Source organism: Halostagnicola kamekurae, assembly GCF_900116205.1.
In the GTDB taxonomy this organism is placed as follows: domain Archaea; phylum Halobacteriota; class Halobacteria; order Halobacteriales; family Natrialbaceae; genus Halostagnicola; species Halostagnicola kamekurae.
The window spans coordinates 114,084-169,773 of sequence record NZ_FOZS01000003.1; the positions used below are offsets into that span (position 1 = coordinate 114,084).

The window sequence follows — 55,690 nt, forward strand, 5'->3', positions numbered from 1 at the left end:
CACTTCACGAGCGTTCCGCAGGTCGTCACCGAGGCCTACATGCACGACGCCCTCGAGGAGATCGGTGTCGAGATCCACTGGGATTCGGCGGTCGAAACCGTCGAGACGTCGTCCGACGGCGTTCGTATCGAGACGGCCGACGGCAGCGAGTGGCAGACCGAGTACCTGATCGGTGCCGACGGCGGCGGCTCGACCGTTCGCAAGGAAATCGGCGCGAACTTCGAGGGCGACCAGTCCGAAAACGCCTTCCTCATTGCCGATATCGAAGAGGAAGGCGGCCACGACGAGGCCGAACTCGAGCGACTGTTCCACTACGACGCACCCGAAACCGACGGCCGAAACGTCTTGCTGGTGCCGTTTTCCGGCGGCTGGCGACTCGATATCCAGTGTCTCGGAGACGACGACCCCGAAGAGCTCAAAAGCGACGAGCGGATGCAGGAGTTCATCCGCGACGTCATGGGCGAGGAGTACGTCGACAACCTCCAGTGGGTCTCGACGTACTACTTCCTCCAAGTGATGGCCGACACCTTCGTCGACGACCACCGTCGCGTGTTGCTGGCCGGCGAAGCCGCCCACCTGCTCGCGCCGTTCGGTGCGCGGGGCATGAACTCCGGCGTCGCCGACGCCGACGAAGCCGCCTCGGCCATTGCCGTCGCCCTCGGCGCCCAGACGGAGGCCGTCGCTCGCGACGAAATCGAACTCTACGCGGCACGACGCGAGAAAGCCGCCGAATTCAATCTCAACGCAGCCGGCCAGGCCCTCGAATATCTCCAGGGCGAAGATCCAGTCACCGTGTTGCGCAAAGAAGCGGCCGCCTCGCTCGCGGATCACTTCGAATCCGCGGGCGAGTGGCTCGACGACGCCCCCTACGGCCCCCACGGCTCGCCGCCGATCGTCTCGACCGGCAACTACTGATCCCGAACTACCGGGGCGAACTCGTCCGCTCGAGGATTCAACGGGCTGCGATAGGCGGACAGTACGCGAAAGACGCTGCCCGTTCCAAACACCGACATCAGCGTACCGAGAGAAAGCGCCTCCAGTATCTGCAGCTATTTTCATGTAGTGCGAAAACACAGAGACGGCGATGGGAAGTTTTATGCGCAATTGCTTTCCCGGTTTAGAGGCACGATGGTAAATCGTCGAACCTTTCTCACGTTCACAGGCGCCAGTGCGACGGCTGGACTCGCCGGTTGCTCCGGACTCGACTCCATGACCCAGCAGGGGGAGAACGGAGCGAGCGGACCGGTTACGATTCAGATCCAGCCCGACCAGGAAGAGTACGCGACGCTCCAAGAGGAATTGCAGTCCGAAATGGAAGCGGGCGAAATATCAGAGAGCGAGGCCCGGGAAGAACTCGAGACGCGGCAGGCCGAACTGACCGAACGAGCGGTGTCGAACTTCGAGGGAACGGCCTCGAATCACGAGTCGGTTTCGGTCGAAGACGCCGACGCCGAGTACGGTATCCTCCGGGTCACTGCGCCGCCGGAGACGCTCATCGAGCAACTCCAGAGCGGAACGCTCGGCGGGATCTTGCCTGAAGCGTACTACGACCAATACTTAGAGCAACAGAAGCGACGCGAGCAACAACAGCGGCTCCAGGAACAGATCGCAGAACAACAGGAAAGCGCCAACGAAACGAACGAGTCCGCCGACTCGACGAACGAATCGACCGACTCGGCGAACGAATCGGCCGAATAATCGGACGCCGTCGCGGCGTGAGGAAGGGTGCTGTGGACTATTCTCGAGTTTTCTCCGAGGGGGTCGTCGGCAACCGCATTTCAGATAGTTTTAGTAACCGGTGATAGCTACGTACTGACATGGCCCCCGCACAGCAGTACGACATCAGCGGAATCGAACTCACCGACGACCGCTACTCGGTCGAACAGAACCTCATCCGGAACAAGTACAAAGCGTTCGACGACGGTGGGAACACCGTTCTCCGGGGGAAACAGAAGATGTTCAAGCTGAAAGAGGAGTTCCCCTTCGTCGACGGTCAGGGGAACGACGTCTTCACCGTCAAAGCGGCCGGTATCATCGACGTCGCGGGCGATTACCTCCTCTCGGACACACAGACCGACGAGGACATCGTTATCCTCGACAACGACTTCTCGATCTTTCAGGACACGTGGACGATCCGGGATGCAGACACCGGAACCGAGCTCGCGACGATCGATTCCCGCGGTGCTGCGATAACGCTCGCCCGTAACATGCTCCCGTTCGGAAACTGGATTCCGCACAAATACGAGATTACCGACAGCGACGGCGGACACGTCGGCTCCATCGAGGGCCACGTTTCGTTCCGCGACAAGTACGATATCACCATCGACGACGCGAGTTCGGTACCGAAAGAACCCATCGTCGCCGCTGCGATGGTTATCGACGCGATTCAAGAACAATAGTTCGGCAACTCGCTCGAGCGAAGGTGAAGCGTCGTTAGTCGCGGTTCGCGCGAGCGAAGAACGCAATCGCGGCGCCGAGCAGCGTGACGTTCTGGAGGAACGAGGTGAGCTCTTCCCCGCGTGACTCCTCGTCGACCGCCCAGAAGTCGTGCATGAGCGGCGTGACGCCGACGAAGAACGCGGCGACGCTGCTCGCCGAAAGTCGCGGCAGTTTCCAGAGTCCGATGCCGAGACCGCCACCGAGGAGGAGCCCGCTCGAGGCCGGAACGAGCGTCTCCGCGTTCGGCACGCCTTTCGCATCCGCGTAGGCGATACGCCCGTCCAGATTGGTCAGGTTACGGATAGCCAGTACTACGAGTCCGCTCGCAAAGAGGAGACGACCGAACCGCGACGGCGGTCGTTCGTCCGACGTCTCTGTTTCAGACATCATCGAGATACAACGGCTCGACGGAGTTAATTGGCACTTTTTCCGACGGGCATGCCGCTACTTCGGACGGCTGTCCCACTCACGAGCGACGGGGACCCGTCGGCGAGCGCGATCCGCGCCTAGGCCAGATCGAGTCGTTTCGCGACCCAGTGATCTCGGCCGGCCATCACGAACTCGTCGCCGTCCGCGAAGTCGGTCGTCTCGGCCACGAACTCGTCCCACTCGCCGTAACCGACGGTCTCGAGGGCGTCGGCGCTGTCGGCGTCGCTGGGACTTGCGGCGACGAGGTCGTCGAACGTATCGAACTGAGTCCGAGCGGCGACGAACGCGTCGTCGAAGACCTCGGCGAGCGGGATCGATTCGTCCGTGTCGTACACCTCATCCGCTGCGGGAAGATCGTCGCGTTTCGCTGCGGCGTCTTCGAGACCGATTTCGAGTACCATATATCCTCGTTAGCGTGCGATAATGTAAATCCACCTCATTCAGTCAGCCGAAACCCGAACTACACCGTCTTTCGTAATCTCTCTTCAATCTCTGTCGAACGATGTCATTCCATAACGTCGTCGATCCGTTCCGCGACGTCTTCCGGCTGGATATCGCTGTACGCCTCATGGGTCGTCTCGATGGACTTGTGTCGCAGCGCCGACTGTGCGAGTTCCGAATTGCCGCTCGCGTAGAGTTCGTGACCCAAGCCTCGGCGACCGCCGTGAGGTTTGAGGTACTCGCCGTCGATCTCGAGATTGGCGGTCTCACAGAGTCGCTGCATCAGATTTCGCGCCCCGTTTTTCGAGATCGACGGCGGCGGAACCTCGAACTCGCGCAGGGCCTCGTCGATCGTCCGATCGGACAGGATCGCGTCGGCGCGATCCGACGAGAACTCGACTTCGAGCGCGCGCCGTTTCGAGGGGTAATGGCCCGTCGGGAACACGGGCCAGTCCTCGGTCGGCGGCTCGAGGACGGTTCGGTGGCGTTCGAGTGCATCTTTCGCGCGCGTGGGGAGTCCGACGCGTTCGTACTGACGGGACTTTCCGAGCACCGTCACCCGCCCGCGGTCGTCGTTCAGTTCGACGTCCTCCCAGGTGAGTCCGTCGCGGCGGTCGTCGTGTGGATCCGCGAACGCCTCGGCCCCGCGAAGCCCCGCGAGGGCGAGCAACGTCACGAGCGCGCGATCTCGGTAGGCCCGCTCGAGGTCGATATCGTCCTCGTCGTAGGCCCGGTCGACGCGCGAGTGGACGAACGAAAGTAGCGCCTCTCGCGTGTCTTCGTCCCAGAACTGGCGGTCGCGCTTACCGGTGTCCTCCGGTAAGAACTCCCGCGCGGCGTCCGTCGCCGCGGGGTTCGTCTCGAGCAGTTGGTCCCGAACGCAAAACGAGAGGAACGCCCGGGTGTACATGTAGTAGTTGTGTGCGGTCGACGCGGCGATCTCGTCCTGGGCGGTTCGGGTTCGAAGTTCCATCCCCCAGTCGCGACAGCACGCGATGTCGATCTCCTCGACGCGTTCGATGCCGTTGTCGGCGAGATAGGACCGAAACGACTGCTCGCCGGTCCGAAGAACCCACTCGAGCGTGTTCCGAGAGCCGCCCGCAGAGAGGCTGGTGAGATACCGCTCGAGGGCGTCGTCGACGGGCGTTTCTCCCGTGGAACCGCCGGTTCCGGTTGCAGGAGCCATTCGTATGCGGGGGAGGGCGGCCACCCACCTAAATCTACTGCACTAAACTGTTCTTTAGTCCAGTGCAAGGAATTAGAGCTGCATCGTCGTTTTTTCGGCACTTCAGAGCTTCGAACGGTGTAATTGCGAATTCATAAATCATATAATGCGATAGCAAATAGCCGCCGAACGGTAGAGTGAACGGTGTGACTACGGGGGAGTTCGAGCGATGTACCGTGGGATTTCGCGGGAATACGGAAATGAGCTGCATGCAATCGATTCCGAAATCAGAACGGGACCCGTCCGACGCCGAGCTATCTCGATCGGACAGCGCGATTCTACCGTCTCGACTCTTAGATGCCTACTGAGGGCGGCGTTCGATCGAGATACGACGCGTCGAGAACCGCTCGCTCGCGGGGGTGGTCCGTTGCTTCTCGATCGGCTCGACTGATAGACGATCCTAAACTCCGGCACAAAACTCGTCGGCGATCAGACTCATCAATAGTTGAGTTACAGAACTTTTGGCCAGCCTAAACCGTAGCGGTTATATTGTTTTAGGGTAGCCTAATCCATATGTCGAAAGACGATACGACACCCGTAAAACCGACGCGTCGTGACTACATGCGATATGGAGGAACGGTCGCTACCGGAGGACTACTCGCCGGTTGTATTAGCGACGAGGAAGGACCCGGAACGGAGTCGAACGGTACCGAAACCTACACGGTGTCGATGGAACCGGTCGGTGACGTCTCATTCGAAGGGGTCCCGGAACGGTGGGTGGCGTACGACGGCGGCTACTGTGACATGGCGGTCGCGCTGGGGCAGGCCGACGGACTGGTCGGCGTCGGGGGCGCAGACCGCTACTATACGTACGTCTACGACGAACTACCGGGCGTCGAGATCGACGAGAACACCATCGAGACGAACTCGGACGTACAGAAGAGAGAACAGTTCTACGAACTCGGGGCGGACATTCACCTGTACGATCCGGAGATGCTCATCCACTGGTTCGACTGGGATCAGAGCGACGTCGACGAAATCGCCCGACACGTCGCGCCGTTCTACGGGAATCTGATCTTCCGCAGATCGGACGACTGGCACGATTACGAGTACTATACGCTGTATGAAGCCTTCGAGAAGGTCGCAGCGGCGTTCCAGCAAACCGATCGATTCGAAGCGTTCAAACGACTCCACGACGAGTTCATCGATTCGATCACGTCTCGGCTTCCACCCGCAGAAGATCGACCCGACGTGTTCCTTACGTTCGAAGGCACCGACGAACCCGAGACGTTCTCGCCGTACCGTCTCGAGGACAAGGGAACCAGTAAGAAACAGTGGCGCGACCTGAAGGCGAACGACGCCCTCGAGGGCACGGATATCGACAATCTCAGTACGACGAATCGCGGCGAGCTAGATTACGAAAACCTCCTCCATATCGATCCGGACGTCATCCTCGTTCGGGGCCACGAACGAAAGTCCCCCGCGGAATTCCGCGAGACGGTGCTCGCATACATGAAAGACCATCCCGTCGGGAGTGAACTCACCGCCGTCGAGAACGGTCGCGTCTATCGCGGCGGTTACCTCCACCAGGGACCGATCCACAATCTGTTCTTGACTGAAAGGGGCGCAAAGCAACTCTATCCCGACGAGTTCGGCGACGTAACCGACGACAGAGAACTCTTCGACCGACAGCGGGTCGCGGACATCGTGAACGGGGACAGCTAACCGCGTCTGAACGGACGGAAACGGTTTCGTTTTTCTCGCCGACCATCGGATCGACGGGAAAGAGGGCTTCTGCTGGCAACCTATCGTACGAGAAGGGGTCGAGCAAATCGACTTCCGTAGTCAGGACTCGCTATGTGCCGCGTCTATCCGCTCGATGAGCGTCTCGGGTGATTTCCGACCCGCTCCCGACCACGCGACGTCGTTGCGTTCGTCGAGAACGACCGCCGTCGGAATTTCGACGATTTCGAGGGCGTCAGTGAGTTCGTAGTCGGCGTCCAATCCGACCGTCCAGTTTCCGTCGTGTTCGCTCCACCACTGGACGACGTCCTCTCGAGTGGTCGTCTGGCCGATAGGCTCGTTCGTGACCGAAACGAACTGCACGTCGTCGTCGACCGTCGACTGGACTCGAGAGAGCGGTTCCATCATGGACTCGCAGACCCCACACCAGGTCGCGAAGAACTCGATGAACGTCGTGGTTCCGCGTTTCGGGGCGGTTATAGTCCCGGCGTCGCTCCCCGGGGCATCGAGGGTCTCGATGGAAACGGAAGCCACTCCGGTTTGGCCGCCCATGAAACTGCGATCGCTGACGAGCAGGCCGGCACCGCCGACGAGACCGAGACTGCCCGCCCCAACGAGGAGGTCGCGTCGCCTCACAAGAACCCTCCGTCGCCTCCCTCGCGGACGGTTTCGAGGTCGTCGATAATCGTGCTCACCCCCGGCATGGTTTGGCTACTATAGGCTCGTTCGACGTAGCCGTCTTTGTTGGCGAGGATGATGAGCGTCACGTGGGTAAACATGTCTTGCATCTCCCCATCACCGGACTGACTCGACTGGGTGTCCGTCGACTGGTTCGTCTGCTCGTCCGTGGATTGATTCGACCCGTGCCCTTCCGTCCCTTCTGTGTACGTCTCCGTCTTTTCGAACCCGATTCCGAACGTGTCGTTGACGACCTCCTGTGCCGCCTCGTGGGACTCGGGGCGAAGGAACTGCCAGTTCTCGGCGTCCGGATCCGCACCGCGCTCCGCCGAAAAGGTGCGCAGTTGTTCGGCGGTATCATAGGCTGGATCGAACGTCACCGGCATGAACATGACCTCCGACTCGTAGCCGTTCTCCGCCGCGTCGGCCTGAACGTGTGCGAGCCTCGACGCGAGACGGGGACACGGACCGTGACACCGGGTGAAGACGAACGTCATCATGACGTGTCGGTCGCCCTCGAACTCGGTCGTGGTCACCTCGCGGTCGTGAAGCGGAGAGGGGACCGTCACTTCCGGCAACTCCTGTCCGTAGGCTGGGTAGGCGTAGTTTTCGCTCTCGCCTGGCCTGTCGGGCGGTCCGAGTACGGTGTCGGGACTGCCAGCTTCGGCACCCAAAATGCCACCGTTTAGACAACCAGCGGCGAGGGCGGCCCCTGTCGCACTAACGGAGGCTAGATACGTGCGTCGTCTCATAGTCGGATGGAGGGAGAGAACGCCCATAAGGTGACTGGTTCACTGCTCGAACGCTGAATTTCTAATCGTACGCAGAACTTCGACGGTCGCTGCTCCCGCGCGGGCCAGTTGTCCGAATCCGAACGTTGTACTGACTTTGCCTTCAGTGACTCACAGCTGAACAATCGTCGAAACGAATCCCCGCCTCGAGCATCTGATCGGCGTCGATCGAATCGATGGTCCGGAGCAAAACACTAATATCGTGCTTGAAGAACGAGGGACAATGGAGTCCCAAACGGTGTGCCGTCATCCGGTGGTGACCGTTTCGTGACAGAGTCGTCGCCCACGTCCCCGGCCGACGTTCGCTCGATTGTCTCGCGCAACCGCGTCCGAATCGTGTTTGTGGCCCTGATATTGCTCTCCGCCGGCGTCGTCGTCAACGGCGCGACCGAAGACGGAATCTCGACGGCGTCACAATCCGCGGTTCCCGAAGCGCCCGCGACCGAGAATCACACGGTCGTCACCGAGTCCGGCCGCGCGGGAACGATTACCGTCTACTCGCCCGATGGCGAGGTCGAGTACTACAACAACTCGAGGACGAAGTACTTCGACGTGGATCCAATCGAGGGCGAGCCGATGACGATCGAGTACACGGCGACCGATACGATCCACTCGGAAGGGCCGACCTGTGGCGAGCCGCCGTGTGCGCGAAACGTCATCGAGCGCCTCGACTTGACCGAGGAAGACCCCACGCCCGAAGTGATCTACAAGCGCTACGATTACAAAGAGAGCGCCGGCGAGTGGCACGATTCGACGCGGATCAACGAGACCCACGTCGCCATCGCGGACATCGTCGCCGATCAGGTCTTCATCGTGAACACGGAGACGGAGGTCGTCGAATGGCTCTGGGATGCTCAGAGTGACTACCCGATCGACGAGGGCGGATCGTATCCGGGAGACTGGGCTCACATCAACGACGTCGAATACATCGACGAGGGACAACACGAGGGACGTTTGATGGTCAGCCTTCGTAACCAGGACCAGGTAGTCTTCCTCGATCGAGATGAGGGGCTCGTCGAGGACTGGACGCTCGGTGAGGAGGACAATTACGATATTCAGTACGAACAGCACAACCCGGATTACATTCCCGAATCACAGGGAGGTCCCGCGGTCATCGTCGCTGACTCAGAAAACGGGCGTATTCAGGAGTTCCAGCGCGAAGACGGCGAGTGGAATCGGAGCTGGGAGTGGCAAGACGATCGGATCCAGTGGCCCAGAGACGCCGACAGACTCCCCAACGGGAACACGCTGATCGCAGACAGCCACGGCAACCGCGTCTTCGAAGTGAACGAGTCAGGAGATATCGTCTGGGAAGTCCCGTCGACGCTCCCCTACGAAGCTGAACGCCTCGAGACGGGCGCAGAAAGCGAAGGGGGCCAGAGCGCGGCCGAACTCGGCCTCGAGTCCCGAACGGAAGAAGACGAGGGAGGGGGCGGCGGTGGCGACTCGGGCGGTGGCGGTTTGAGCATCGACTTCAACCCGATCGAGTACCTCGGAAACGTCCTCGAGAGCGTGCTCCCACACCGTATTTACAACGGGATGCTGTACGCCTCGCCGATCTGGATGGGGTCGACTGAATTCGCCGCGATCGGACTGGGTCTCCTGACCGGAATGATCTGGGTCGGAACGGAGATCAGGTGGCAACTTCGGGACGCCGGCGTCCGATTCCGAGTCCCCGTCTATCGACGAGACGAGTGATCCCAACTGCCTTTTTTACACCTCTCTAACGCGCGGAGACTCGAAAGACGTCCGACGACTACTCGGAACCCCGAAACCGGTTTCGGGGTTCAGGAAGGGATATCGATGGATCGGCAGACGGTTCATTTAAAAGGTCAACAGGTAGCCACCCAGCAGGTAGAGACCGGCGAGGATCGACTGAAAGAAGAGTGATCCGAGTGATGAGAGGACGGCGAACGTTCGGCCGTCCATCTCCGAGAGGCCGGCAGGAACGGTGAGCAGTCCCCTGACGACCAGCATCGTGTTACTGACGACGACGGCGATCCTGCCCCAGCGATCGAACCAGTGGTCGAAGCGCTCGAGTCGCGACTCCGTCAACGGAAACCATCGCTTCTGAATGACGTACTCCCGTCCGGCGCGACGGGCGAGGCGGAACAACAGGAACTGTCCGATCGTCGTGCCGACGACCGCGAGAGCGACGATCGCGATCGTCTCCGGGATCGACGACCCGATCAGCGCAAGCGCGGACGGGACGACGAGTTCACTCGGCATGAATCGCAGCATCATCGCGCCCTCGAGGATACAGATGGCGAACAAGACTGCGAACGCGAACTCCGACGCGAAAAGCGACTCGAGCCAGTTCGGCAACCCCTCGAGTTGCAGCGGGACCATACCCCCCTCCTATTCCGTCCCGGATGTAAGCGTTATTGGTCGCTAAGATGTCACTTTCAGCACGGCACACGGGGGAGTGAGGCGATGGAATCCGAGGTGGATGCGGCCCTCGGTCGGTGCGATGGATCGTCCTCGAGAATCAATGAATCCCAAACGTTGTTGGGGGGACCGCCTGAATGCTACGTCAATGGACGCGATGCGAATCGTGTTTCTCGCGAGCGCGTTCGCCACCCACGCGGTCGTCGGCTACGCTCTCGTCAACGCGTTCACCGATGCCGATCCGCGGCTCGGCATCGTACTGGGGCTCCTCCCTGACGCGGACTTCCTATTTCCCGCGGCGTGGGGGTGGCCGCTGGTCCACCGCGGACTCACACACACGCCGCTGTTCGCGGCCGTCGTCGTCGCCGTTGCGTACGGGATCCGGCGAGATCGGACCGTCGCGACCGCTGTCGGACTGGGGATCGGGTCGCACCTCGCGATCGACTCCCTGTCGGCGAAGGGGATCGACTGGCTGTATCCGTTCGCGGCGAGCGCGGGACCGGGGGTATCGGTTCACGGACCGGTGGCGACGGCACTACTCTGGGCGGCATCGATCTGCGTCATCGAGTGGCGGACGGAGGGGTTCCTCGGTGGGTCGATACCGGACGACCGATCGGCTCATCGGAGCGACGGCCCCGACCCGTCCGATCGGCAGACCGAGAAAAGCGAGTAGCGCAGTCGATCCGAGCAGCACGAACGCTCATTGACCCGGCCGTTCGAAGTCGAGCCAGAGTCATGACGTGAGACACACCACGACGCATGCAAACAGTCCCAGGAGGAGACCGAACCAGATCGTGTGCATCGAGGATGGATCCGCGTCAGGGGTCGATCGATATGCGAACGCGTTGCCGGTCCGACGACGAGCGACAGTCGTCCAGTCCCCGCCCGGGAGTCACTCGAGCGCTTTGACGCCGAACGCGGAGACCGATATACCGCCGATCAGGACCGGCATCCAGTAGACCGCTCCGCGGAAGATGAGCACGGCCGCGGTGATAACCGACGCCGCGATGCCGGTGGTCGGGACGAGTAGCGTGACGAACGCGGCCTCGATACCGCCGAGTCCGCCGGGAAGCGGGGCGGCACCCGCGAGGTTCGCGAGCGGGATGACGAACAGCAGCACGTACGGCGAGACCGGTTCGCCAAGCGCCGCGAACGCGGCCGTGAGCGCCGCCGTCTGGAAGAGCCAGCCGGTCAGCGAGAGACCGATGACGGCCGAAAGACGCCAGCGGTCCGTCGAGACGCGCTCGATGTTCTCGAAGAAGCGGCCCATCCGATCGGTCAGGTCAGCCTCGAGCGTCTCGCTTTCGAAGCGAGCGATCCCGAGCCGACCGAGACGGGGAGCGATAGCGGCCGGAAGGCGGTCGATGATCGCGTGTCGATACTTCCAGATGAGGATCATGACAAGGACGACTGCGGCGATCAGTACGACCGCCGAGCCGACGGCCGTTCCGAGGCGCTCGCCGATCGCCGCGGTCGTCGCGTAGTAGCCGACGCCGACGAGAATCAACGAGATCGAGGGAACGACGTTGAGCACGTCGACGCTGGCGATTCCGGCTAGCCCCGTCTCGTAGCGCGTGTCGGAGATCTTCGAGATGAGCAGCGCCGCGACTGGTTCCCCGCCTGCCTGACCGAACGGCGTGACGTTGTTGGCGAAGACGGCACCTGCGTAGACGAAAAACGCTTTGACAACCGGCAACTCGACGTCAAGAGAGATCAAAACAGTCCGAAGCATGAGGCTCCACGCGGCCAGCCAGCACAGCGCGAAGGCGAACGTCGTGACGATGAGCGAGGGTTTCGCCGAGAGCAGCGTGGCGATAACCTCACGCGTGCCGACGGCGAAGAATAACACGGCAAAGACGGCGAGTGCGCCAAAGGCGCCGACGATAAGTCTTCGCCGGTTTTTCTCGTCCATAACCAACGTGGTTCGTCAGTCGACTTGAAACGTCTGATTATCGACGGCAACTGGCCTGTTGGAACTCGACAGCGAAACCGGTCGCGAAAGAGCGGCATCCGTTCGGAAAGTTTCACGGCCGGTCGAAGGGCTGACGGACGAGACACGCAGCCGACTGCTCACGGTTACCGCAAGTACACCCGTCAAGGGCAAGTAGCACGCTCATCTGGCCGGATAAGGTCACCACACGTAATGGTCGGTTCTCAACGCTCGAACGTTCTCTTCGTCGTTCTGGATACGGTTCGAAAGGATCGCCTCGGCCCGTACGGCTACGAACGGGGAACGACACCAGAACTCGAGGAGTTCGCGCGGGAAGCGACCGTCTTCGATTCGGCGATTTCGCCCGCACCGTGGACCTTGCCGGTCCACGCCTCCCTGTTTACCGGGCGCTACCCAAGCCAGCACGGGGCCGACCAGGAGAGTCCGTACCTCGACGACACGCCGACGCTCGCGGCGATTCTCGCCGCGAGCGGCTACGACACCGCCTGTTACTCTTCGAACGCGTGGATCACGCCCTACACCGGCCTCACCGACGGGTTCGAACACCAGGACTCGTTCTTCGAAGTCCTTCCCGGCGACGTCCTCTCGGGGCCGCTAGCGAGCGCGTGGCAGTCCGTCAACGACAACGAGCACCTGCGCGAACTGGCATCGAAACTCGTCCACCTCGGTGCGATGGCACACGCCAAACTCGCCAGCAGCGAAGGGTCGGATTCGAAGACCCCGGCGGTCATCGACCGCACCAGATCGTTCATCGACGAGAGCGAGAGTGAGGAGGGCTGGTTCGCGTTCGTCAATCTGATGGACGCCCACCTCCCGTACTATCCGCCCGAGGAGTACCGCGAGGAGTTCGCTCCCGGCGTCGACCCCGACGACGTCTGTCAAAATTCGAAGGAGTACAACTCCGGCGCTCGAGCCATCGACGACGAGGAGTGGGCGGACATCCGCTCGCTCTACGACGCCGAGATCACACACATGGACGCCGAACTCGGCCGGCTGTTCGCATGGCTTCGCGAGAGCGGTCAGTGGGAGGAAACGACCGTTATCGTGGCGGCAGACCACGGCGAACTCCACGGCGAACACGGCCTCTACGGTCACGAGTTCGCCCTCTACGACGAACTCATCAACGTGCCGCTGCTGGTCAAACACCCCGAACTCGAGGCAGACCGGCGCGAGGACCTCGTCGAACTGCTCGACTGTTATCACACGGTCCTCAACGCGCTCGGCGTCGATCCGACGGCCGTCGCGGGAGCTATCGACGGCGACGTTCGCAAGTTCGACTCGACGCGATCGCTGCTCTCGAGCGGGTATCGGGCGTTCGAGGACGCATCGAAACCGGACATTGGCCAACAGACCGTCCTCGCTCTCGAGGACGACTACGCGTTCGTCGAGTACGCACAGCCAGTGATCGAACTCCACCACCTCGAGGAAAAAGCGAGCGAGGGTGGTATCGAACTCACTGAGAATCACCGCGCGTACTCGCGGCTGCGCGCCGCACGCAGCGTCGACGCGAAATACGTTCGAGCCGACTTGATCCCCGACGAGGGATACAGACTCGACAGAGACCCGAGCGAGGGGACGACGGTCGATCCGGACGAGGACGAGCGGGTCGAGGCGAGCGAGCGAGCGCTCGCACGGTTCGAGCGGGCTGCCGGTGGCGCGTGGGACGATCCGTCCGAAGCCGATCTCGACGACGCCGACGCCCTCGCCGACGCCGATGACGAAACCCGCGATCGGCTCCGCGAACTGGGATATCTCGAGTAAGCGAGAATCGAAATCGACCGCCTTCGGCCCCCATCCAGTGAAATACGGCGGATATGTATGTTTCATTGACTATTCACGGACCAATAAGATTACGTAGGCTGACTCGCAACTGCCTCGCAAGCGATGGAGGACCAACAATTCCTCGAGTCTGATTGGGATTACTGTGTCGTGCTGGACGCGTGTCGATACGACGTGTTCAGCGACATCTATGAGGACTATCTCGAGGGAACGCTCGAAAAACGCTGGAGTACGGGATCGTCGACGCCGGAGTGGGCGTACCGAACGTTCGAAGGCGAATACGATATCGCGTACTTTTCGGGAAACCCCTTCATCAACGATCTGGGGATTCCGCTGAACGAACTCAAGTGGGGGGCGAGTTGCGACTACGAGTGGTCGGCCACGGACCACATCAGCGATGTCTTCGACGTCTGGAAAAGCGGCTGGGACGACGACCTCGGCACGGTCCCACCCGAAAGTCTCGCGGAGGCGTTCCACGAGAATTCGGCGGCCGTCGAGCGGGCCGACCGGACCGTCCTTCACTACATGCAGCCCCACGCGCCATATCTCTCTCGGGGCAAGGGACAGAAGCTCAAGCAGATTCAGAAAGGGATTCGACGCCAGGAGGAAGCCGAGAACACGCCGGAGGGCGATTCGGGGGCGCTCTCCTCGCTGGGCGACAGTATCCGACCCAAAGTCGAGAGTCGACTCGAGGACAGCGAACTCGCCCAGAAAGCGGGACTCTGGCTCGAACTCGATCCAGCGGAATTGGTCCGAAACGGCACGCGAGACGCGGCGCTTGAACTGTACGAGGAGAACCTTCGGATCGCCCTCGAGTCCGTTTCCGAACTGATTCCGGAACTCGATGGGAAAGTCATCGTCACCGCAGACCACGGCGAAGCGTTCGGCGAGGAAGGCGTCTGGGAACACCACATCGAAACGCACATTCCGCCGCTCATGGAGGTACCGTGGCTCGAAGTCCAGTGAATCGCGACCGACCGACCGTCGCCGAAAGCGGGTCGATTCGGTCGTCTCGCCGATATCGGAAGAAGACAATAAGATCGACATGAAAATAAACCACTACTTCGAGTTCGAAGATCACGTCACCGGCGGAATCCGCGAGTCAGTCGCCCACCAGCGCAAGATCCTGGATCGACTCGATCTCCGGTACTCGACCGAACCCGACTTAAACACCGACGCCTTCCACTGCAACCTGATGGGACCGCGATCGGTCTGGTACGCGAGACGAGCGCGATCACGGGGCGTTCCGGTCGTCGCACACACGCACGTCACGGCCGAGGACTTCGGGGACAGTTTCAGATTTACCAACGCGCTCGCCAAACCGTTGAAGCCGTACCTCGAGTGGGCCTACGGGCTGGCCGACGCGCTGGTCTGTCCCTCCGAGTACAATCGGAACGTGATCGAGGAGTACACGGACACGCCGACGCGGGTCATCTCGAACGGTGTGGACCAGCAGAAACTCGATGGGTTCGAATCGCTCAGGTCGAAGTACCTCGAGCGATACGACCTCGAACCGCCGGTCGTCTTTCTCGTCGGCCACGTCATCAAACGGAAGGGCCTCGAGACGTTCGTCGAGTTGGCTCGCCGAATGCCCGAACTGGACTTCGCGTGGTTCGGGCCGCTCGATCTCTCGCTGAAAGGTCGGGAAACGACACGGTTAATCGAGGAATCGCCAGATAACTGTACGTTCACCGACTACATCGACGACATTCGAGGGGCGTACGCAGCCGGTGACATCTTCTGTTTCCCGACCCACGAGGAAAACGAGGGGATTGCTCTGCTCGAGGCGATGACCGCCGGGAAGCCGGTGCTCGTTCGCGACATCGAGACGTTCTCCTGGCTCGAGGACGGGACGGACTGTCTGAAGGTCTCGCCGTCGGCCGACGAATCCGGCGTCGAGGCGTTCGTCGACGCGCTCGAACAGCTTACGGACCCGGAACGCAGAGAGCGGCTCGGATCGAACGCGGCCGACAGGAGCGAGCAGTTCTCGCTCGAATCGGTCGCGAGTCAGTACCGGTCGCTCTACGAGGAGGTGGTCTGAATGAAGATCGGATTCTTTACGGACAGCTATTTCCCCGAGATAGACGGCGTAACGTACACGATACAGCTCTGGCGCGAGAAACTCGAGGAGATGGGACACGAGGTCTTCGTCGTCTATCCGGACGGCGACTACGAGCCCGACGACCGCGAGATTCCGGTTCGGTCGCTGCCGAACCCCTTTTATGCCGGCTATCGAATCCCGCTTTTCAGGCGACCGTCGACGCTCCCGGATTTCGACATCGTCCACTGTCACGGTCCCGCACCGGTCGGGATGCTCGGCCGGTACTACGCTCGCAAACACGAGATCCCGACGATCTACACCCACCACACGCCGATCGAGGAGTACTTCCACCAGAACGTTCGGTTCGAGTCGATCGCGGAGGCGCTCTCGAAGTGTTACGTTCCCCTGGAGAACTCTTTCCTCGAGAGCTTCGAGATCGTGACCGCCTCGACGGCCAGAATCGAACGCGACGTCAATCACGTCCAGCTTCCGGTTGGCATCGACATGGAGTTCTTCCAGCCGACGGACGAGAACTGGTACGCCGACACCGACAGTCCGGTGATCGGGTACAGCGGCCGGCTCAGTATGGAGAAAAACGTCGACGACATCCTTCGGGTCGCAGAGAAACTCCCCGATTACGAGTTCGTCATCGTCGGAGAGGGACCCTACCGAGACAGTCTCGAGGCGAACGCGCCCGAGAACGTCGAGCTTCGGGAGTTCCTCCCTCGCGACGAGTTGCCCGTCTTTTACTCCTCGATCGACGCGTTCGTGACGGCCTCTACCGCAGATACCCTCGGGCTCTCGACCCTCGAGGCGAACGCCTGCGGCACGCCGGTCATCGCCGCGGACGTCCCGCCGTTCGATCAGACGATCGGTCCCGACAACGGCGACCGCTTCGAGTACGGCGACACGACGGAGATGGCCGAGGCGGTCGAGAGCTGTCTCGAGACGGACCGGGACACCAGATCTGCCGTCGAGCGATACGACGTCCGTCGCACGCTCGAGCACCTCGATCACCTGTATCGGAGCATGCGGATGTCGGCGGACGAGACGCCGACACCGGCCGACGAGCGGTGGGGATTCTCGGAGGACTCACCCGGATCGCTCGACTAACCGACGGACGGACGAACTGCCGGTACTTGACTCGAGACACGGTTTTCGATCGATTTTCTCACTCTACTGGGCGAGCGCTGTCACACTCCGCAGCGACTCCCAAGGCTCGTGAATTCAATCGGTGGGTGTAGAAATGTACTTATCACTAGGTATCATAGAGTACGAGTATATGTCCGCAGACAACGGTTCGGAGCGGGACATGGGCGGAGGAATTGCGATTGGACTCGGACTCGGCGTAGCTATCGGTGTCACGATGGATGAGTTAGCGATGGGGATCGCCCTCGGGCTCGTATTCGGCCTCGCTTTCGATTCGATCTGGGCTCAAAGAACGGAGTGATATCCCCCGCCACATACGGCGATTCTCTCCCGCAGAAAGAGAGTGTCTACCGACTGAGTTGTAACGGTGCCACCGAGTGCTGCCGTGTGACTGGACGCTGTCGGTGAGTGGAATCGCTTTCAGACGGGTTCAATTGAGCGTCAGGACGGGAACCGAGGCAGTGCGGAGGACTCGTTCCGTGATGCTCCCGAGGAGATGCTGGTCAACGCCTTGCCGTCCGTGCGTTCCCATGACGATGAGATCCGCCCCCTCGGTGTCCGCGTAGCCGCTGATCTCTCGAGCGACCGACCCCGATTCGACGGCGGTCACGACGTCTTCGACGCCCTCCGATCGCGCCGTCGAAGCGGCTTCGTCAAGCAGTTCCTCAGCCTTCGCTCGGCGCTCGTCGTCGTCGCCCACGCCGAGCATCGACTCCTCGAGGACGGTCAGAAGCGAAAGCGTCGCGTCCGTCTGGGTTGCGACCGCCGCGGCGTGTTTCAGCGCCGTCGTCGCGTGGTCGCTGCCATCGGTCGGAACGAGGACGGTTTCGTAGGGATAGGTGGCCCGCGAATCGTCGGTCCCACAGATCGTCAAAACGGGCATCGGCGCCGTGTTGGCCACGTGTGCCGCGACGCTACCGAGGACGTAGCGCTCGAGACCGCCGCGGCCGTGGGTTCCCATCACGACGAGGTCGGCGCCGATGCTCGACCCGTACCGGACGATCACGTCGCGGGGATTGCCCTGCACGAGTTTCGACCTGACGGTGACGTCGTACGCGTCTGCTCGATCGCGCGCGTCCGCGAGGACCTCTTCGCCCGTTTCCTCGAGCACGTCGACGACTTCGGTCCCGAGTCGCGTCTGACTAGGTTCGTTCGTGTCCGCGACGTACAGGAGCGAGACGGTCGCGTTCCGATCGGCGGCGATCTCGAGGGCGTGATCGAGCGCGACCGACGAGGGGTCGCTCTCGTCGACGGGAACGAGAATGTGATCGTACATGGGTACGGTCGCATACGTTTCGGATATACTTACAAGTACTTCCGGATTCCCGTCGGTTCGCCGCCCAAACCGCCTTCGAAGTGACCGACCGACTCGCCTCTCGAGTTCGACCGCCGTCGGCCCACTGGTTCGGAATCCGGTATTCATATATAAACGACGGCGAAACCGCCACGCATGCAGAACGCTCGCGTGCTCGTAACGGGCGCGACGGGATTCATCGGATCGAATCTCGCGAACTCGCTCGCCGAGGACAACGAGGTCGTCGCACTCGACAACGGCTATCTCGGCACGCCCGAGAACCTCACGGAGGCCGTGACCTACGTCGAGGCAGACGTCCGTGACGAAGAGTTGCCGACAGACGTGGACGTCGTGTTTCACCTCGCGGCGCTCTCGAGTCGACAGATGCTCGAGGAAAATCCGCGCGAGGGAGCCGAAGTGAACATCGAGGGATTCGTCAACGTCGTCGAACAGGCGATGGCGGACGGCTGTCGAACGATCGTCTACGCGTCGACCTCGTCGATCTATGGAAGTCGACAGTCGCCGACGCCCGAAGCCACCGACATCGAAGCCTCGACGGGCTACGACGCGTCGATGCTCGGACGGGAGCGGTACGCGGAGTACTACAACAACTTCTACGACGAACTGACGCTCGCGGGAATGCGATTCTTCTCGGTCTATCAGGGCTTCGGCGGCGCCGAAGCGCACAAGGGAACCTACGCGAACACGGTCTCGCAGTTCACCGACGACATCGCAAACGGCGATTCGCCCGTGCTGTGGGGTGACGGCACGCAAACGCGGGATTTCACGCACATCGACGACATCGTTCGCGGCCTCGAGACGGCCGCCGACCACGAACTTGCGGGCGCGTACAACCTCGGGACCGGCGAGCCCTACTCGTTCAACGAAACGGTCGACCTGATCAACGAGGCTCTCGGGACGGACGTCGAACCCGTCTACGAACCGGTTCCCCTCGAGAACTACATCTACCACACCTGCGCCGACATCTCGAAGATTCGGGACGAAACCGGCTGGGAGCCCCGAATCGACTTCGAAGAGGGGGTCGAGCGCGTCTGCGAATCGTACCGCTCGGCGGACTGAACGAATACGAACTGAGCGCGCTATCGGACGACCGAGAAGGGCCTCGTTCTCGAGCGATCGACGTGCGGACGACGCCGGCCGATAGTCTCCTCGAGGCGATGCAAATCAAAGTTGCTATGGTCCCCACACCCCGAAGGGAGAGATAGAATGGTACACGTCAGCGTCATCGGGTGCGGGAACATGGGTTCGGCCCTCGTTCGGGGCCTCGCTCGGAACGGAACTCACACGGTCACTGCCTGTGACGTCGACCCGCAGGCTCTCGAAGCGGTCTCGGAACTGTGTTCGAACACGACGACGGACCTCGAGACGGCGGCCGAGGCCGACATCGTCTTCAGCGTCGTCAAACCGGATATCACGGCGTCGATCGTCGAGGATCTAGATCTCTCCGCGGAACAGACGCTCGTCTCGATCGCGGCCGGCGTCTCGACGGACGTCCTCGAGGCGCGGACGGACGCGACGGTCGTCCGACTGATGCCGAACCTCGCGGCGGAGTCCGGGAACATGGCCGGTGCGATCTCCGGGGAGACGATCGACGACGACGTCGTCGCCGTACTCGAGGAGGTCGGCATCGTCGTCGAGATCGACGAGGACCAGATGGATATCGCGACGGCGGTCAACGGGAGTGGCCCTGCGTTCGTGTTTTATCTCCTGAACGCGGTCAAGCAGGCCGGCGTATCCAGCGGCCTCGATCCCGAAAAGGCCGAAGTTCTGGCCGCACAGACGTTCAAAGGCGCCGCAGAGACCGTCCTGCGCGACGACCGAAGCACGGACGAACTCATCGAGGCGGTCTGCTCGCCGAAGGGCACGACGATCGAGGGGATGAACGTGCTCCGAGAGAGCACCGTCGAAGAGACGGTCGAGGCGGCGGTGATCGCGGCCGAAGAACGATCTAGGGAGCTCGCAGAGGAAGTGTCCAATGAGTAATACGACGGAACTCGGCGACGTCGAAACCGCGAGACGGCTCGCTGCAGATGCCGATCGCGCGGTCGTGAAGGCGGGGACGAACTCGCTGACCGACGACCAGTCAAATCTCGACGACGACAAGCTCGACAAGCTCGTCGACGACGTACAGGACCTGCGCTCGAGCGGGACCGACGTACTGCTCGTCTCGTCCGGGGCGGTCGGTGCGGGGAAGGGACGGGTCGGCTACGAAAGCGAGACCGTCGAGCAGTCGCAGGCGCTTTCGACCGTCGGCCAGTCGCACCTGATGCATCGGTACACGGAGAGCTTCGACCGGTACGACCAGAAGGTCGCCCAGATCCTCATCACCCAGAGCGACCTCGACAACCCGGATCGGTTCACCAACTTCACGAACACGATCGAGACGCTCCTCGAGTGGGGCATCGTCCCGATCATCAACGAGAACGACGCCGTCACGACCGAAGAGATCCGGATCGGCGACAACGACATGCTCTCGTCGTCGATCGCGATCGGGTCCGAAGCCGATCTGCTGGTGACGCTGACCGACGTCGGCGGCGTCTACCGGGAGAACCCGAAGGACAACCCCGACGCGGAACGGATCGAGGCGGTCGGGCACAACTACGGGGAGGTCCAGGATCTGATCGACAGCAGTTCGACTGCGTCCTTCGGCGGGATACAAACGAAAGTCGCTGGCGCTCGCTCGGTGAGCGAGCACGGAATCCCCGCCATAATCGCCAGGTCGACCGAGGACGGGGTTCTCGAAAAAATCGATGCTGGCAAACCCGTGGGCACCGTGTTCATCCCCACGAACGGTGACACCGATGACTGAGAAATCCCCCGAAACGAAGGTTGCGGAGGCACAGACCGCGGCCCTCGAGCTCGCGAAGCTGTCCGACGAGCGACGGTCGGCGGCGATCGTCTCGATCGCCGACGCGATCGAGGACCGAAGCGACGAGATCCTGGCGGCCAACGAGACGGATGTCCGCGAGGCCGAGGCGCTCCTCGAGGACGGCGAGTACACGCAGGCGCTGGTCGATCGCCTGAAGCTCTCGCCGTCGAAACTCGAGAGCATCGCGGAAATGGTCCGGAGCGTCGCCGAGCAGGACGATCCGCTCGGTGCGACACAGACGGCCAGACGCCTCGACGAGGGGCTCGAACTGTACAAACGCACCGTGCCGATCGGCGTGATCGGCTCGATCTTCGAGTCGCGACCCGACGCGCTCGTCCAGATCGCCGCGCTCAGCCTCAAATCCGGAAACTCGGTGATCCTCAAAGGCGGGAGCGAAGCGAGCGAGTCGAACCGGATCCTCTTCGAGATCATTCGGGAGGCGACCGCCGACGTGCCGACCGGCTGGGCGCAGCTCATCGAGGCGCGCGCCGACGTCGACGCCTTACTCGAGATGGACGACTCGATCGACCTGCTGATGCCCCGCGGGAGTTCGGGGTTCGTCAGCTACATTCAGGACAACACGAGCATCCCCGTCCTCGGTCACACGGAAGGGATCTGTCACGTCTACGTCGACGAGGACGCCGACCAATCGATGGCGGTGGATATCGCTTACGACGCCAAGGTGCAGTACCCGGCGGTCTGTAACGCGGTCGAGACGCTGCTGGTCCACGAGGCCGTTGCCGAATCGTTCCTTCCCGAGATGGCCGACCGATACGCCGAGGCCGGTGTCGAGTTGCGCGGCGACGACCGCGCCCGCGAGATCGTCGACATGGCGCCTGCGACGGACGACGACTGGGCGAGCGAGTACGGCGACCTGATCCTGTCGATCAAAGTCGTCGACTCGCTCGAGTCGGCGCTCGCACACATCACGACCTACGGCTCGAAGCACACGGAGTCGATCGTCACCGACGATTCGGATCGTGCAGACGAGTTCATGCGGAGTCTCGACTCGGCGAGCGTGTTCCACAACGCCTCGACCCGGTTCGCCGACGGCTACCGGTTCGGGCTCGGCGCCGAAGTGGGCATCAGCACCGGTAAGATCCACGCCAGAGGACCAGTCGGTCTCGAGGGGCTGACGACCTACCAGTACTACCTCGAGGGCGACGGCCACCGCGTCGCGACCTACGCCGGCGAGGACGCCAAACCGTTCCTCCACGAAGAAATCGAAGACAATTAATCCGCGAGCGAAGCGACGCGGTCTGATTTTCGTCGTCCGGTTCAGTCGTCGGCAACGGCGAACAGACCGTCCGAATCGACCTCGAGACCGTCGTTCGCGGCGGCTGCCGACTCGGAAGCGGTTTCGGTATCGGGCTCGAGCGGCGTCATCTCGACGACGAGACCCCCGGTATCGATCGATGCCGAGACGGCGTCGACGCGGCGACGGTACTCCGTCGCGTGCTTGCTCGAGGTGTTGATTCGAACGCGCTCTTCGAGCAGGTCGACGGCCGCGAGCGCCTCGACTTTTCGGTACGCCGTCGAACTCGGAATGTCACACCTATCAGACAGTTCAGTGGCGGTGAGCGATTCCTCGCGCGTTGCCTCGAGGATGGCCCGACAGTCGGGATCGGTGAGCGCCTCGAGGACGGTCTGTGCGTCTTCGGAGTCCTCGAGAACGGTCGACCGCCGCCGGGTCTGAGAGAAGGTCGTGCTCATTGTCTTAGATACTACTATCACCGCCGCCGACACCAATTGAATCCCCACAAATACAGGGTGGTTTATGAGGGGGCGAGTGACTCGGCTGTGACGGACACCGACGCCAGCGCAGAATTTAGGAGGCAAGCCCCCACAGTAGGAGACAATGCCCTCGGGGATTCGAGCGGAGGTGAAACTCATCGATCCGGACGGCTGTGTCGTAACCCAGGCCGCGACAGCGGCGAGCGGGACCGTCCAGTCCGTCTCGAAGAGCGTGAACCCGGACCGACCCGAACGCGTCTCCGAGGAGTTCGTGCTACAGGCTGGAGAGTACCCCGACGAATTCGAGACCGACGTCGAGCTCTCGTCGGTCTTTTCGTACGGCTCGAGCGAGGTGTACCGGTTCGATCGAGAACTCGGCCGGGGCTGTCCCTGCGAACGTATCGAACGCCACGATTCGCCCGTCATCGACGTTCACGCAGACGAATCCGCGTTGTTCCTTACCTTTCACGCGCCGGACATGGAGGGGCTACAGGCGATTATCGGCGATTTGCGTCGTCGATACTCGAACCTCGACGTCCAGCGACTCTTGCAGTCACAGCAAGACCGCGCAGAACAGCAACTCGTCTTCGTCGATCGAAGCACGCTGACGGACCGGCAACTGGAGGTGTTGGAGACGGCCCACGGGATGGGCTACTTCGAGCATCCGAAACGAGCTAACGCCAGCGAAGTCGCGGACGAACTCGGAATTTCCGGAACGACGTTCAGCGAACACCTCTCGGCCGCCCAGACGAAACTACTCGATGCGATCCTCGAGTACGAATCGGGGTGATCGACGATGCGCGCCGGCCGCGCTCGAGTGACTCGATCAAGAAAGCTTCGGGAACTACTGGCGGTCGGCAGCGAACCGCAATCCTATATGCAATGGACACACAGGAGTGTACAACGACGAACAAGTCACAGGTTCGACCACCCTCATGAGTAGATACGAATTTACCTGTCCGGACTGCGAGCAAGCGATCGAGGTCAACGAGTCGATGCGCGAGGCCACGTTGGCCCACGGCTGTCCGGTCTGTAGCGCCGACGTCTCGGCCACGGATTTCGTTCAGAAACAACAGACGAACTGACGGCCGATCGCCGTTGCGTTAGGCCGATCGGTCGATATCCGTCCGACGGCCGTTGAGCGAGTCAGGCTCGAGCCGGTAGAGTTCGATGTCGAGGTCTTGTTTTCCGCGCGCCCAGATTTCGAACAGCGGGCGCTTCGCACTGCCGTACTGGGCGATCTGTTCCGGCGTCAGTTCCGACGGCGGGAGCGACTCGAGGACGCCGGTCGCGACGACGCTCCGATAGGTCTCGCCCTGTTCGTCGTAGACGACGAGTCGAGCCGACGGCGACGACTCGAGGAACTGTCGTTTCTCGCTTTCCGGCGTCGAGACGAGCCGCAGGTAGATCACTCGCTCGTCGGCGTCGTACCCGTAGGAAATGGGAATTGCGTAGGGTTCGTCCTCGCGCGCGAGCGAGAGTACCCCCGTTTCGTGCGCGGCGAGGAAGGCGTCGATCGCCTCGTCGGTCATCGCAGTCTCCTGATCGATAGCCATCGTTTCGGTGACTCGAGCAAGGGCGAACACGCTCTTTATAGTTGCCATCGCGCCGAGGGCCGAACGAGCGTTCGTACCCGGCCCGTAACGGGAGTCGACCGAACCGGTTCGGACCAAACGTCATCCGTCGTCGTTCCCAATTGCGTGCCGAATGACCGATTCCACGACTCGGAGCCCATCGTCGACCGAACGCGTCTCGCTCGAGACGCTCGAGGGAGAGCCACACGCGCGAGTCTTTGAGGGAGAGCCGAAAACGGTTCGGCTAACGCTGGCTGAAGGCCAACAGGTTCCGGCGCACGCCCATCCCGGTCGGCAGGTCGTGTTCCACGTACTCGAGGGGCGAATGACCGTCACGGTCGGCGAAGACCGCCACGAACTGCGCGCGGGCGAACTGCTCAGGTTCGACGGCGAGCGCGAGGTTTCGCCGAAAGCTCTCGAGCGAAGCGTTGCAATCGTGGTACTCGCCCAGAACGCGACCGAGTAGGCTCGAGCGCGGTTTGTGATCCGCAGTGACTCGCGTGTAGCTGGTAACTCGAGGTCAGATGCGAAGTCGCGGCACGATCCCAGCCGCGGATCCACAGCAGAGTGAGAGTCCACGGGGACGTCAGAGCCAGTCGAGCCTGAATCAACTGGAGTCCTGTTTCGCGTCCTCGATCAACGCCGCGAGTTTCTCGTCCACGATCGATTTGAACGCGTCCTCGGTGAGCCCCCGCTGGACGTCGACCGTGAGCATCGCGTCGCAATCGTCGACGATTTCGGGAGCCCACGTACCCTCCGCGAGCTTCGATTCGTCGGTGACGATCGCCTCGCCGTCTTCGATGTCGATGAAGGCCGTAACGGTGTTCCAGAGATCGACGCGTGCCGTCGATGCCTCTTCGTAGAGGCCCGACAGTTCCGTGTCTTCGATCGGATTCGATCGGACCGCCTCGCGCAGTTGCTCGAGGGCGGCCGCGTCGGCTGTGAGTTCGTTCGACTCGTCGTCCGTCATCGACCCCACCACCGAACTGATGATCTGATACGCATACAGGTACGCGACAGGTTAGCGATCCAAACGTAAGTGCCTCACTCTTCGGGCCCATTCGTGATTGGCTCACACATTACTACGGGAGAGTAGAACTGACAGATTCCAGTCGAACAGTGAAACAATCGAACTATTTCCACACTAATTTGTATCCGTCGCCGCGATGGTTCGACATGGAACCCCTCGAAGTCGGTGGACGCATATTGGCGGGACTGATTCTCATCGGGTTGAACGCGTTCTTCGTCGCGATCGAGTTCGCGTTGACTCGAGCGCGACAGTATCCCAAGTCGGAGTTCGACACGCCGTCGCTCCAGCTCGCCTGGGACATGACCGACGACCTCGAGTTCTACCTGACGACGTGTCAGGTCTGGATCTCGGGGACGAGTATCGCGCTGGGGATGGTCGCAGAACCCGGGCTTGCAGCGTTGTTCGAACCGGTGTTCCAGAATACGGTGCTGGCATCGATCGGCGCCGGCTCGTTGCTCGGATTCTTGATCATCAACCTGGTCCACCTGACCCACGGCGAACAGACGCCGACGTACCTCGGCGTCGAGCGATCGAAACAGGTCTGTAAGTACGGTGCGCGACCGCTGTACTACTTCTCAAAGGTCCTCGCCCCGGCGATCAAGTTCGGAGATTGGGTCGCCAAGGGGACACTCGGCCTGTTCGGTATCGAGATGACCGGCGCGTGGCGCGAAACTGAACGAGACGTCATCGAGTCCCGAGCCGACCTCCGAAAACGCGTTGGATCGGCTCTCGAGGAAGGTGACGTTCCGGACGAACGACGCGAAGAAGTGATGAACGCACTCGAGATCGGCGAGCGGGCGATCAGCGAAGTGATGGTATCTCCCGACGATATCGTCACGCTGTCGACCGACGACGACGCCGAAACGAACTTCCAGCGGATGGAAGACAGTCCACAAACCCGGTACCCGCTCGTCGGCGAGGACATGACCGATTTTCAGGGAATCGTCTACACGCCGGTGTTGCTCAGACACCGAGAGCAACTCACTGACAACGGTCTCGATTTCGCCGAGTTGGCCGCGCCGCCGATGACGCTCTCGCCGGATACGACCGTCAGCGATGCGATCGACCAGTTCCAGGCGGAGAGTCAGGAACTCGCGCTGGTGATCGAAGACGGCGACGTAGCCGGTCTGGTGACCGTGACGGATCTGCTCGAGGTGATCATGGGAGATATCGAAGATCCGCTCGACGCCGAACAGGCCGGATCGGTCGAGTAACCGAACGGTCCAGATCGAGTGCAGTCTGGTCCTTTTTGGTGTTTGCAACCGTGTACGTAACCGTGTACGACGAGATATTAGTCCCGACAGATGGCAGCGGCGCGAGCGTTGCGGCGGTCGAACACGCGATCAGCATCGCGAAGCCACACGATGCGACGGTCCACTTCCTGCACGTTATCGACGTGGGAACCGAGATGTCGGCGTCCGGGCTCGGAACGATCGCACCGGAACTATCGAAAAGCCTCGAGCAGCGGGGAAACGACGCGCTCGACGACGCCGTGGAACGAGCCGAATCGGAGGGAGTCCAGTTCGAGCGAACGATCCTCGAGGGGACTCCACAGGAGGCGATAACCGACTACAGCAGCGACCACGCGGTTGATCTCATCGTTATGGGACGCAGCGGCCGCTCCGGACTCAAAGAGCGCATCATCGGCAGTTCGACGGATCGCGTTATCCGATCCGGTGAAGCTCCCGTGCTCGTCGCACACGAAGAGGGGGAGGAAGCGGAAGACTCGGAGTGAGCGTCCGAACGGTCCAAACGGCGCTCGATCCGAACAGCAGTCAGGGTGAGATGGCGAAGTCGGCGCGACCATTGGCTGTGTCATAATACACATAGGTTTCAGAGATTACCTCGATAAAAACTCGCGGGCTTACCGACTCGTAACCGCGCTGGAAATCGAATAGAGACATAGTAAACGGACACGCTATATCTACGGCATATCGAATTTAGGCAGTGCGAAAAATTATTCGAAATTTGAAAAGTTATATATTGATGGCGGACCAAGAGAGAATCGTAATGAGCACACAGAAAACGATTCGCCAGCAGGAAGGAACCGTCGAAGAGAACGCGCTCAGACTCGAGCCCGAGAAGGCCGAACAGATCATCGACGCGCTCAACACGGACCTCGCGGACGCCTACGTCCTCTACCACCAGCTCCACAAGCACCACTGGAACGTCGAGGGCGCGGAGTTCCTCGAGCTTCACGTCTTCCTGCAAGAAGTCTACGAAGACGTCGAGGACGCGGCCGACGACCTCGCCGAACGGCTCCAGGCCCTCGGCGGCGTCCCGCACGCGAATATGACGACTCTCGCCGAGCAAGCGACGGTCACCCCCGAAGACGAGGACGTCTACGACATCCGAACGTCGCTCGAAAACGACCTCGAGATGATGGGCGACATCATCGAGAGTACCCGCCAGCACATCGAACTCGCGGACGGACTCGGCGACTACGCGACGAGCGAAATGCTTCGCGAACAACTCGAGACGATCGAAGAACACGCCCACCACGTCGAACACTACCTCGAGGACGATTCGCTGGTCGTCGAATCGGCGACACAGTAGAAACCGGGCTCCTGAATCGCTCTGAGATCCGAACGAGGGGTCGATCCGTCTCGATGGATCGGAGGAACTCCGTTCAATCGGTCGCCGCTCTGTCTCTCCGCTTGTCGATCGACCGATCGGCACACCGCCGTGTTACTGGCGAACGTCGACCGTCGTATCGCTGGTGATCCAGCCGTCCGTATTCCCGGTTTCGAGAAACACCGTCTTTTCCGGACAGCTCTTGCAAACTGAGATCTCGGGCGTTTCTGGTTCGGTCGCTGTGGTGTGGGACGAATCGGAAGACCCGGTGAGATCTGCCATCGCCCGAATTTAGGATGGCCTAAAATAAAAAGCGTGCGGTTCGTCCTCTCACGACTGGCCGCTCGGTCCCGTCCGATCGCAACCATAACGTAGTGGTCGGATCAAGTGGCGGCAGCGTCCGTTCGCGGCTCTCCGAGCGTACGTCCGTCTGGGCCAATTCACGGAGACTACGGACAGCGAGACGGATCGACAATGACACGAACACATCCCCTCGAGCACGTCGAAGCGATCCTGGCGGTCGGTATCGGCGGGTTCGCGGGTTCGAATCTCCGATATCTCGTCGAGTTATCCGTTCCGAGTTCGCTCGTCGCCACGATGACGGTCAATGTGCTCGGGTGTTTCGCGCTCGGCGTCCTCAGTTACGAGCACCGGTTTCGGGGAACGATTTCCGCGACTAGTCGGACCCTCCTGGCAACCGGGTTCATCGCCTCTTTCACCACGTACAGTACGTTTATTCTCGACGTGCTGACCACCTCCCCACCGGTGGCGGTCGGTTACGTTCTCGGGAGTTACACGGTCGGGTTTGGCGCGGTGGTCGCTGGCCGCGACACGGCGCGATGGATTACAGCTGTTACGCCCCCGATATCGGAGGTGAACGACTGATGGAACCGGCACACCTCCTCGGAACAGGCGGTGCGATCGGGGCGGTAGCGCGCTACGCGGTCGATCAGGCGCTCGCGGGCGACCGGTTTCCCGTCTCGACGCTCGTCGTGAACGTCGCCGGAAGTTTCGCCCTCGGCCTGGTCGTCTTCGCCAGTCTCGACAGCGAGGCCACGCTTCTCATCGGAACTGGAGCGTGCGGATCGTTCACGACCTATTCTTCGTTCTCCGTCCAATCCGTACAGTTGTGGGAACGGGGCGAACGTCTCCGTGCGAGTCTCTACGCACTCGGAACGCTGGGATCGTGCGTATTCGCCGCCGGGATAGCGGCGTGGATCGCGATCAGTCTCAACCTGTGAGTGAAAATCAGAGGGCAGTAATCTCGTCTCGATCGGACTCGAGCACCGTTTCGACCAGACGGTCGGTGACAAGTGAACTCACGCTCCCTGCAAGTTCCATGGCTTCCTGCTCCGGATCTTCGACCTCGAGGACGTCCCGAAAAAACGCTAGGAAAACAGCGTACTGCTCGTACAACTCCGCGGCGACGGTCCGCCCCTCCTCGGTGAGGGTAACGCCTTCGTACGGTTCGGACGCGACCAGCCCGTCCGACTCGAGGCGCTGGAGCATTTCGGTCGTCGCCGCCGGCGACCGATCCAGTTTCTCGCCGATCGTTCCCGGCGGGATCGGTTCACCACGGCGTCGTGCGGCGACGTAGACGACGAGCAGATACTGGGAGCGGTTGCTCATACGCGTCGGGTCAGCTGATCCCGCACGGACCGTTCGTACTCGAGACAGTCCGCCGAAAGGCGAGCCATCGTCGACAACACCGGATATCGGACCTCGAGGCCCTCGTACATCGATTCGACGAACGGTCGGTGGGCGAGACCGATCCGCCCGTCGAAGCTGTTCGTTCCGTGGAGGACCTCCTGGCGGTCGTCGACGATCGCTTCACACCGGGATCGATGCGCGGAAACGGTTTCATGGTGCTCGAAGAGCGTCTCGAACTCGAGGGTCAGCAGCGACGCTTCTCTGGTCGTCTCGAGCCACTCCACGATGGGGTCGGCCGCATCGAGCGTTTCCTCGAGCGAGGTAACTTCGATGTCGATCGCCTGCGTTACCGCCTCGAGTTGCGTTCGACGGCGTTCGATGGCCGAGTGGAGGATCCGTTCGGTCTCGACGGTATACGTCTCCGACGCCGTTGGTTCGAGCTGGCTCGACACCTCGGTACCGAACACCCGTTCGATCGTCTCGACGAGCCGTGGATCGTCGGAGCTACCTTCCGAGCAGAACGCCGAGACGAACGCGTCTCGGACCTGATCCATTCGGTTCGGAGCGTCGACCGCCCGCGGCGTCGCCGACGCCATCGAGAGTCCACCGTCGCCGACCGCTGTCGGGGTCTCGACTGTGGTTGCGGACCCGACGGGATCGATTCCCTCGATGGTAGCATCAAACTTATCGAGAGCCGATTTCGTCTCCGAGACCCCGTCTCGCGTCCGTTCGACCGCTGAAAGCGCGTCTCGAATTGGTGTGAGATCAGTCATACGTTTTCACCCGATACCGTCGCAGTACCCGCACGTCGGTCGGTCCAAAATTGTAGCCCATATTTTTAGGCCAGCCTAAAACATTATAGTGTTTACGGCTTTTCGAACGTCGACACAGCTGAAAAAGGGGGCCCGAACGGTTCTCGACCACCGGAACGGGCGGAACTACCGTCGATCAGTCGGTACCGGTTTCACCCGATCGTCGCCGTCGTACGTACGCCTCGATCGTCTCGTCGTCGATGGCGTCTAACACTCGATCGGTGCCGATCGTCTCGAGGAGTCGACCGAGTCCGCGGCGAGATCGTTCGTCGGCGCTCGTTTCGGAGACCCTGGTCTCGAACGCCCGATCGATATAGCGCTCCCGAAGTCGTTCGTAGCGCTCGTCGGAAAGGCCGTGATCCTCACCTGCCTCGTCGTCGAACCAGTCTCGCCAGCGGTCGCGATCGTTCCACTCCCCTGAGAACTCCGCGTCCCGGCGGAGCCAGTCGTAGTGCTCGGCGACGCCGTCCGGGTACCCCTCCTCGCGTCGCCGGTCCGCCAGCACACACCGACCGACGTGTGCGCCGTGGCCGGCGGCGACGACTGCCTGAGTGCTCCGCTGTCCGGCCGGTGACGCGACGTACAAGCCGTCGATCGGCGTCCGGCCGTCAGCGTCGGCGTACGCCGGATCGAAGTGTTCGTGTTCCTCGCCGTCGTGATCGTGTGTCTCGAACATGGCATCGCCGCCGAGCGGCCGCAGGTACTCGCCGTCGTACCACGTCGCCGCGACGACCACCGTCGCAGTCACACTCGCAGCGTCCTGCGGATCGACGACGAATCTCTCCGTGTCGTCCCCTCTATCGACGGTATCGACCGTATCGGCCACGAGGTCACAGCCCGCTTCCTCGACCTGTGCGTGTATTAGGTCGTAGAAGCTGTCGATATCGATTCCCGCGGGAAAGCCGAGGTAGTTCTCGAGATGTGCACACCGCCGAAGCGGTGCGGCACCGCGATCGAATACGGCCGTCTCGAGTCCGTACCGGGCAGTGAAAACGCCGGCCGCACAGCCCGCCGGACCGCCACCGACGATGACGACGTCGTAGTCCGTCGATTCGGACGAGCGATCGGTCATCTCAGACCTCACCGGCGACGATGTCGGCGACGTGCTGTCGATCGAACAGTGGTTCGTCGCCGAATTCGTCCGGGTAGAGTCCCTGTGCGGCCCGCTCGAGCTGGAAGAGGTGGATGATCGGCCCCTGATAAGTCAGGCCACCATAGATGACGCGGTCGTTCTGGACCGCCTGGAGTTCACTCGCGACGTCATGGTCTTCCAGATGCGAGCGGATTTCGCTGTCGAAGTACTCCTCAGTGATCTCGCCCTGCAATCTGATCGCGAGCGCGTCGGGATCGATCTCCAGCAACGTCTCGTAATCGATCGCGCCACCGCCCGCCTGCGTGTCGGTAACGTCGTGTTGAGCCAGCGCATCGCCGACCTCGAGGTCGTTCCAGTGTTTGGACTGGGTACCGGAGCCGATGCGGTAGGGATAGAACGATTCCGGCGGGATGGATTTGGGGTACAAGATCGCGATGTCGGGGGTCTCCACGGGGAGTCGCGAGCGGACATCTTCGAGGATTTCGTCGTGATACTGCTCGAACGCCTCGTAGCGCTCGGTGGCCTGAAACACCTGCGCGACTTTCTCGAAGGCCTCGTACATCGAGTACTCCGCGTAATCGTGCCAGTCGTACACCCTCGAGAAAATCGTGTTTCCGATAAAGGGCGCGACCCTGTCGCTGATTTCCTCGACGTAGGCCTCGCTCCAGTCGACCCGATTGATCATGAAATTCGGATCGATGACGTGGACGTCGGCACCCAGTTCGTAGAAAATCTCCCGTCCGGTTCCGCCGTCCTCCCAGAGTTCCGTGAGGTCGTCTTTGTCCACGGAGACGCCGGGCAGGTCTTCGTAGAGGTGCGACCCGAATCGGGCTTTGACACCGATAGCAGAGAGTCCGTCCGCCTGCCCGAGAGCGACGCCCATATCGGCGTAATCGCCGGTGTACGGGAACCACGTCTCGGGGACCGAGTCGAACTCGACGGTTCCGACGGGTTCCATCGTTACCGAGTACGAGCCCTCGTCCGACGACGACTCCGATCCCGGATCGGTGATACAGCCGGCGAACAGACCGCCGCCGGCGACCGCGGTGCCGTACTTGATCGCGTCTCGTCGCGTCGGGTTCTCGAGTGATCGTCCAGCGCGTCCCATATTTTTAGGCCAACCTAAAACATTATAGCAGTTCCGATATTCGCGCTCGCGAATCGAGGACGGTTTCGCTCGAAAATTGGCACCCGACCGACGATATCGGTCGACCCGACGGGGAAGCCGAGGTCCGAGATCAGTAGTCGCCGGTGACGATATTCGCGACGGTCTGGCGGTCGAAGAGCTGTTCTTCGGCCGAGAACTCCGGGTACGATTCGCCGTCGAACCCGGGCCACTCGCCGAACTGATCGGGGTAGAGCTGTTTGGCCGCCATCTCGAGTTGGAAGAGATTCATGAGCGGCCCCTGAACCGGATGACCGGAGGCGTAGAACTGGTCGTTCTCGATGGCCGTGAGCTGGCTCGCCACCGAGTGGTCTGCAAGCGTTTCCCGGATCCCGGCGACGTCGTAGGTCGAGATGCCGAACCGATGGAGGATAACGTCTGGATCGACCTCGTGCATCGTCTCGAAATCGTACGTCGTGTCGTACGTGACGTCGTCGCCCGCGAACGCGTCCGAAACTCCGAACGGGCGCAGGTCGGCGGTCGCGAATCCGGACGCGTTGATCGCCGAGGGATAGAACGTCTCTTCCATGTAGATTATCGATCCGACGGTCGGCCGTTCCTCCTCCGGCGGCAGGTTCGACTCGATCGTCTGCAAAAGGTCGTCGCGCACCACTTTCAGTCGTTCGTACTTCTCCTGTTCTCGAAATACCGCGGCGACGCGCTCTGCGATCTCCCAGAGCGTGTAGTACTCGTACTCGTCCCGATACCCTTCCGGCGGTTCGGAGTGTGACCTGCTGAGAACGTTTCCGAACCAGGGCCCGATGTTCTGGCCGATATTCTCGATATCGGACCGTTCCCAGCCGTTCATCGAAACGATCAGGCACGGGTCGACGAGGTGAAGATCGGAGTTTAGTTCGTAGAATAGTTCCTCATCGACCATGACGTTCTCCGACCCGGAGTTTAGCTGTTCGAGGCCGCTCGAGTCGAACGAAACACCCTCGAGGTCACCGTAGTACGTCTCGAGGGTCCGTCCCTCCGTGTCGGCATCGAATCCGAGCGAGTTGATCGCATCGCCGTGTCCGTACGCGACCGCCATATCGGCGTACAGGAGGCTATAGATCATCACGTTCTCCGGAACGCCGGAGAACGACACCTCGCCCATCGGTGCCATCGAGGCGGTGTGAGTCACTTCGCCGCCTCCCCCGTCGCCGCTCGAGGCGTCGTCGATACAACCGGCGAGTAGACCGCCGCCGGCGACTGCGCCGGCGTACTTCACGTACGTTCGCCTCGTCGGTTCGCGAATCGAATCGCGGGTCATGTTTTTAGGCACTCCTAAAACAGTATAACTATTTCGATTCGAAATCGATCCCTAGACGGTCGAACGGGACGGATGCAGGGAAGCCGCTGTTACCGGCTACGAAAGCGAGACGATCCGAAGCTAGGTCACCGCGGCCGACCACACTGTGGACAAAACGGCGGACCGCCTCCCGGAATCGACACGCCACAGTTCGGACACGAATCGTCATCGACGCTTTCGATCTTCGTGACGACGTCCGCGGTACCCGCTCGAATCGAGCGCACCGTTCCCACGTCGCAACGGTTGCGCCCACCCTGTCGATCAGCGATTACGTCGTCCGTATCGGTTACATCGTTGGTGTCGAGTACGTCATCGTCATCGAGTACGTCGGCTACGAAATGAAGGCGATCGACGAGAAAATCCTCTGAGTCCTCGCCTGTGACCGAACTCACGCTCGAGATCGAGACGTTCGGAATCGATGCGTCGGGTTCCGATCGGACGAGTACGCCGAGCGCCTCTGCCGCCCGGCCCCGAACGAAGGGGCTGTCGTCGCTCAACCGGTCGGCTAACGCATCGACGTGCTCGGACAGCGCGTCGGGATACGCACAACCGACCGCGACGATCGCAGTACAGAGGTGATAGCGAACGAGTTCTTCCGAATCGTCGAGGTGTGTCGCGAGGTCCCCGACGTGGTGACGGAGTCGGTCTTGATCACCCAGCGCAATGTACTCGAGCGCTTTCGCCAGTTTCTCTCGCACCTCAGGTTCGTCGAACGTCAGTCCGATACGGAGATCCGCAACCACGTCGGGCGATGCAACCGCTTCAGGCTGCTCGAGTGCGACGTATCCCAGCGCCTCCGCGGCGCGAGCGCGCACGTAATAGAACTCGTCCTCGTCGGCCAACCGATCGGCGATCGAGGGGACGAACGACGCGACCGCCTGCGGATCCGCCTCGGCCACGACGACGAACAGTTTCACGGTCGTCAGTCGGACCGAACGGTGTTCGTCGACGAGAAAGCCCGTCAGCGACGATAGGACGGGCGCGAATTCCGAGGGACGCTCTCTGGCGACTTCGCGAACTCGTCGGACTCCTTTCTTGCGTCGCTCGACGGTATCGGCGGTTCGAAGTCGCTCGAGGTACGCCACCGCGTCTTCGATGGAGCCTTCCTCGAGGAACCTCGAGAACTGATCGACGGATAGCAACTGTATCGAATCGTCCATGGAATCGTCAGAACGTTTTCGCCACTCGAGCGGATCGCATTGAATGTTACCCACACGGTGGCGCGAGGGAATCTTCTTTCCACGCGAGCAAGATCCCTGTCTCGAAGACGTAAGTTCCACGAAGCGACCGGTGTGATTCCACAGAGCAGTTGGGAATCTCGACGTAACGACACCGCACCGCGACTCTCGAATCTGCCCGGGTAGTGAACCCCTGCGAGTTGCTTAGCGAGACGTGGTATCTCCCCGAACCGACAGCCCCTCCTCTCTGGGTTTCCGTTTGATGAGCCATCTACCCTATCGACAGTTATTTCGCCGACGGGCCACCGGTGAGATGCAACTTCAACCATAGATGTTAACCCACGCATCTTTAATCGCAGATATTATTATATATGCCCAATATCTTATTAACACCGATGGCCCAAACTACGCGACGAAGACTGCTTCGGAGGATGGGTGCGAGTGCGGTTGCAATAACAGGAACGGCAGGTTGTCTCGGTCGCAGCGGCGGATCACTCGACTCGGTGACTGTCGCGTACGTCCCGATTTATCCGAATATGCAACACTACGTGATGGAAAAGGAGGGGTATTACGAGGACGTTCCAGCGGACGTCACTATCGAGCGATTTAGCTCCGGACCGAGCGCCGTTACGGCGTTCGCCAGCGGAGACATCGACGCTGCACTTTTCGGTATCACCCCGGCGATGGTGCTCGCCGACAAAGGGACCGATGCCGGTATCCTCGCGGCAAATTCGAGAAACGGTTTCAAACTCATGGCGACCTCAGAGCTCGTCGATTTGTACGAACAGGAGAGAGCAGCCATGTTCGAGCGGTTCGAGGAGGAACGCGGCCGCAAGATCCGATTCGGAGCCCCTCCGGACGGAAGCGTCCCCGACATCGTGCTTCGATACTGGATCCAGGAGGATCTCGACGCCGGTGAGATGGACTCCGTCATCAACAAGTCGAAAGTTCCGCCGGCGAAGGCGGTCCAGACGCTCCAATCGGGTGATATCGACGCGACGATCATCCAAGAACCGTTCGCGACGATAATCGCACAAGACGACGGCTTCGGCGAGCTCGGTTGGTCCGGGGATATCCTGGAAAATCACCCCGTCACAGTGCTGTTCGCGAACCAACAGGTACTCGATGACGACGAAGTCGCACAATCGCTGGTCGAACAGCATACGGCGGCGACCGAGTTCACGGGAGACTCGTCGGATGCAGCCGCTTCACACGCCGCGTCAGTGATCGGCTCCGGCGGAAGTGAGGACCTCGCGAAGGCCGCCATGGACTCCGAGGCGTCCGAGTTCATCTCGGATCCCCACGCGATCACCGACCAAGCCGCGACGATGGGGGAGTTCGTCGCGAACGTCGGGACCATCGAGGAACCGATTGCGACCGAGAACCTGTTCGCGTTCGATCCGTACGACACTATTCAGGAATGAGTACTCGTATCGACACCAGTGCAACCGCGGTGGTCGCCGACAGCTTCGAGGGAGACTTGCGGCGGTATCTGCGCGGACTGGGCGGTCTCCTCGCGTTCGTTCTCGTCTGGTGGGTCAGCGCGATGACGACACAGCCGTCGTATCTAGTGCCGGGTCCCCTCGAATCAGTGCACGCGTTCATCAACCTGTTTGCGACCTCAACGGCGATCGTAGTCCCCGTTCTGGGATCGAGTCTCGTGCTCCCGACTGGGCTTGCACACCTCGCACAGACGTTGTTCCACTACGTTCCTGGCCTCTTGCTGGGTGCCGGCTGTGGAATCAGTCTCGGGCTGGCGATGGGTTGGAAGGGGACACTCGACGACTGGTTACGGCCGCTCGTCCGGGTGCTGCGACCGATCCCGCCGCTGGCGTGGGTCGTCTTCGCAATCGTCTGGTTCGGTATCCACCACACCGGCGCGGCCTTTATCGTCTTCGTCGGCGCATTCTGGATCAACTTCTACGGCGCCTACGGTGGCGTCGAAGACGTCTCGAACGAACTGACCGACGTCGCGTCGACGCTCGGTGTCGAACGCGACCTTTCGATGCTAAAGCTCGTCGCGCTCCCGAGCGCTGCACCCCAGGTGTTGACGGGTTTCCGGACGAGCATCGGACGGTGCTGGATGATCGTCGTCGGCGCCGAGTTGTTCGGCGCACCCGGCGTCGGCTACGAGATTATAAACGCCTCGAACAACCTCGCGATGGCGACCAGCGTCGCCTATATGGTCCTTATCAGTCTCGCGTTCCTCTGTATGGACGTGGGTTTCCGACTCGTCGAACGGAGGGTGCTCGCGTGGCGATGAGCAAGCGATCGCCTTCAGCGCAGGAATCCGACGAGAAGATCAGTATCAGGAACGTCAGCAAGGCGTACAAGTCGACCCAGGCGCTCGAGGACGTCTCGCTCTCGATTCCAGATGGAGAGTTCTGTAGTGTAGTCGGGCCCTCCGGCTGTGGGAAGACGACCCTGTTGCGAGCGATCGCCGGCCTCGACGATCCGGACAGTGGCTCGGTCCTAGTTGGCGGTGACCCGGTCACCGATCCGGGTCTGGATCGAGGGATGGTCTTTCAGGAGTACGCGTTGTTCCCCTGGCGAACTGTCCGGGGGAACGTTCGGTTCGGCCTGGACCGGCCCGCGTGTGAGTGTGCGGACTGCGAGGCACGGGTCCGAGAGTTGATCGATCTCGTCGGCCTCGAGGGCTTCGAGGACGCGTATCCGAAGGAACTGTCCGGCGGCATGAAACAGCGCGTCGGGATCGCTCGTGCCCTCGCCGTCGACCCGGAGATTCTGTTGATGGACGAACCGTTCGCCAGTGTCGACGCGCGGACCCGTGACCGCCTGCACGCCGAATTGCTCGACATCTGGGCGCAGACCCAACAGACCGTCGTGTTCGTCACCCACGACATCGACGAGGCGGTGACGCTGGCCGACCGCGTCGTCGTTATGGGTACGGATCCAGGGACCGTCCAGTCGACCATCCCCATCGATATGGAGCGTCCACGTGAACGGACGGCGCGTGACTTCGTCGAGTACGTCGCGAGAATCAGAGACGAACTCGGAAGTCCTACTGACGGTGGCCATCAACATGATCTCAATGGCTGAATTTTACTGCCGTCTTCCCTTCCACGATCTGGATGCCCAGATCAGGACGATTCCCAGCACCAATGCTATCACGCCGATGACCGTCCACTGCGGTGATCGTCCAGTGGTTGGCCCACGGTCTGCGATTCACAGAATGGGCCCTATTTGTACGAGTCCGAGGCCTTGAACTGGCCTTGACATCCTCCCCGCGCTAAAGTGCGAGGTTTTGGGCCTACTCATCCCATAACCACATCTCGCCGCCACCTGTTTTTTCCTCAAACCTCATCTAGTGAGTGTCAAGAAGATGGAAAGGTAGTGAATAATCGGTTGGCACTCGGGTCGTTCCGCTGTTCTTCGACGCGAAATCAGGGGGCGCGAGACGCTATCTGGTCGCGACGACACCGGCTGTCCGGTGAAACACGCGAAGTTCGGGGGAGAACGCGAGAGCAGCAGCTACGCGCTGAGCGAACCCAAGAGAGAACAGCCGGTTAGTCGGGTGGGTCGAACCCGATGTGCTTCCCGGCGAGCGTGAGGAACGTCGTCGCCTGGACGCGCGGACTGTAGTCGGGGTCGTCCTCGAACGCCAGCTTCACGAGGAGATCGACGAGTCGCCAGACGTTGTAGAGGACGCACGCGAACGCGAAGTTAAAGTACCGGTACTCGTGGTCCTTCGAGGTCGTTCGGACGCGGAACTGCTTGATCTGCTTGTACCCGTTCTCGATCCCCCACCGGTTGGAGTACCGCGAGATGAACCCCCGTTTGGTCGCCAGCATCTCCTCTTCGGAGTCGGCTTCGCTGGTGTCGAACGCCGGGTGATTCGTCTTGAAGTAGGCGTACGCCGCCGCATCCACCTCACTCCCCGGCAGGTCGTCCTCGCTGTCGCGGACGTCCTCGAGGACGTCGTCGAACCACTGGTCGTCGTCGACGTCGTTCAGGTCGTCACCGGTTACGTCCAAGAAGTCAGCGACGAGCTCCTGCCGCACCTCCTCGTGTTGCTCCTCTTCATCTGGTTCGTCCTCGGGGTCTTCGCCGGTCTGCTCGAAGACGTCGGTGTTCCGCGCTGGGAGGCACACGCGCTTGCGGTCGGGACCGGTGATGGTCTGCTGAGTCTCAACGCGCACGCGCTTCCCGGCCTGCCGGAGCCGGGTACAGGTGGCGCGCTCGCTGGCGTTCTTCTGACCGGGCGTCAGGTAGTGCACGCCGTGTTTCTCGCAGGACTCGCGGACTTTGTCTACGTCGAACTCACGGTCTATCATCAGGAGGTCGAGGTCCGGCACGATTTCGAGCGCGCCGCCGAGGAGTTCGTCGACGATCTCGTCACGCGGCATCCCGCGCCGGACGGGGATGGCGTCGAGGACGAGGGGGACATCGAGGCCGACGATCTGGATGGTCGCCCACTGGAAGTAATAATCGACTTCCTGCGTTTCCTTGTCCTTGTAGCCGAGAATGTAGTCGTCTTTGGGGTGGTCGTCGTCCGTCCACTCGATTTCGCCTGTCCACGGGTTGCCTTTCGTGATGTCGATAGCCGACGACAGCTTCCCCTGTAACTCGCCGTTGTGACGCGCCCTCGCGACGAGCATCTGGGCGGTGGACTGGAGCATCGACCGGATGGACTCGACGTCCAGCTTCTGGAGGTGATGCCGGTGGGTACGGGCGACGTGCTGCTGGTCGCTGGGGCGGGTGGTGTTCACGCGGAAGGCGTCGAGACCGCCCTCGGTAAACGCATCCTGTAGCGTGCCGGCGTAGGCGTGAGCCTCCCAGAACGACCCCTCGGGGATGCTGGCGTTCTCGGTGCGGTCAAGGGTGAAGCAGTCCATCACGAACGGCTTCGCCTGCGCCCACACCTCCTTCATCTTCTCGTCGGTCAGCCGCTTCTCAGACCGCTCACTCTCGCCGTTGCGGTCCTCGGGCTGGAAGACGTCGTCGGGGACGGCAATGCCGTGGTCACGCGCCTGGTCGACGATACGTTCGGCGACGTGCTGGCAGAGCGCCTGCGTGACTGGCGGCTAGGACTCGTGAAAGACCTCCCAGAGCCGCGACTGGCTGGGTTCGCTGTCGAAGCCGAAGCGGTCGGCGAGCCAGGGGTTGTCGTTGAACTCACGCTTGAGACGGGTGGACTGCCACCCCATTCCGAGCCGGTAGACGTGCGCGCGAAACCACGGCTCGAGGCCGGTGTAGTTGTGGTGCCAGTCGGCGCGGTCGTCGGGGAGGTCGCCGCCGGATACGCGGATGGAGAGGCTGGAGACGAGGTCGGCGAACGTCGGCGGATTGCGTTTCCCGATGTCGTAGCGAAGCGTGGTATGGAGGGTGAGGCCACCCCAGTCGTGATTGCCCGGCTGGATTTCCGTCCGGGCGACGACGGAGATGCGTTCGTCGGGGGTGAAGTCGGCGAGGCGCGCGGTCTCTGTCACGTCACTCCGAACTTACTGCGCTTTGACTTATATTCCTTCGCAGTCACAGGGTGCTCATTGTCGGTTCCTGTATCTAATGTCACTATCGGTCGATCAATTCGATGACACGCTCCTCAAGGCGTTCGAGTGGAGGAATGTATTCCTTGAATCATCCAGTGATTGAGCTACGACACACTTTACTAATAATTGACGAGTAAGAGAACCTATCTTTCAATTCTTATTCTGCTAGCCGCGGTAAAAGCCGGGAATCATGAGGGCCCGTAGTGCGGGGATGATCGTCAAGACTAACGGCTGAATAATGGGAAAATATATGTGTATGATAACATTTACAAGTTCGTCATTTCTGCTATTGGTTATGGACGAATACGAGATAGACGGTAGTCACTATGAAATGGGTCAACAGTTCGGTACGCAACTAGAGCAAGAGGGGTTATCGCTCGACGCCATCTCCGTAGAGTCAGTAGATCGATCCGAGGAGATGATTCAGTTCGCTAGCGAGTGTGAACCGCTAATTGAGAAGCACTACCCCAAACTGCTTCATGAACTTCAGGGGATCGCAGATCGTACAGGTGTCGATACGCAAGCTGTGAAGAGTATTCCGCTAGCCCTGAATGCCGATCCGGGTTGCTCTCTGATTGCAATTTCGGACAACCATACCGCGGGTGACGTACCTCTTTTCGGTCGTAACCATGACTTCTATCCCTCGCTTCGTGAGTATTCAAAACTGTTCCATACCACACCGGAAGATGGTCTCGCTAGTGTCGGATGTGCACACAACTTCGTCGGTCGTCTTGATGGTGTCAACGAAGCCGGCTTAGCTATCGGCTTCTCGGGAGTCCCAACGGATGAGTACGCGCCAGGCTTCATGTGGCCATTAGCCGTCCGAACTGTCCTCGACACCTGCCACACAGTCTCGGAAGCAGTTTCGTGTTTAGAGGATATCCCTCATTCACAAAACGTGAATTTTCTTGTCGCCGACAAAACGGGCAGTATTGCGCTAATTGAGGCTAGCCCCAAAGCAGTAAATACAATACGGCCGGACGATGGGTTTGCGAGGGCGACAAATCAGTTCACTTCAGAATCGATGCAAGAGTACCAGTCTTCCAACCGAGTTCCAACCGACTGCTCTCGATTTCAGAGGCTCGGTGATTGGTTCTGTAATCATTCTGCCTCGATTGAATTGGATGATCTTCAGACCGTCATGAGTAATCCCGAAACAGGAGTGTGCTGGCGAATTGATGAGCACGAAGGAGACGATCCGCGCGCCACGATCTGGTCTTGGACGATGGAAGTGGGTGAGGGGATTAGCTATCTTGCGCGTGGTTCTCCAGCCGAGACAGCTTACGAACCAATCTTTGTCCCTGAATCGACTCAATAACTCTATTTTCTCGGACTAGTTCTATGGATCCTGAGTGGATATGTAAAATTTAGGAGTGGAATCTCGATAGTAAACTAATATAGTCGAATTTATATTTTCGGTATTTCTTTGAGCATCTTGTCTACCCACAGAAAATTTCCGGTATTTCTTGCCACGCCATAATTTGGAAGAATGATTATCTGAGAATTAGGCTGTTAATATCCTCACTCCAAACTAGGGGTGGGACCACTCCTTTGCGATGTGTAGAACTCAGTTAGTTAAGGCGAGAATCAAGGAACCGGGCGAGTGGAACTGCATGAGTTTACCCACCCCAAGTGAAATCGCCCTCGAACACTAAGAACCGTTAGGGACCAAGCGATTATATCTGACGTTGCTATCTTCAGGAGTGTCAAATGCATATAGCGCAGTATGGTTTATTCAACTAATCTTCCCGAGTATATCCCATCGCGAGCAACTCCTCGAGCACGTCGTCCTGATTCCGCAAAGCTGCGCGATAGACCGCTTCTCGAACGTCGAACTTCGGGACGTCTCGACCGAGCGTCGACTCGAGTTCGGTGACGAGGTCTCGTTCGCCCTCGATGACGTCGTCGTGAACGAAAAACGTGAGTCGTTCGTCCCGTTCGAACTGGACCGACTTGTCCTGAATCGCGCGGCGAACGATGTACGAGTGGGACTGTTCACCCTGGGTTCGCGTCCCGGAAGTACCACGTGACCGCTCTCTGGAGTCCGACCGAAATTCGGACGGCGCGTCCGGTTCACCCGTCGAATCAACAGCTTCGACGCCGCTCGAGGACCGACCCGAAGTACCCGAACTGGACGCGGATTCGCTCGAGCCTGCCGAACTGGTCTCCGCGGACTCCCCCGACGTATCCTCGTCTCCTTCTTCGTCGTTCGTCTCTTCGTCCCCCCAGAGGTCGTCGCCGGAACCCGATTTGAGGCCGGTCATGCGCGCACCTCCGTTTCCTCACGCTCGAGTGCACCCGGTTCTGGCGGTTCCGGTGCCTCGATGTTGCCCTGTCGTTCGAGGTGTCGGGCCAACCGATCGAACTTCTCGAGGGTCTCGAGTTCGTACTCCCGCTTTCGGTCTCGGTGTTCGCGCACGTAGGTAAACGCGCTACAGCGTTTGCGCCAGCAGCCCTCGAGAAGCGAGGTCCGATCGCGGAGCATTTCGGGAACGTCGAACCCCTGCGTTTCGATTTCGTCGATGATGGTCCCCTGATCCCGAGTTCCCTTGAACTGGTTCGGGATCGCGGCGAGGACACCGATATTGATTTCGAGTTGGGCTTCGAGGTTCGAGACCAGATCGTCGAGCCCGCTCACCGATGCCTGTCCTTTACCCGAGGGCTCGAGCGGCAACACGAGATTTCGCGTCGCGTCGAGAGCGTTGTACAGATGCGGACCCGAGCTCGCTGGGGGATCGACGATGAGGACGTCGTACTGGTTGTGGACCTCCGCCTCGCGGAGGACGCGCTGTAACTGCGTCCACATAGGGAACGACTCGCCGAAATCGCTTCGGGCCTCCTGTTCCTTCCGCAGCGCTTCGCCGAGATCCTCGAGTCGGTTGTGTTCCGGAACGATGTCGACGCCGTGTTCGACGGTCTCGAGGATATCGGCGAACGGTCCGTTTGCACGACCGACGAGGTGGTGTACCAGCGTATCCGTCTCGGTATCCGATCGATTCTGGTCGGCATCGAACAGATAACTCAGGTCGCCATCCTGCGGATCGAGGGGGACGACGAGAACGTCGAGCCCAGCACGGGCGTGTGCCACCGCCAGATTCGCGCTAAGCGTCGTTTTCCCGACGCCGCCCGCCTCGCTGTATACCGCGTATGAAAGCATATATGAGATTCATTGAAGGGAGCAACTATAAGTTTTCGCTAGGACGCACAACTGCCAAAAACATCTATAACACACACATAATTAGTTCGGTTGTTAGTAAGACATGCTACAAACAGATGTTGCAAACAAGCGTTTCAAACAAACGTTACAAACAAGAGTCATGATCAATCAAGAGATTCAAAGGGGCGAAACGTGCCCTGCATTGAAGCCATGCAGCTAATGAAAACGTACAGATGCAGCAGACCAACGCAACAATCATAACACGCAAACACCAATCCCGTTTGAAGGAATTATTTAAAACGTCTATTTGAAACATAGGCTTAAACCAATGGTTCGTGACAAGCAACCATATATTCTGAATATATCATACAATCAATTTTACTGTTTGATATACATAATGGAAGAACACAATAACACGCTATAAACGAACGCACTACACCAAAAGGCAATTTATACTACATGGTGGCTGATTTAAATAGCGATAAAGCGGGAACGCAGTTCGGAGATCATCGACAAAACACGAGATAGAACGACGAGAATCGGAAATTAAAGACATTTGATAATACACCTACTTCGAGCATCGACGACAAAATATCGGTTACGAAATTCGACAGACATTGAGAAGACGACCAGGAAGGGACGACCGGCAGCTACGCACCGAAACAAACGCACAGCCAAGAGACGGGGTGACCAGCCAGAGCTCTGTGAGTGAACGACTGTCGCTGCCACACTTACCAAACCACCACAAAAACGTCGTGAAACGGTGTCCAATCAGTCTCGAGTACTGCAACAGATCTCGCCCCTGTATGAGCAGTTCGATCTCGAATCGGACGCGGATCGACAACGGCGTGAACGGCCCATATATTACATGACGCTATATCTATTTTGATAGGCAGAAGGCAGGCACGTCACGAATACTCGATTGGATTGTTTAGTGAACCTGCGAACTGAACGTCCAAAAAATATAGTAATAGCATCCATTACGTATGGTATGGCGAAGTGGCTTCGAATATTGACTAAAATACATCACTATCACTATCCCGTTATCGGGTTTTGTGGCTTACTATGGACAGTCGTGTTCTCTAGGCCTGGAACCCACCTGATTACAGTGGGGCCGATACAGCTGGATGTCTTCTATATTTTAGTTGTTTCGTTCGGAATACTGTTGGTACTGGCCGACGAGTATAATCCAGAAGACTACGGCCTTGGACCGTCGGAGTCAGAAAAGTAGGACTCCTATACTGAACGGCAACTACGTGTGCGAACCGAGTAGAGTCGTCGGCACCGTTCACTAGGTGCGGATAGAATATCCTTGTAGATGGCGAGGAAATGCCACAAGTACTTATCCGTTCGGGGGCACCTATACACAAATGTTCTCCATCGACGAAACCGTATTTAGCGAGCCTTCTGGCGGTCTCTTTGCACTGGTTCAGCTCTGTGGAGCATTCCTTTTCTCGGGTATCTATGTATATTACGTGATTATGGGAAATTCGACAGTGGGCAGTTGGATGCTATTTATCATAGTTGGGACTGCCTTGTCCGGAATCGCTGAGTCCCTTCCGAAACCCCGACGACGGGCGGCTGGTGTTCTGCGGCTCACAGCAATTTTCGTACAGGTGGGGCTTCTCGTTGCCCTCTTCTTCGCACCTGAACTTCTCATCGGGTGAGAGTAGCAGTCTGGCTAAATTGGGTGCTGTTGTGACGAGCCTGTGACTCCCCCGAGTACCGGAAACTACACGAGACAGGCTGCTGACTACATCCTCTGTACTGATCAGGTTGGCAGTATAAGCTAGACTATTTCGGTGGAAGATCGCCATTATATTCGACGTCAAGAACTTCGGAACAACCAACGGGAATACTGTTCCACGCGTTCATTACAACCTCGTACCTATCCACCCCTCCGTCCGAATCATCTCCACAGCTGCCTCGCAAAATTCAGGTTTTGCGATGAGGACCTTATCAATCAGATTAAAGAACCGATACGAATTGATACGAAGAAGCATGCTCAGAAGGTTCCTGCTCGAGCGATTGCTCGCCTGCGTCTGACCAATGCGGGTGGGGAACGACAGTGATGCACGACCACGGTGACGAATATTTGTTCGAGCTAACGGGGTTTGAAGTTCGCGTTTGCAGACGTTTATCGTTGGAAGATGGATCGCGGCGTTCAGCCGTTCCCACTGAGTGGTGTTCGCAACCACGACCAAGGAACTCGTATCAACCAGTATCGGATAACGAACCTCACTCGCCATCGCTGCCCGTCAAGCATTCAGACGTGTTTCGTTCCATAGCCGCCTCGAACGACTCTTTCTCCTCTTCGATCCTACCGAGTTTCTCACCGAGAAGGATACGGGCCACGTCCTCACTAATCTTATCGCGGCTGTATCGGCCGTACACCGTGATCGTGTCCTGTTCATCCAATGACTGCCGTCTGGGGAGACTCCGAACGGCGAAACACTACCTCGAGTCGGAAGGCAGCAAAGCATTTAGCACTCCAATATAAAAAAGAGGTAGCGCGACACGACCGAACCCACAGGATAGCCTGATAAACGGACAGACAGAGCAATCCCAACCAATGACAACGATATTACTCAGTATCGACACGGACGTCGAGCGAGCGACGACACAGGCCGAATCGATCACCGAGCTACCGATACGCATAGATGACACCACAATCGTCCTCTACCACGTGTTCCGGACCGACGACGAAGGCGCGGATGCGGGCGATCTCAAGTCCGTCAAGAAGGCCAAGCAGGTCCTCGAGGATGCGGGATTCGACGTCCAAATCGACCAGTCGAGTGGGGATGCCGTTCGAAACATCCTGACCAAGGCCGACGAGATCGACGCCGGCATCATTAGCCTCGCCGGACGGAAGCGATCGCCAACCGGGAAGGCCCTCTTCGGGAGCGTTACGCAAAACGTCGTCCTGAAATCGGATCGAACGGTGTTGCTCGAGACGACAGAGTAGCCGAACCGATCTCGTTTTCCGAAAGCGCTCCGACGCCTTGAGAGAACAAAGCGGCGAGTCGCTTCTGCGGAAATTGTGACAGTAGCGCGTCTCGAGTAGGCCACTCGAGCGAGGTCAATGACCACTGGTCGAAACCCCTCTGGTAACTCCTATATCAAACCGACCGCCGCTGACGCGTGGACGAGCACCGCAGAAACGACAACGAGAAGAGCAGTTCGAAGAACCAGAAGCACGAAGAGATCACGGAACCGCATCGGAATATCGTCGAACATGTCGACCATCGGGGCCGACGCTGCGAAGAAGATCGCCTGTCCGCTCGTAACGACGACGAACACTTCGTGAGGAGACTCGCTTCGACCACGAACCGACTTGTCTTCGGGATCCGCTCGAGACCCCGAGACGTGCTCGTCGTCCTCCCAAACTGAACTGCCGAACATAGTTCGACAAGAACACCCATGTGATATAAAAAAAGGGGCCACATATTAGGGCGATTTTACGAGGTACGTTGAAAGAAGACCCGTCCGTTCATCAGGAAACCGATTCAAAACGACCGAATCGGCCGTTTGTAGCTAGTCCTGATCGTCATCAGCGAACTCGAAGCACAGCGAGGGAAGGGGACGGCCGTCACGAGTAGAGTATTCGTCGTGGAATTCTCCGAACAGCAGCGACACTGCAGGAGTACCGAAATGGCCGTCCATGTCTCACCACGAGAAACGCGTAGTGCAGGAGTATTCGATGGCACGATAGCCCTATCGAACCAGAGCGAGAAGATCTCGATACTCTCTGCGAGGAGAACTAACAGGCCCGATATAGAATCCAAAAGAAGAGTGAATTTGATTTATACATACATGAACACCAGCGATTCGTGGTCTAAACCACGAACCAAGTACGCATTCGTGAGTTTACGTACATACCGGTGTAACATGTTTCACTGAAACAACCTGTTCCGTCGCGTGAACGATATCGTCCTTATCCCTCGTACGAGTGGGCGTCGTCTACCGCCGGCGCTCCGAGCGCCAGCACCTCGAGATCGCTCGCAGCGGATTCGGGGTTGAACGCTCGATGGGGGCTCCCCGGTTCGGCGACGAACGCGGTCCCGGATTCGACCGCGAACTCCTCCTCGGGCGTTTCGACGTGGAGCGTTCCCTCGAGCACGTAAAATACCTCCTCTTGCTCGTCGTGGTAGTGATAGGAAAGCGGCAGTTGCTGGCCGGGAGCCGCCGTATAGACGCGGAGGGCGACGTTCTCGAGTCCGGCGGCGTCGGAGAGCGAGCGGGCGTCGACTGGGCGGTCTGTGAGGGGTTCGACTCCGTCGGGATCGACGATCTGGTACGCCATACGCTACCGAGGTATGTGTTGAAAGTTAACGATTGCGTTCACCGGCGGCGTGTACGGCACTCTCCCCGCCCAGCCCGACCGGGAGTACGATCGATCGCCGATGATTTCGAATGGTCGATACCTCACGGTTGCTCGTCACAAGAGGGGTGAACCGCACGATTACGCACCCGTCCGGGAGGCGTATCTGTGCGTCTGGCAGTGCGTCACCTCGAGCAGTACGTCACCGATCGATCGCGTGGGCGAGGAGTTCGATCGGCGTCGGCGGCGTACTTCCCTCGAGTTCGGACCCAGCGAGCGAACTGCTCGCGGGAACGGGATCGAGGTCGCTGTCGTCGAGTTGGGTTCGACAGGACGTTCCGGGCGCGGTGACGACCGCCGCGTCGCTCGCGTCGATCTGCTCGAGGAGGATATCGGCGATCGAAGTGCTCATCGAGTAGTGTTCGGACTCGTACCCGAACGTCCCGGCCATTCCACAGCAGCCCGAATCGAGCGGATCGACGTCGTACCCGGCCCGGCGAAGCGCGCCGACCGCGTGGTGGTCTTTCTTGACCGCCTTCTGGTGGCAGTGGCCGTGATAGGCGAGCGAGTCGGCCGGTGCGTCCCAGTCGACGTGGTCGTCGAGGCGGAACTGGTCGACGTACTCGCAGATGCCGTAGGAGTTGGCGGCGACCGACGAAACCCGATCGCCCGACAGCAGATCGAGCGCGTCGGACTGGAACATCACCGCGTCCGAGGGCTCGACGAGGACGACGTCCCAGCCGTCGCGAACGCGAGGCGCGAGTTCGGCGACGTTCTTCTCCATCGCGTCGCGGGCGATATCGATGAACCCCTTCGAGAGCGGCGGTCGGCCGCTGCCGGTTCGATCGGCGAGTTCGACGCGAACGCCCGCCGCCTCGAGAACGGTGACGGCCGCCTTCCCGACCTCTGGATGGACGTAGTTGGTGTAGGTGTCGACGAAGAAGACAGCTTTGCGAGTCGCGTTCGCCGCCGGGACCTGCGGGCCGCCGCGGGCGTCGAACCAGTCCTGTACCGTCTCCCGCTGGAACGTGGGAAGCGAGCGCTCTCGAGCGATCCCAACCGTCTTTTCGGCAAGCAGTTGCGATCCCGGGATCGACTGGGCGAGATTCGAAACCGGCGCAAACTTGCTTCCGAGCGCGGCGAGCGAATCGAAGTTCGCGAACAGTTTGTCCCGCAGCCCCGCGCCCTGTTCCTGGTGGCGCGCGTGCATGACTTCGGTTTTGAGTTTGGCCATGTCGACCTCGCTCGGGCAGTCTCGAGCGCAGCCCTTACAGCCGATACACAGGTCGAGCACTTCCTCGGCGAACTCGTCGTCCGTGGGGTCGTCCGGGAGGTCACCGCTCATCGCCTGACGCAGGAGGTTCGCGCGGCCGCGGGTCGCCGTGATCTCCTCGTCTGCGGCGCGATATGTCGGACACATCACGCCGCCGGTAGTGTCCTGACTGCCGCGACAGCCCCCGCAGCCGTGACAGAGTTCGACCATGCCCTGCATCCCGTTTTCGTTCTCCCAGTTCAGCGAGGGCTCGAGACCGGCGTCGTAGGTGTAATCCTCGTCGTAGCGAAGGTGCTCGGTCATGTCGTGGTCGCCACAGACGTTGCCCGGATTGAGCAGCCAGTCGGGGTCGAAAGCGGTCTTCAGGTCGCGAAACGACTGCCAGAGTTCGTCCCCGTAGAGTTTGTGGTTCCACTGGGTGCGCGCGCGACCGTCGCCGTGTTCGCCCGAGACGCTGCCGCCGAACTCGACGACCATGTCCGTGACCTCGTCGGCGATGGCGCGCATATCCTCGCGGTCTCGATCCGCCTTCGTGTTCACGAGCGGGCGAACGTGCAGGACTCCCGGCCCTGCGTGGGCGTAGAAGGCCGCGTCGTCGTCGCGATCCTTCTCGGCCAGCAGCGCCTGGAACCGCTCGACGAACTCGGGCAGGTGTTCGGGCGGCACCGCACAGTCTTCGATGAAGCTGATGTGTTTCTCGTCGGAGGTCCGCGAGAGCAGGATCGGGAGGCCGGCTTTCCGGAGCGTCCAGAACATCTTTCGCTTCCCCTTCTCGTGGGCCTCGAGCCCCTCGAACGCGATGTTATCGTCCGTTCGCGGCCGGTCCGACGGCGGCGCGTTCGCGGCCTCGTCGGCCCCCTTTGGCACTCGATCGGCGAGCAGACCGGCAGTCTGATCGCGTCCGTCATCGTCGTCGTCGGCGTAGAACTCGACGAGCAACGCGGCCTCGGCGTCGGCGGGGACGAGCGAGGCCGCCTCCTCGAACTCGGCGGTGTTGCGAGCCAGGCCGAGCAACACGTCGTCGATCAGTTCGACCGCGGCCGGCTCGTGCTCGAGGACGTACTGGACGTCCGTCACGGCCTCGAGGACGCTCTCGTAGAACAGCAGCGAAACGGACTTGGTCTCGGGGACGGGCTCGAGAGACACCGTCGCCGCCGTGACGACGGCGAGCGTTCCCTCGCTCCCCGCGAGGAGGCGCGCGAGATTGACGGTTCCCGTCTCGGCTTCCTCGACGAGTACGTCGTAGTTGTAACCGGAGACGTTACGCTTCAGATCGGGGAACCGGTCGCGAACGGTCTCCGCCTGATCGTCCAGAATCGTCGTAATCTGTGCGTACACCCGCTCGAGAAGGTCGCCGTCGGGATCGGCCTCGCGACGGATCTCGTCGACCGACGTTTCGCCGAGCGTCGTCACGGTCCCGTCCGCGAAGACGGCTTCGCACTCCTCGATGTACGCGTCGGTCTTCCCGTAGACGAGCGAGTGAGCGCCGGTGGAGTTGTTGCCGATCGCCCCGCCGATGGCGCTCCGGTTCCCGGCCGCCGGGTCGGGGGCGAACTTCAGGTCGTGTGGCGCGAGCGTCTCGTTGAGATCCTCGAGGACCGTCCCAGCCTGGACGCGTGCGCGTTCGTCTTCGGGCGACACGGACAGAATACCGTCCATGTGTCGCGTGAAATCGAGCACGACGGCCTCGTTGACCGCCTGACCGGCGAGGCTCGTGCCGCCGCCGCGGGGAAGCACCGGAATCTCCCGCGACGCGCAGTAGGAGACGACCGTCGCGACGTCGTCCGTCGTGGCCGGGAAGACGACGCCGATCGGGGTCTGCTCGTACGCGCTGGCGTCGGTCGCGTAGAGGTTGCGCGTGTAGGTATCGAATCGGACGTCACCGTCGATGCGTCCACGGATGTCCGAGACGAGACCGGGACGTTCCACGTCGGCCGAAACGTGCTCGTAGGACGCTCTGGAATCGGTCGATGGGGTAGCTGTGCCGTCGTCGAGTGTGGTGTTGGGGCTCGTAGTCATCGATTGTAGATGGACGATCGGTGGGGATTAGGAAGCCGTAAACGGACGACCTCGAGCGGGTGAGTCCGTTCGAACGGTCTCACCGACGACGATCGAGGCCGGTCGATTCGGACGAACGCCGTCTCCGAGACGAGAGACACCGTTCGTCGACGGGTACCGGTCCGTGAACTCATCGAGGGCCCGGACAATCCCGTTGCTGCGATTTCGCATTCGTGGAAAACGAGACAGTAAAGGCACTTAAGCGTTGTTCTCGGCACTCGATGGTGACAGGAAGACGACGTGGAGACGACAGCGGAGACAGGATAAGAGTGGGCCAGACGATACCGGCGATAAGAGCGGCCGGGGAGAAAACAACGGCGACCGACGCGATCCGACACGAATCCTCGAGGACCAAATCGGCGACGGGATTACGAGAGTTCCGACTCGAGTTCCCGAACGTCGTCACGGATCTCGCGCACCTTGGCGGCTTGCTGTTCGTTGGTGTCGGCGAGGGTTTCGATTTCGTCGGCGACGGCTTCGATCTGCTCGACGGAGGTGCCGAGCATCGTGGCGACTTCCTCGGCGGTGGCGGCCTGGTCGTCGGTGGCGTCGGCGATCTGTTCGATCCCGGTGTTCGACTCCTCGACCGCGTCCAAGATGTCCGATTGTTTTTCGTCGACGGCTCTGGCTCGCTCGATGGCGACGTCGACTCGATCGATCGTCGTCTCGACGCTCTCGATCGTTTCGGTGGTGTTCTCGCGGACGTCGTCGACGATCTCCTCGATCGTTCCGACCTCCTCTTTGGACTGGTCGGCGAGCTCTTTGACCTCGTCGGCGACGACCGCGAAGCCCTCTGCGCCGGCATCGACCTGGGCGGCTTGAATGTTGGCGTTGACCGCCAGCAGATTAGTTTCGTCGGCGATCTGGTCGATCACGTCGACTACCTTGTCGATCTCTTTCATCCGCTTCTCGAGTTCGCGGCTGCTCTTCGAGAGCGTGTCCGTCGCGCCGCGAACGTCGTCGATCATCGTCACGATTTCGCTCGTCGCCTCCTTCGACTCCTCGGCGAGTTCGGCGGCGAGTTCGCTCTGGCTGCTGACCTCTTCGGCGCTGGCGGAGATCTCCTCGACGGTCGCCGAGAGCGCCTCCATCTCGTTGCGCACGTCGACGAGGTTCTCGACCTGTTCTTCGGCCAATTCGTCGACTTCCTCGGTCGTCTCCGCGTTCGTCTCGGCGGCCGACAACAGGTCGCCGACCGCGCCTTCGACGGTCTCGCTGATCGCGGTCTGGACGCGTTCTAACTCTTTTCGCTGTTCGACGAGATCGGTGACGATCGAGACGTACTCGAACGCACCGACCGACTCGCCCTCGGGCGAGCGCAGGGGCGTCCCAGCCGCGCGAATGTGCCAGTTGTCGCCGTCACTCTCGCCGGAGCGGATCTGGTCTTCCTTGATCGCGTTCCCGGTCCGCGCGATCTCTTCGGCCAGCGTTTCCTCGACGCCGTCGGTACCAATCACGTTCATCGCCTCGTTTCCGATCGCGTCGTCTTTCGAGATGCCCGTCATCTCGACGTGGGCATCGTTCCAGTGTGTGATCGTTCCGTCGTCGTCGACCACCACGACCGGTTCGGGGAACTCGTCGACTAAATCGTCGAACAGTCCCCGCCAGAAGTCCCGCTGTTGACGCAGTTTCGCCGCGTCGGGATCGTCACCGTTCGTTTCGGCGTCTTCGAACGGTTGAAGCAACAGGTTCCCATCAATCATTTGGAGAGTACTAGTCAAACGAGTACCAAATAACTACTGGCCGGAGGAGGTCGAATAAAAACGATCTACCATGTATATTCGAGCGGAAGGGCTTCAAAACACGATTCGATCCGGCCGAAAGGGCGGTCGATTACTCGGGTTTGCCGACGAAATCGACGAACGACGAGAGTTTCGCTGCCCCACCGGAGCGCACCGACGACCCGTGATACACCAGTCCGGTCTCGAACTCGTACTCGAGCAGGCGCTCTAGGTTTTCATCGGCCTCGAGCAGATCCTCGGAGTAGAACCCGGTCGGGAGGACGAAGTAACCCGCCGGGAGCCCTCTAGCGTCCGAGCCGAACACCGCGTCCCCGAGAACGGCGACACCGCGGTCCTCGTCGATCAGAGCGTGGTTGTCCGGCGTGTGACCGGGAACGTGGACAGCGGTAAACGGGCCGATTGCGTCCTCGTCACCGTATCGCCGGTCGACGAGCGAATCGTCGACGGCCGTCCGGTCCGGTACCCACGTTTCGACGTCGTACCGGTCTCGAACGGCCTCGAGACCGCCAATGTGGTCGCCGTCGCCGTGTGTGATGACGACGCGTTCCGGATCGAGTCCGATCTCCTCGAGACCGTCGAACAGCACCTCCGCGGTGTCGGCCAGTCCGGTGTCGACGAGGGTCGGAACGTCGACGTCGAAGAGAAACGCGCGGTACCGGCCGTTACCGCCGTCGTGGAGCGTGACGTCGTAGACGTTCGGGGCGATTTCGTCGTACATACGTGGTACTGCTTGCCCAGGAGAATACTAATACTTATGTCCGAATACTTGCACTACTCGATCTCGAAGAACTCCCGCGAGACCGTCTCGCGCTCGATCGTTCCCGTATCGGTTCGGGGCAGTCGTTCGCTCGTCAGGACGTACTCGCGTGGTCGCTTGAAGTTCGCCAGTCGATCGTGATCCCGGCAGAACTCATCGAGGTCGTCCTCGCTCACGGCGGTTTCGGCTCCGACGCAGGCGACGCAGGCGACCCGCTCACCCCAGTGGTCGTCCGGAGCACCGATCACGACCGCCTCCTCGATGGCGTCGTACCCCTCGAGGATCTCCTCGACTTCCTCGGGATAGATGTTCTCGCCGCCGCTGACGATCATGTTGTCGGCGCGGCCGACGATGTGGAGGTTGCCGTCGGAGTCGACCTCCGCGATGTCGCCGGTCCGAAGCCAGTCACCCACGAAGAGCTGTTCGGTCGCCTCGGGGCGGCCGAGATAGCCGTCGGTCGCGCCCTTGCCTCGAGCGAGTACCTCGCCGGTTCCACCCCGTCCGACCGTCGCGTCGGGATCGAGGGAAGCGGCCGTCTCGGCGGGTTCGACGACCCGGAGCTCCCACATGAACGACTCGTTGCCGATCGTTCCGGGGTGATCGGTCTGGAGCGACGGCGGCGCGTAGGCCAGGTTCGGTCCGCCTTCGGTCAGCCCGTACGTGTTGTAGACGTTCGGCGTGAGGTGAGTCGAGACGTCGTCGACGAGCGATTCTGTGACGATCGACCCGCCGGTGCGGATATACGAGAGGGTCTCGACCGCGTACTCGTTCGCCCGCTGGGCCTCGACGAAGGAGCGAAGCTGCGTCGGGACCGCCAGCAGTCCAGTCGCGTCGTGGGTTTCGATGAGCTCGAGGGCGTCGTCGGGATCGAAATGCGTCTGAATCACCATCGTCGCGCCGGCCTGAATGTGCGGGAGCATCCACGCGTCGCAGGTCACCATGTGATACCACGGCGACGTGACGAGCGCGACGTCCGACTCGTCGATCCCCATCTCCATGACGACCTGCGTGCTCCCGAGCCACATCGACTCCTGGTCGTGTAAGACCGCCTTCGGCGTGCTCGTCGTCCCGCTGGTGTAGAAGACGCCGTGTTCGAAGGCAGGATCCGGCTCGAGGGCCTCGCTCGAGGCGTTCTCGACGATCGCCTCGTAGGATTCGACCGCCTCGTGGTCGACCTCCGCATCGCCCCGATGAATCGCGGCGTCGAAATCCGTCCGATCGAGTACCCCAAGCGCTTTCTCGACGTTCGAATCGTCGAAGAGAAGCGCGGAGGCGCCGGTCGGCTCGAGCATCGAGACGATTCCCCCCTGACTCTCCCGGAACGGCAACTGCACGTTGGCGACACCGCGTTTGTGACTCGCCAGCATCGCCTCGAGCGGGAGCACCCCGTTGCACGAAAGGGTCGCGATCCGTGCGCCCCCAACGCGTTCCTCGAGGGCGTTCGCCAGTCGCGTGGTTCGACGATCGAGTTCTCCGTACGTTTCGCTCCACCCTTCGTCGGTGATAACCGCCGTTTTCCCCGAATAACACCGAACTGTTCTGGAAAATGCCTCGATAAAGTTCATCGTGTGACCAAGGTACGTAATA

Annotated in this window: 58 protein-coding genes and 1 pseudogene (1 of these 59 running past the window's edge); 29 read left to right on the forward strand and 30 right to left on the reverse strand. The window is 60.6% G+C overall.

What is annotated here, in order from left to right:
• The 3 genes from BM348_RS14455 to BM348_RS14465 form a co-directional block, all read left to right on the forward strand.
• On the forward strand, positions 1-915 hold the 3' portion of the coding sequence (locus BM348_RS14455) for an FAD-dependent monooxygenase (protein ID WP_092905789.1). Its footprint begins 318 nt before the window's first position; only the last 915 of its 1,233 coding nucleotides appear in the window; the start codon falls outside the window, past its left edge; the stop codon is at positions 913-915.
• A gap of 213 nt (positions 916-1,128) precedes the next feature.
• Positions 1,129-1,698 (forward strand): twin-arginine translocation signal domain-containing protein, encoded by a 570-nt coding sequence (locus BM348_RS14460; RefSeq protein ID WP_092905791.1) that lies wholly within the window; start codon positions 1,129-1,131, stop codon positions 1,696-1,698.
• Positions 1,699-1,817: 119 nt separating this feature from the next.
• Entirely contained in the window at positions 1,818-2,399 is a 582-nt protein-coding gene (locus tag BM348_RS14465) for an LURP-one-related/scramblase family protein (RefSeq protein ID WP_092905793.1), read from the forward strand.
• A 34-nt stretch (positions 2,400-2,433) separates the two neighbouring features.
• Here BM348_RS14465 and BM348_RS14470 read toward each other — a convergent pair whose 3' ends face one another.
• From BM348_RS14470 to BM348_RS14480, 3 genes are all read right to left on the reverse strand, one after another.
• A complete protein-coding gene (locus BM348_RS14470; RefSeq protein WP_092905795.1) occupies positions 2,434-2,826 on the reverse strand; it encodes a DoxX family membrane protein in 393 nt (130 codons plus the stop codon).
• Positions 2,827-2,945: 119 nt separating this feature from the next.
• Positions 2,946-3,269 carry a hypothetical protein gene (locus tag BM348_RS14475; protein ID WP_092905797.1) on the reverse strand — a complete coding sequence of 108 codons (324 nt, stop codon included), beginning with the start codon at positions 3,267-3,269 and terminating at the stop codon, positions 2,946-2,948.
• A gap of 104 nt (positions 3,270-3,373) precedes the next feature.
• Positions 3,374-4,495: a tyrosine-type recombinase/integrase gene (locus BM348_RS14480; RefSeq protein ID WP_092905799.1), complete on the reverse strand. Its 1,122-nt coding sequence runs from the start codon at positions 4,493-4,495 to the stop codon at positions 3,374-3,376.
• A gap of 552 nt (positions 4,496-5,047) precedes the next feature.
• Here BM348_RS14480 and BM348_RS14485 point away from each other — a divergent pair.
• Positions 5,048-6,199: an ABC transporter substrate-binding protein gene (locus BM348_RS14485; RefSeq protein ID WP_092905801.1), complete on the forward strand. Its 1,152-nt coding sequence runs from the start codon at positions 5,048-5,050 to the stop codon at positions 6,197-6,199.
• Between the two features lie 120 nt (positions 6,200-6,319).
• Here BM348_RS14485 and BM348_RS14490 read toward each other — a convergent pair whose 3' ends face one another.
• Entirely contained in the window at positions 6,320-6,853 is a 534-nt protein-coding gene (locus BM348_RS14490) for a TlpA family protein disulfide reductase (RefSeq protein WP_245779471.1), read from the reverse strand.
• Positions 6,850-7,647 (reverse strand): SCO family protein, encoded by a 798-nt coding sequence (locus BM348_RS14495; protein ID WP_175507200.1) that lies wholly within the window; start codon positions 7,645-7,647, stop codon positions 6,850-6,852. Before BM348_RS14495 ends, BM348_RS14490 begins: the two co-directional genes overlap by 4 nt.
• A gap of 306 nt (positions 7,648-7,953) precedes the next feature.
• On the opposite strand from BM348_RS14495, the gene BM348_RS14500 reads away from it, so the two are divergent.
• Complete coding sequence (locus BM348_RS14500) at positions 7,954-9,384, forward strand: aryl-sulfate sulfotransferase (RefSeq protein ID WP_139231196.1); 1,431 nt, start codon at positions 7,954-7,956, stop codon at positions 9,382-9,384.
• 126 nt (positions 9,385-9,510) lie between these two features.
• Here BM348_RS14500 and BM348_RS14505 read toward each other — a convergent pair whose 3' ends face one another.
• Complete coding sequence (locus BM348_RS14505) at positions 9,511-10,035, reverse strand: DedA family protein (protein ID WP_092905804.1); 525 nt, start codon at positions 10,033-10,035, stop codon at positions 9,511-9,513.
• A 187-nt stretch (positions 10,036-10,222) separates the two neighbouring features.
• Between BM348_RS14505 and BM348_RS14510 the strand changes: the two genes are divergently transcribed.
• Positions 10,223-10,747, forward strand: coding sequence for a metal-dependent hydrolase (locus BM348_RS14510; RefSeq protein WP_092905806.1), 525 nt, complete (start codon positions 10,223-10,225; stop codon positions 10,745-10,747).
• 219 nt (positions 10,748-10,966) lie between these two features.
• Here the strand turns inward: BM348_RS14510 and BM348_RS14515 are convergent, their stop codons facing one another.
• Positions 10,967-11,986 (reverse strand): lysylphosphatidylglycerol synthase transmembrane domain-containing protein, encoded by a 1,020-nt coding sequence (locus BM348_RS14515; RefSeq protein WP_092905808.1) that lies wholly within the window; start codon positions 11,984-11,986, stop codon positions 10,967-10,969.
• Positions 11,987-12,217: 231 nt separating this feature from the next.
• On the opposite strand from BM348_RS14515, the gene BM348_RS14520 reads away from it, so the two are divergent.
• The 5 genes from BM348_RS14520 (at position 12,218) to BM348_RS21425 (ending at position 17,295) form a co-directional block, all read left to right on the forward strand.
• On the forward strand, positions 12,218-13,786 hold the full coding sequence (locus BM348_RS14520; protein ID WP_092905810.1) for a sulfatase: 1,569 nt from the start codon (positions 12,218-12,220) through the stop codon (positions 13,784-13,786).
• 123 nt (positions 13,787-13,909) lie between these two features.
• Entirely contained in the window at positions 13,910-14,770 is an 861-nt protein-coding gene (locus BM348_RS14525) for a hypothetical protein (RefSeq protein WP_092905811.1), read from the forward strand.
• A 79-nt stretch (positions 14,771-14,849) separates the two neighbouring features.
• Entirely contained in the window at positions 14,850-15,845 is a 996-nt protein-coding gene (locus BM348_RS14530) for a glycosyltransferase family 4 protein (protein WP_092905813.1), read from the forward strand.
• Entirely contained in the window at positions 15,846-16,958 is a 1,113-nt protein-coding gene (locus BM348_RS14535) for a glycosyltransferase (RefSeq protein WP_092905815.1), read from the forward strand.
• 169 nt (positions 16,959-17,127) lie between these two features.
• Positions 17,128-17,295, forward strand: coding sequence for a hypothetical protein (locus BM348_RS21425; RefSeq protein ID WP_175507201.1), 168 nt, complete (start codon positions 17,128-17,130; stop codon positions 17,293-17,295).
• A 129-nt stretch (positions 17,296-17,424) separates the two neighbouring features.
• On the opposite strand, the gene BM348_RS14545 is transcribed toward BM348_RS21425, so the two are convergent.
• Complete coding sequence (locus tag BM348_RS14545) at positions 17,425-18,270, reverse strand: universal stress protein (RefSeq protein ID WP_092905819.1); 846 nt, start codon at positions 18,268-18,270, stop codon at positions 17,425-17,427.
• Positions 18,271-18,444: 174 nt separating this feature from the next.
• Between BM348_RS14545 and BM348_RS14550 the strand changes: the two genes are divergently transcribed.
• The 4 genes from BM348_RS14550 to BM348_RS14565 all read left to right on the forward strand — a co-directional run bounded on the left by BM348_RS14550 (position 18,445) and on the right by BM348_RS14565 (position 22,415).
• Entirely contained in the window at positions 18,445-19,368 is a 924-nt protein-coding gene (locus tag BM348_RS14550; protein ID WP_092905821.1) for an NAD-dependent epimerase/dehydratase family protein, read from the forward strand.
• Positions 19,369-19,515: 147 nt separating this feature from the next.
• Positions 19,516-20,292, forward strand: a complete 777-nt coding sequence (gene proC, locus BM348_RS14555) for a pyrroline-5-carboxylate reductase (protein WP_092905823.1) — start codon at positions 19,516-19,518, stop codon at positions 20,290-20,292.
• Positions 20,285-21,118, forward strand: a complete 834-nt coding sequence (gene proB / locus BM348_RS14560) for a glutamate 5-kinase (protein ID WP_092905825.1) — start codon at positions 20,285-20,287, stop codon at positions 21,116-21,118. The genes proC and proB overlap by 8 nt, the downstream gene beginning before the upstream one ends.
• Positions 21,111-22,415, forward strand: a complete 1,305-nt coding sequence (locus BM348_RS14565) for a glutamate-5-semialdehyde dehydrogenase (RefSeq protein ID WP_092905827.1) — start codon at positions 21,111-21,113, stop codon at positions 22,413-22,415. The genes proB and BM348_RS14565 overlap by 8 nt, the downstream gene beginning before the upstream one ends.
• Before the next feature lie 41 nt (positions 22,416-22,456).
• On the opposite strand, the gene BM348_RS14570 is transcribed toward BM348_RS14565, so the two are convergent.
• Positions 22,457-22,891 carry a winged helix-turn-helix domain-containing protein gene (locus BM348_RS14570; protein WP_092905829.1) on the reverse strand — a complete coding sequence of 145 codons (435 nt, stop codon included), beginning with the start codon at positions 22,889-22,891 and terminating at the stop codon, positions 22,457-22,459.
• 145 nt (positions 22,892-23,036) lie between these two features.
• On the opposite strand from BM348_RS14570, the gene BM348_RS14575 reads away from it, so the two are divergent.
• Positions 23,037-23,702 carry a helix-turn-helix domain-containing protein gene (locus BM348_RS14575; RefSeq protein WP_092905831.1) on the forward strand — a complete coding sequence of 222 codons (666 nt, stop codon included), beginning with the start codon at positions 23,037-23,039 and terminating at the stop codon, positions 23,700-23,702.
• A gap of 145 nt (positions 23,703-23,847) precedes the next feature.
• Entirely contained in the window at positions 23,848-23,997 is a 150-nt protein-coding gene (locus tag BM348_RS14580) for a DUF7560 family zinc ribbon protein (protein WP_092906390.1), read from the forward strand.
• 18 nt (positions 23,998-24,015) lie between these two features.
• Here the strand turns inward: BM348_RS14580 and BM348_RS14585 are convergent, their stop codons facing one another.
• Entirely contained in the window at positions 24,016-24,468 is a 453-nt protein-coding gene (locus tag BM348_RS14585; RefSeq protein WP_092906392.1) for a pyridoxamine 5'-phosphate oxidase family protein, read from the reverse strand.
• 151 nt (positions 24,469-24,619) lie between these two features.
• Between BM348_RS14585 and BM348_RS14590 the strand changes: the two genes are divergently transcribed.
• On the forward strand, positions 24,620-24,952 hold the full coding sequence (locus BM348_RS14590) for a cupin domain-containing protein (protein ID WP_092905833.1): 333 nt from the start codon (positions 24,620-24,622) through the stop codon (positions 24,950-24,952).
• Positions 24,953-25,093: 141 nt separating this feature from the next.
• Here BM348_RS14590 and BM348_RS14595 read toward each other — a convergent pair whose 3' ends face one another.
• On the reverse strand, positions 25,094-25,456 hold the full coding sequence (locus tag BM348_RS14595; RefSeq protein ID WP_092905835.1) for a hypothetical protein: 363 nt from the start codon (positions 25,454-25,456) through the stop codon (positions 25,094-25,096).
• Positions 25,457-25,662: 206 nt separating this feature from the next.
• Here BM348_RS14595 and BM348_RS14600 point away from each other — a divergent pair, with 206 nt between their 5' ends.
• From BM348_RS14600 to dpsA, 3 genes are all read left to right on the forward strand, one after another.
• Complete coding sequence (locus tag BM348_RS14600) at positions 25,663-26,730, forward strand: CNNM domain-containing protein (RefSeq protein ID WP_092905837.1); 1,068 nt, start codon at positions 25,663-25,665, stop codon at positions 26,728-26,730.
• Between the two features lie 62 nt (positions 26,731-26,792).
• The gene (locus BM348_RS14605) at positions 26,793-27,251 is read left to right on the forward strand and encodes a universal stress protein (RefSeq protein WP_092906394.1); all 459 of its coding nucleotides are present in this window, start codon (positions 26,793-26,795) and stop codon (positions 27,249-27,251) included.
• A 275-nt stretch (positions 27,252-27,526) separates the two neighbouring features.
• Positions 27,527-28,072, forward strand: coding sequence for a DNA starvation/stationary phase protection protein DpsA (dpsA, locus tag BM348_RS14610; RefSeq protein WP_092906396.1), 546 nt, complete (start codon positions 27,527-27,529; stop codon positions 28,070-28,072).
• Between the two features lie 132 nt (positions 28,073-28,204).
• Here dpsA and BM348_RS21430 read toward each other — a convergent pair whose 3' ends face one another.
• Positions 28,205-28,372 (reverse strand): hypothetical protein, encoded by a 168-nt coding sequence (locus BM348_RS21430; protein WP_175507202.1) that lies wholly within the window; start codon positions 28,370-28,372, stop codon positions 28,205-28,207.
• 192 nt (positions 28,373-28,564) lie between these two features.
• Between BM348_RS21430 and BM348_RS14615 the strand changes: the two genes are divergently transcribed.
• Both BM348_RS14615 and crcB read left to right on the forward strand, forming a co-directional pair.
• Complete coding sequence (locus tag BM348_RS14615) at positions 28,565-28,975, forward strand: fluoride efflux transporter FluC (protein WP_092905839.1); 411 nt, start codon at positions 28,565-28,567, stop codon at positions 28,973-28,975.
• On the forward strand, positions 28,975-29,331 hold the full coding sequence (crcB, locus tag BM348_RS14620; RefSeq protein WP_245779472.1) for a fluoride efflux transporter CrcB: 357 nt from the start codon (positions 28,975-28,977) through the stop codon (positions 29,329-29,331). Before BM348_RS14615 ends, crcB begins: the two co-directional genes overlap by 1 nt.
• Positions 29,332-29,338: 7 nt before the next feature.
• Here the strand turns inward: crcB and BM348_RS14625 are convergent, their stop codons facing one another.
• The 6 genes from BM348_RS14625 to BM348_RS14650 form a co-directional block, all read right to left on the reverse strand.
• Positions 29,339-29,719, reverse strand: coding sequence for a metal-dependent transcriptional regulator (locus BM348_RS14625; RefSeq protein ID WP_092905843.1), 381 nt, complete (start codon positions 29,717-29,719; stop codon positions 29,339-29,341).
• Positions 29,716-30,513, reverse strand: coding sequence for a DUF7260 family protein (locus BM348_RS14630; protein ID WP_092905845.1), 798 nt, complete (start codon positions 30,511-30,513; stop codon positions 29,716-29,718). The genes BM348_RS14625 and BM348_RS14630 overlap by 4 nt, the downstream gene beginning before the upstream one ends.
• Before the next feature lie 175 nt (positions 30,514-30,688).
• Positions 30,689-31,624: an FAD-dependent oxidoreductase gene (locus BM348_RS14635; RefSeq protein ID WP_092905847.1), complete on the reverse strand. Its 936-nt coding sequence runs from the start codon at positions 31,622-31,624 to the stop codon at positions 30,689-30,691.
• A 1-nt stretch (position 31,625) separates the two neighbouring features.
• On the reverse strand, positions 31,626-32,753 hold the full coding sequence (locus BM348_RS14640; RefSeq protein WP_092905849.1) for an ABC transporter substrate-binding protein: 1,128 nt from the start codon (positions 32,751-32,753) through the stop codon (positions 31,626-31,628).
• A gap of 130 nt (positions 32,754-32,883) precedes the next feature.
• Positions 32,884-34,068 carry an ABC transporter substrate-binding protein gene (locus BM348_RS14645; RefSeq protein ID WP_092905851.1) on the reverse strand — a complete coding sequence of 395 codons (1,185 nt, stop codon included), beginning with the start codon at positions 34,066-34,068 and terminating at the stop codon, positions 32,884-32,886.
• 125 nt (positions 34,069-34,193) lie between these two features.
• The gene (locus BM348_RS14650; protein ID WP_092905853.1) at positions 34,194-35,267 is read right to left on the reverse strand and encodes a sister chromatid cohesion protein PDS5; all 1,074 of its coding nucleotides are present in this window, start codon (positions 35,265-35,267) and stop codon (positions 34,194-34,196) included.
• A gap of 413 nt (positions 35,268-35,680) precedes the next feature.
• Between BM348_RS14650 and BM348_RS14655 the strand changes: the two genes are divergently transcribed.
• The 3 genes from BM348_RS14655 to BM348_RS14665 are packed head-to-tail and all read left to right on the forward strand — an operon-like array spanning position 35,681 to position 38,345.
• Positions 35,681-36,709 carry an ABC transporter substrate-binding protein gene (locus BM348_RS14655; protein ID WP_175507203.1) on the forward strand — a complete coding sequence of 343 codons (1,029 nt, stop codon included), beginning with the start codon at positions 35,681-35,683 and terminating at the stop codon, positions 36,707-36,709.
• A complete protein-coding gene (locus BM348_RS14660) occupies positions 36,706-37,548 on the forward strand; it encodes an ABC transporter permease (protein ID WP_092905857.1) in 843 nt (280 codons plus the stop codon). Before BM348_RS14655 ends, BM348_RS14660 begins: the two co-directional genes overlap by 4 nt.
• Positions 37,545-38,345 carry an ABC transporter ATP-binding protein gene (locus BM348_RS14665; RefSeq protein WP_245779474.1) on the forward strand — a complete coding sequence of 267 codons (801 nt, stop codon included), beginning with the start codon at positions 37,545-37,547 and terminating at the stop codon, positions 38,343-38,345. The genes BM348_RS14660 and BM348_RS14665 overlap by 4 nt, the downstream gene beginning before the upstream one ends.
• Positions 38,346-38,812: 467 nt before the next feature.
• Here the strand turns inward: BM348_RS14665 and BM348_RS14670 are convergent, their stop codons facing one another.
• A complete protein-coding gene (locus tag BM348_RS14670) occupies positions 38,813-40,177 on the reverse strand; it encodes a transposase (protein ID WP_092905861.1) in 1,365 nt (454 codons plus the stop codon).
• A gap of 153 nt (positions 40,178-40,330) precedes the next feature.
• On the reverse strand, positions 40,331-40,735 hold the full coding sequence (locus BM348_RS14675; RefSeq protein WP_092905863.1) for a hypothetical protein: 405 nt from the start codon (positions 40,733-40,735) through the stop codon (positions 40,331-40,333).
• A 355-nt stretch (positions 40,736-41,090) separates the two neighbouring features.
• On the opposite strand from BM348_RS14675, the gene BM348_RS14680 reads away from it, so the two are divergent.
• Entirely contained in the window at positions 41,091-42,113 is a 1,023-nt protein-coding gene (locus tag BM348_RS14680; RefSeq protein WP_245779475.1) for a C45 family autoproteolytic acyltransferase/hydolase, read from the forward strand.
• A 421-nt stretch (positions 42,114-42,534) separates the two neighbouring features.
• Here the strand turns inward: BM348_RS14680 and BM348_RS14685 are convergent, their stop codons facing one another.
• Both BM348_RS14685 and BM348_RS14690 read right to left on the reverse strand, forming a co-directional pair.
• Positions 42,535-43,059, reverse strand: coding sequence for a hypothetical protein (locus tag BM348_RS14685; protein ID WP_092905865.1), 525 nt, complete (start codon positions 43,057-43,059; stop codon positions 42,535-42,537).
• Entirely contained in the window at positions 43,056-43,952 is an 897-nt protein-coding gene (locus BM348_RS14690; RefSeq protein WP_092905867.1) for a ParA family protein, read from the reverse strand. The genes BM348_RS14685 and BM348_RS14690 overlap by 4 nt, the downstream gene beginning before the upstream one ends.
• A 1,370-nt stretch (positions 43,953-45,322) precedes the next feature.
• On the opposite strand from BM348_RS14690, the gene BM348_RS14700 reads away from it, so the two are divergent.
• Positions 45,323-45,619, forward strand: coding sequence for a hypothetical protein (locus BM348_RS14700; RefSeq protein ID WP_092905871.1), 297 nt, complete (start codon positions 45,323-45,325; stop codon positions 45,617-45,619).
• 571 nt (positions 45,620-46,190) lie between these two features.
• Here the strand turns inward: BM348_RS14700 and BM348_RS14710 are convergent.
• Positions 46,191-46,370 (reverse strand): hypothetical protein, encoded by a 180-nt coding sequence (locus tag BM348_RS14710; RefSeq protein ID WP_245779476.1) that lies wholly within the window; start codon positions 46,368-46,370, stop codon positions 46,191-46,193.
• Between the two features lie 154 nt (positions 46,371-46,524).
• On the opposite strand from BM348_RS14710, the gene BM348_RS14715 reads away from it, so the two are divergent.
• Positions 46,525-46,917, forward strand: coding sequence for a universal stress protein (locus tag BM348_RS14715; RefSeq protein WP_092905873.1), 393 nt, complete (start codon positions 46,525-46,527; stop codon positions 46,915-46,917).
• 149 nt (positions 46,918-47,066) lie between these two features.
• Here BM348_RS14715 and BM348_RS22440 read toward each other — a convergent pair.
• The 7 genes and pseudogenes from BM348_RS22440 to BM348_RS14750 form a co-directional block, all read right to left on the reverse strand.
• Positions 47,067-47,246 (reverse strand): annotated as a pseudogene (locus BM348_RS22440) (YjiH family protein); the annotation flags it as partial.
• 640 nt (positions 47,247-47,886) lie between these two features.
• On the reverse strand, positions 47,887-48,255 hold the full coding sequence (locus BM348_RS14725) for a cupin domain-containing protein (protein WP_092905875.1): 369 nt from the start codon (positions 48,253-48,255) through the stop codon (positions 47,887-47,889).
• A gap of 220 nt (positions 48,256-48,475) precedes the next feature.
• The gene (locus BM348_RS14730; protein ID WP_092905877.1) at positions 48,476-51,565 is read right to left on the reverse strand and encodes an FAD-binding and (Fe-S)-binding domain-containing protein; all 3,090 of its coding nucleotides are present in this window, start codon (positions 51,563-51,565) and stop codon (positions 48,476-48,478) included.
• A 27-nt stretch (positions 51,566-51,592) separates the two neighbouring features.
• A complete protein-coding gene (locus BM348_RS14735) occupies positions 51,593-51,775 on the reverse strand; it encodes a hypothetical protein (RefSeq protein ID WP_092905879.1) in 183 nt (60 codons plus the stop codon).
• Positions 51,776-51,972: 197 nt separating this feature from the next.
• Entirely contained in the window at positions 51,973-53,307 is a 1,335-nt protein-coding gene (locus tag BM348_RS14740; protein ID WP_092905881.1) for a methyl-accepting chemotaxis protein, read from the reverse strand.
• Between the two features lie 130 nt (positions 53,308-53,437).
• Entirely contained in the window at positions 53,438-54,064 is a 627-nt protein-coding gene (locus BM348_RS14745) for an MBL fold metallo-hydrolase (RefSeq protein WP_092905883.1), read from the reverse strand.
• Positions 54,065-54,117: 53 nt separating this feature from the next.
• Complete coding sequence (locus tag BM348_RS14750) at positions 54,118-55,668, reverse strand: class I adenylate-forming enzyme family protein (protein ID WP_092905885.1); 1,551 nt, start codon at positions 55,666-55,668, stop codon at positions 54,118-54,120.
• Positions 55,669-55,690: the final 22 nt, after the last annotated feature.

What these genes read in the sequence shown, in the direction of transcription:
- BM348_RS14460 (WP_092905791.1), top strand. Translation starts at nt 1,129, where the DNA reads ATGGTAAATCGTCGAACCTTTCTCACGTTCACAGGCGCCAGTGCGACG.
- BM348_RS14465 (WP_092905793.1), top strand. Translation starts at nt 1,818, where the DNA reads ATGGCCCCCGCACAGCAGTACGACATCAGCGGAATCGAACTCACCGAC.
- BM348_RS14470 (WP_092905795.1), bottom strand. Translation starts at nt 2,826, where the DNA reads ATGTCTGAAACAGAGACGTCGGACGAACGACCGCCGTCGCGGTTCGGT.
- BM348_RS14475 (WP_092905797.1), bottom strand. Translation starts at nt 3,269, where the DNA reads ATGGTACTCGAAATCGGTCTCGAAGACGCCGCAGCGAAACGCGACGAT.
- BM348_RS14480 (WP_092905799.1), bottom strand. Translation starts at nt 4,495, where the DNA reads ATGGCTCCTGCAACCGGAACCGGCGGTTCCACGGGAGAAACGCCCGTC.
- BM348_RS14485 (WP_092905801.1), top strand. Translation starts at nt 5,048, where the DNA reads ATGTCGAAAGACGATACGACACCCGTAAAACCGACGCGTCGTGACTAC.
- BM348_RS14495 (WP_175507200.1), bottom strand. Translation starts at nt 7,647, where the DNA reads ATGAGACGACGCACGTATCTAGCCTCCGTTAGTGCGACAGGGGCCGCC.
- BM348_RS14505 (WP_092905804.1), bottom strand. Translation starts at nt 10,035, where the DNA reads ATGGTCCCGCTGCAACTCGAGGGGTTGCCGAACTGGCTCGAGTCGCTT.
- BM348_RS14510 (WP_092905806.1), top strand. Translation starts at nt 10,223, where the DNA reads ATGGACGCGATGCGAATCGTGTTTCTCGCGAGCGCGTTCGCCACCCAC.
- BM348_RS14515 (WP_092905808.1), bottom strand. Translation starts at nt 11,986, where the DNA reads ATGGACGAGAAAAACCGGCGAAGACTTATCGTCGGCGCCTTTGGCGCA.
- BM348_RS14520 (WP_092905810.1), top strand. Translation starts at nt 12,218, where the DNA reads ATGGTCGGTTCTCAACGCTCGAACGTTCTCTTCGTCGTTCTGGATACG.
- BM348_RS14525 (WP_092905811.1), top strand. Translation starts at nt 13,910, where the DNA reads ATGGAGGACCAACAATTCCTCGAGTCTGATTGGGATTACTGTGTCGTG.
- BM348_RS14530 (WP_092905813.1), top strand. Translation starts at nt 14,850, where the DNA reads ATGAAAATAAACCACTACTTCGAGTTCGAAGATCACGTCACCGGCGGA.
- BM348_RS14535 (WP_092905815.1), top strand. Translation starts at nt 15,846, where the DNA reads ATGAAGATCGGATTCTTTACGGACAGCTATTTCCCCGAGATAGACGGC.
- BM348_RS21425 (WP_175507201.1), top strand. Translation starts at nt 17,128, where the DNA reads ATGTCCGCAGACAACGGTTCGGAGCGGGACATGGGCGGAGGAATTGCG.
- BM348_RS14545 (WP_092905819.1), bottom strand. Translation starts at nt 18,270, where the DNA reads ATGTACGATCACATTCTCGTTCCCGTCGACGAGAGCGACCCCTCGTCG.
- BM348_RS14550 (WP_092905821.1), top strand. Translation starts at nt 18,445, where the DNA reads ATGCAGAACGCTCGCGTGCTCGTAACGGGCGCGACGGGATTCATCGGA.
- proC (WP_092905823.1), top strand. Translation starts at nt 19,516, where the DNA reads ATGGTACACGTCAGCGTCATCGGGTGCGGGAACATGGGTTCGGCCCTC.
- proB (WP_092905825.1), top strand. Translation starts at nt 20,285, where the DNA reads ATGAGTAATACGACGGAACTCGGCGACGTCGAAACCGCGAGACGGCTC.
- BM348_RS14565 (WP_092905827.1), top strand. Translation starts at nt 21,111, where the DNA reads ATGACTGAGAAATCCCCCGAAACGAAGGTTGCGGAGGCACAGACCGCG.
- BM348_RS14570 (WP_092905829.1), bottom strand. Translation starts at nt 22,891, where the DNA reads ATGAGCACGACCTTCTCTCAGACCCGGCGGCGGTCGACCGTTCTCGAG.
- BM348_RS14575 (WP_092905831.1), top strand. Translation starts at nt 23,037, where the DNA reads ATGCCCTCGGGGATTCGAGCGGAGGTGAAACTCATCGATCCGGACGGC.
- BM348_RS14580 (WP_092906390.1), top strand. Translation starts at nt 23,848, where the DNA reads ATGAGTAGATACGAATTTACCTGTCCGGACTGCGAGCAAGCGATCGAG.
- BM348_RS14585 (WP_092906392.1), bottom strand. Translation starts at nt 24,468, where the DNA reads ATGGCTATCGATCAGGAGACTGCGATGACCGACGAGGCGATCGACGCC.
- BM348_RS14590 (WP_092905833.1), top strand. Translation starts at nt 24,620, where the DNA reads ATGACCGATTCCACGACTCGGAGCCCATCGTCGACCGAACGCGTCTCG.
- BM348_RS14595 (WP_092905835.1), bottom strand. Translation starts at nt 25,456, where the DNA reads ATGACGGACGACGAGTCGAACGAACTCACAGCCGACGCGGCCGCCCTC.
- BM348_RS14600 (WP_092905837.1), top strand. Translation starts at nt 25,663, where the DNA reads ATGGAACCCCTCGAAGTCGGTGGACGCATATTGGCGGGACTGATTCTC.
- dpsA (WP_092906396.1), top strand. Translation starts at nt 27,527, where the DNA reads ATGAGCACACAGAAAACGATTCGCCAGCAGGAAGGAACCGTCGAAGAG.
- BM348_RS21430 (WP_175507202.1), bottom strand. Translation starts at nt 28,372, where the DNA reads ATGGCAGATCTCACCGGGTCTTCCGATTCGTCCCACACCACAGCGACC.
- BM348_RS14615 (WP_092905839.1), top strand. Translation starts at nt 28,565, where the DNA reads ATGACACGAACACATCCCCTCGAGCACGTCGAAGCGATCCTGGCGGTC.
- crcB (WP_245779472.1), top strand. Translation starts at nt 28,975, where the DNA reads ATGGAACCGGCACACCTCCTCGGAACAGGCGGTGCGATCGGGGCGGTA.
- BM348_RS14625 (WP_092905843.1), bottom strand. Translation starts at nt 29,719, where the DNA reads ATGAGCAACCGCTCCCAGTATCTGCTCGTCGTCTACGTCGCCGCACGA.
- BM348_RS14630 (WP_092905845.1), bottom strand. Translation starts at nt 30,513, where the DNA reads ATGACTGATCTCACACCAATTCGAGACGCGCTTTCAGCGGTCGAACGG.
- BM348_RS14635 (WP_092905847.1), bottom strand. Translation starts at nt 31,624, where the DNA reads ATGACCGATCGCTCGTCCGAATCGACGGACTACGACGTCGTCATCGTC.
- BM348_RS14640 (WP_092905849.1), bottom strand. Translation starts at nt 32,753, where the DNA reads ATGGGACGCGCTGGACGATCACTCGAGAACCCGACGCGACGAGACGCG.
- BM348_RS14645 (WP_092905851.1), bottom strand. Translation starts at nt 34,068, where the DNA reads ATGACCCGCGATTCGATTCGCGAACCGACGAGGCGAACGTACGTGAAG.
- BM348_RS14650 (WP_092905853.1), bottom strand. Translation starts at nt 35,267, where the DNA reads ATGGACGATTCGATACAGTTGCTATCCGTCGATCAGTTCTCGAGGTTC.
- BM348_RS14655 (WP_175507203.1), top strand. Translation starts at nt 35,681, where the DNA reads ATGGCCCAAACTACGCGACGAAGACTGCTTCGGAGGATGGGTGCGAGT.
- BM348_RS14660 (WP_092905857.1), top strand. Translation starts at nt 36,706, where the DNA reads ATGAGTACTCGTATCGACACCAGTGCAACCGCGGTGGTCGCCGACAGC.
- BM348_RS14665 (WP_245779474.1), top strand. Translation starts at nt 37,545, where the DNA reads ATGAGCAAGCGATCGCCTTCAGCGCAGGAATCCGACGAGAAGATCAGT.
- BM348_RS14670 (WP_092905861.1), bottom strand. Translation starts at nt 40,177, where the DNA reads ATGAAGGAGGTGTGGGCGCAGGCGAAGCCGTTCGTGATGGACTGCTTC.
- BM348_RS14680 (WP_245779475.1), top strand. Translation starts at nt 41,091, where the DNA reads ATGGACGAATACGAGATAGACGGTAGTCACTATGAAATGGGTCAACAG.
- BM348_RS14685 (WP_092905865.1), bottom strand. Translation starts at nt 43,059, where the DNA reads ATGACCGGCCTCAAATCGGGTTCCGGCGACGACCTCTGGGGGGACGAA.
- BM348_RS14690 (WP_092905867.1), bottom strand. Translation starts at nt 43,952, where the DNA reads ATGCTTTCATACGCGGTATACAGCGAGGCGGGCGGCGTCGGGAAAACG.
- BM348_RS14700 (WP_092905871.1), top strand. Translation starts at nt 45,323, where the DNA reads ATGTTCTCCATCGACGAAACCGTATTTAGCGAGCCTTCTGGCGGTCTC.
- BM348_RS14715 (WP_092905873.1), top strand. Translation starts at nt 46,525, where the DNA reads ATGACAACGATATTACTCAGTATCGACACGGACGTCGAGCGAGCGACG.
- BM348_RS14725 (WP_092905875.1), bottom strand. Translation starts at nt 48,255, where the DNA reads ATGGCGTACCAGATCGTCGATCCCGACGGAGTCGAACCCCTCACAGAC.
- BM348_RS14730 (WP_092905877.1), bottom strand. Translation starts at nt 51,565, where the DNA reads ATGACTACGAGCCCCAACACCACACTCGACGACGGCACAGCTACCCCA.
- BM348_RS14735 (WP_092905879.1), bottom strand. Translation starts at nt 51,775, where the DNA reads ATGCGAAATCGCAGCAACGGGATTGTCCGGGCCCTCGATGAGTTCACG.
- BM348_RS14740 (WP_092905881.1), bottom strand. Translation starts at nt 53,307, where the DNA reads ATGATTGATGGGAACCTGTTGCTTCAACCGTTCGAAGACGCCGAAACG.
- BM348_RS14745 (WP_092905883.1), bottom strand. Translation starts at nt 54,064, where the DNA reads ATGTACGACGAAATCGCCCCGAACGTCTACGACGTCACGCTCCACGAC.
- BM348_RS14750 (WP_092905885.1), bottom strand. Translation starts at nt 55,668, where the DNA reads ATGAACTTTATCGAGGCATTTTCCAGAACAGTTCGGTGTTATTCGGGG.